This window comes from Microbulbifer sp. ABH2_005 (assembly GCF_056160005.1).
This window is the reverse complement of the sequence record NZ_JBSWWI010000001.1, coordinates 346,028-403,698: the sequence shown is the minus strand read 5'-3', so window position 1 is coordinate 403,698 and position 57,671 is coordinate 346,028. Positions and strand designations below refer to the sequence as shown.

Annotated in this window: 46 protein-coding genes (2 of these 46 running past the window's edge); 28 read left to right on the top strand and 18 right to left on the bottom strand. The window is 49.4% G+C overall.

Features of this window, described 5'->3' with window-relative positions; genetic code table 11:
• On the bottom strand, nucleotides 1-593 hold the start of the coding sequence (radA, locus tag ACXAFI_RS01765) for a DNA repair protein RadA (RefSeq protein ID WP_475107445.1). The gene continues 811 nt to the left of window position 1, outside the view; the window shows 593 of its 1,404 coding nt (coding positions 1-593); it begins with the start codon at nucleotides 591-593; its stop codon lies off the left edge, out of view.
• Nucleotides 594-899: 306 nt separating this feature from the next.
• Between radA and ACXAFI_RS01760 the strand changes: the two genes are divergently transcribed.
• The 7 genes from ACXAFI_RS01760 to ACXAFI_RS01730 all read left to right on the top strand — a co-directional run bounded on the left by ACXAFI_RS01760 (nucleotide 900) and on the right by ACXAFI_RS01730 (nucleotide 7,000).
• Nucleotides 900-1,301 (top strand): pseudoazurin, encoded by a 402-nt coding sequence (locus ACXAFI_RS01760; protein WP_253868716.1) that lies wholly within the window; start codon nucleotides 900-902, stop codon nucleotides 1,299-1,301.
• A 13-nt stretch (nucleotides 1,302-1,314) separates the two neighbouring features.
• Nucleotides 1,315-2,112 (top strand): oxygen-binding di-iron domain-containing protein, encoded by a 798-nt coding sequence (locus ACXAFI_RS01755; RefSeq protein ID WP_444920104.1) that lies wholly within the window; start codon nucleotides 1,315-1,317, stop codon nucleotides 2,110-2,112.
• A gap of 189 nt (nucleotides 2,113-2,301) precedes the next feature.
• Nucleotides 2,302-2,640, top strand: a complete 339-nt coding sequence (locus ACXAFI_RS01750; protein ID WP_475107444.1) for a hypothetical protein — start codon at nucleotides 2,302-2,304, stop codon at nucleotides 2,638-2,640.
• A 115-nt stretch (nucleotides 2,641-2,755) separates the two neighbouring features.
• Complete coding sequence (locus ACXAFI_RS01745; RefSeq protein WP_475107443.1) at nucleotides 2,756-3,247, top strand: DUF411 domain-containing protein; 492 nt, start codon at nucleotides 2,756-2,758, stop codon at nucleotides 3,245-3,247.
• Nucleotides 3,248-3,256: 9 nt separating this feature from the next.
• Nucleotides 3,257-5,005, top strand: a complete 1,749-nt coding sequence (locus tag ACXAFI_RS01740; protein WP_475107442.1) for a copper resistance system multicopper oxidase — start codon at nucleotides 3,257-3,259, stop codon at nucleotides 5,003-5,005.
• Nucleotides 5,002-5,796: a copper resistance protein B gene (locus ACXAFI_RS01735; protein WP_475107441.1), complete on the top strand. Its 795-nt coding sequence runs from the start codon at nucleotides 5,002-5,004 to the stop codon at nucleotides 5,794-5,796. Before ACXAFI_RS01740 ends, ACXAFI_RS01735 begins: the two co-directional genes overlap by 4 nt.
• Nucleotides 5,797-6,154: 358 nt before the next feature.
• Entirely contained in the window at nucleotides 6,155-7,000 is an 846-nt protein-coding gene (locus tag ACXAFI_RS01730; RefSeq protein WP_475107440.1) for a copper resistance protein B, read from the top strand.
• 169 nt (nucleotides 7,001-7,169) lie between these two features.
• On the opposite strand, the gene ACXAFI_RS01725 is transcribed toward ACXAFI_RS01730, so the two are convergent.
• The 3 genes from ACXAFI_RS01725 to ACXAFI_RS01715 form a co-directional block, all read right to left on the bottom strand.
• Nucleotides 7,170-8,009 carry an alpha/beta hydrolase gene (locus ACXAFI_RS01725; protein ID WP_475107439.1) on the bottom strand — a complete coding sequence of 280 codons (840 nt, stop codon included), beginning with the start codon at nucleotides 8,007-8,009 and terminating at the stop codon, nucleotides 7,170-7,172.
• Nucleotides 8,010-8,563: 554 nt separating this feature from the next.
• Nucleotides 8,564-9,358, bottom strand: a complete 795-nt coding sequence (locus tag ACXAFI_RS01720; RefSeq protein WP_475107438.1) for an SDR family NAD(P)-dependent oxidoreductase — start codon at nucleotides 9,356-9,358, stop codon at nucleotides 8,564-8,566.
• A 211-nt stretch (nucleotides 9,359-9,569) separates the two neighbouring features.
• Nucleotides 9,570-10,607: an MBL fold metallo-hydrolase gene (locus tag ACXAFI_RS01715; protein ID WP_475107437.1), complete on the bottom strand. Its 1,038-nt coding sequence runs from the start codon at nucleotides 10,605-10,607 to the stop codon at nucleotides 9,570-9,572.
• Between the two features lie 177 nt (nucleotides 10,608-10,784).
• Here ACXAFI_RS01715 and ACXAFI_RS01710 point away from each other — a divergent pair, with 177 nt between their 5' ends.
• The 3 genes from ACXAFI_RS01710 (at nucleotide 10,785) to ACXAFI_RS01700 (ending at nucleotide 12,607) form a co-directional block, all read left to right on the top strand.
• Nucleotides 10,785-11,396, top strand: a complete 612-nt coding sequence (locus ACXAFI_RS01710) for a TetR/AcrR family transcriptional regulator (protein ID WP_475107436.1) — start codon at nucleotides 10,785-10,787, stop codon at nucleotides 11,394-11,396.
• Between the two features lie 141 nt (nucleotides 11,397-11,537).
• Nucleotides 11,538-11,984: an N-acetyltransferase gene (locus tag ACXAFI_RS01705; RefSeq protein WP_475107435.1), complete on the top strand. Its 447-nt coding sequence runs from the start codon at nucleotides 11,538-11,540 to the stop codon at nucleotides 11,982-11,984.
• Between the two features lie 23 nt (nucleotides 11,985-12,007).
• Nucleotides 12,008-12,607 (top strand): macro domain-containing protein, encoded by a 600-nt coding sequence (locus ACXAFI_RS01700; RefSeq protein ID WP_475107434.1) that lies wholly within the window; start codon nucleotides 12,008-12,010, stop codon nucleotides 12,605-12,607.
• A 96-nt stretch (nucleotides 12,608-12,703) separates the two neighbouring features.
• On the opposite strand, the gene gbpA is transcribed toward ACXAFI_RS01700, so the two are convergent.
• The 4 genes from gbpA to ACXAFI_RS01680 all read right to left on the bottom strand — a co-directional run bounded on the left by gbpA (nucleotide 12,704) and on the right by ACXAFI_RS01680 (nucleotide 18,555).
• Complete coding sequence (gbpA, locus tag ACXAFI_RS01695; protein ID WP_475107433.1) at nucleotides 12,704-14,257, bottom strand: N-acetylglucosamine-binding protein GbpA; 1,554 nt, start codon at nucleotides 14,255-14,257, stop codon at nucleotides 12,704-12,706.
• 617 nt (nucleotides 14,258-14,874) lie between these two features.
• Nucleotides 14,875-15,717 (bottom strand): DUF417 family protein, encoded by an 843-nt coding sequence (locus tag ACXAFI_RS01690; protein WP_475107432.1) that lies wholly within the window; start codon nucleotides 15,715-15,717, stop codon nucleotides 14,875-14,877.
• A gap of 226 nt (nucleotides 15,718-15,943) precedes the next feature.
• Nucleotides 15,944-16,312: a cupredoxin domain-containing protein gene (locus ACXAFI_RS01685; RefSeq protein WP_475107431.1), complete on the bottom strand. Its 369-nt coding sequence runs from the start codon at nucleotides 16,310-16,312 to the stop codon at nucleotides 15,944-15,946.
• Entirely contained in the window at nucleotides 16,312-18,555 is a 2,244-nt protein-coding gene (locus tag ACXAFI_RS01680; RefSeq protein WP_475107430.1) for a heavy metal translocating P-type ATPase, read from the bottom strand. Before ACXAFI_RS01680 ends, ACXAFI_RS01685 begins: the two co-directional genes overlap by 1 nt.
• A gap of 216 nt (nucleotides 18,556-18,771) precedes the next feature.
• On the opposite strand from ACXAFI_RS01680, the gene ACXAFI_RS01675 reads away from it, so the two are divergent.
• The 9 genes from ACXAFI_RS01675 to ACXAFI_RS01635 all read left to right on the top strand — a co-directional run bounded on the left by ACXAFI_RS01675 (nucleotide 18,772) and on the right by ACXAFI_RS01635 (nucleotide 27,715).
• Nucleotides 18,772-20,103: a DnaT-like ssDNA-binding domain-containing protein gene (locus ACXAFI_RS01675; protein ID WP_475107429.1), complete on the top strand. Its 1,332-nt coding sequence runs from the start codon at nucleotides 18,772-18,774 to the stop codon at nucleotides 20,101-20,103.
• Nucleotides 20,015-20,680: a replication protein P gene (locus ACXAFI_RS01670; protein ID WP_475107428.1), complete on the top strand. Its 666-nt coding sequence runs from the start codon at nucleotides 20,015-20,017 to the stop codon at nucleotides 20,678-20,680. Before ACXAFI_RS01675 ends, ACXAFI_RS01670 begins: the two co-directional genes overlap by 89 nt.
• 538 nt (nucleotides 20,681-21,218) lie before the next feature.
• Nucleotides 21,219-21,716 carry a DinB family protein gene (locus ACXAFI_RS01665; protein ID WP_475107427.1) on the top strand — a complete coding sequence of 166 codons (498 nt, stop codon included), beginning with the start codon at nucleotides 21,219-21,221 and terminating at the stop codon, nucleotides 21,714-21,716.
• Nucleotides 21,717-21,857: 141 nt separating this feature from the next.
• Entirely contained in the window at nucleotides 21,858-22,670 is an 813-nt protein-coding gene (locus ACXAFI_RS01660) for a hypothetical protein (protein WP_475107426.1), read from the top strand.
• A gap of 116 nt (nucleotides 22,671-22,786) precedes the next feature.
• Nucleotides 22,787-23,191, top strand: a complete 405-nt coding sequence (locus ACXAFI_RS01655; RefSeq protein WP_475107425.1) for a GFA family protein — start codon at nucleotides 22,787-22,789, stop codon at nucleotides 23,189-23,191.
• A 108-nt stretch (nucleotides 23,192-23,299) separates the two neighbouring features.
• Nucleotides 23,300-24,133, top strand: coding sequence for a signal peptidase I (lepB, locus tag ACXAFI_RS01650; RefSeq protein WP_475107424.1), 834 nt, complete (start codon nucleotides 23,300-23,302; stop codon nucleotides 24,131-24,133).
• A gap of 573 nt (nucleotides 24,134-24,706) precedes the next feature.
• The gene (locus ACXAFI_RS01645) at nucleotides 24,707-24,946 is read left to right on the top strand and encodes a hypothetical protein (RefSeq protein ID WP_475107423.1); all 240 of its coding nucleotides are present in this window, start codon (nucleotides 24,707-24,709) and stop codon (nucleotides 24,944-24,946) included.
• Nucleotides 24,947-25,278: 332 nt separating this feature from the next.
• Nucleotides 25,279-26,295 carry an agmatine deiminase family protein gene (locus tag ACXAFI_RS01640; RefSeq protein ID WP_475107422.1) on the top strand — a complete coding sequence of 339 codons (1,017 nt, stop codon included), beginning with the start codon at nucleotides 25,279-25,281 and terminating at the stop codon, nucleotides 26,293-26,295.
• A 409-nt stretch (nucleotides 26,296-26,704) separates the two neighbouring features.
• Nucleotides 26,705-27,715: a serine hydrolase domain-containing protein gene (locus tag ACXAFI_RS01635; protein ID WP_475107421.1), complete on the top strand. Its 1,011-nt coding sequence runs from the start codon at nucleotides 26,705-26,707 to the stop codon at nucleotides 27,713-27,715.
• A gap of 607 nt (nucleotides 27,716-28,322) precedes the next feature.
• On the opposite strand, the gene ACXAFI_RS01630 is transcribed toward ACXAFI_RS01635, so the two are convergent.
• Both ACXAFI_RS01630 and ACXAFI_RS01625 read right to left on the bottom strand, forming a co-directional pair.
• Entirely contained in the window at nucleotides 28,323-30,275 is a 1,953-nt protein-coding gene (locus ACXAFI_RS01630) for a phytase (protein ID WP_475107420.1), read from the bottom strand.
• A 105-nt stretch (nucleotides 30,276-30,380) separates the two neighbouring features.
• Nucleotides 30,381-33,011: a TonB-dependent receptor gene (locus ACXAFI_RS01625; protein WP_475107419.1), complete on the bottom strand. Its 2,631-nt coding sequence runs from the start codon at nucleotides 33,009-33,011 to the stop codon at nucleotides 30,381-30,383.
• Nucleotides 33,012-33,363: 352 nt separating this feature from the next.
• Between ACXAFI_RS01625 and ACXAFI_RS01620 the strand changes: the two genes are divergently transcribed.
• Both ACXAFI_RS01620 and pstS read left to right on the top strand, forming a co-directional pair.
• Nucleotides 33,364-35,286, top strand: a complete 1,923-nt coding sequence (locus ACXAFI_RS01620; RefSeq protein WP_475107418.1) for a PhoX family protein — start codon at nucleotides 33,364-33,366, stop codon at nucleotides 35,284-35,286.
• A 128-nt stretch (nucleotides 35,287-35,414) separates the two neighbouring features.
• Nucleotides 35,415-36,500: a phosphate ABC transporter substrate-binding protein PstS gene (gene pstS, locus ACXAFI_RS01615; protein WP_475107417.1), complete on the top strand. Its 1,086-nt coding sequence runs from the start codon at nucleotides 35,415-35,417 to the stop codon at nucleotides 36,498-36,500.
• A 1-nt stretch (nucleotide 36,501) separates the two neighbouring features.
• Here the strand turns inward: pstS and ACXAFI_RS01610 are convergent, their stop codons facing one another.
• Together ACXAFI_RS01610 and ACXAFI_RS01605 are read right to left on the bottom strand one after the other, a co-directional pair.
• Complete coding sequence (locus tag ACXAFI_RS01610; RefSeq protein WP_475107416.1) at nucleotides 36,502-38,385, bottom strand: diguanylate cyclase; 1,884 nt, start codon at nucleotides 38,383-38,385, stop codon at nucleotides 36,502-36,504.
• 461 nt (nucleotides 38,386-38,846) lie between these two features.
• Nucleotides 38,847-39,455, bottom strand: a complete 609-nt coding sequence (locus ACXAFI_RS01605; RefSeq protein WP_152454979.1) for a MarC family protein — start codon at nucleotides 39,453-39,455, stop codon at nucleotides 38,847-38,849.
• Nucleotides 39,456-39,623: 168 nt separating this feature from the next.
• Between ACXAFI_RS01605 and aceK the strand changes: the two genes are divergently transcribed.
• Complete coding sequence (aceK, locus tag ACXAFI_RS01600) at nucleotides 39,624-41,378, top strand: bifunctional isocitrate dehydrogenase kinase/phosphatase (protein WP_475107415.1); 1,755 nt, start codon at nucleotides 39,624-39,626, stop codon at nucleotides 41,376-41,378.
• Nucleotides 41,379-41,434: 56 nt separating this feature from the next.
• Complete coding sequence (locus ACXAFI_RS01595; protein WP_475107414.1) at nucleotides 41,435-41,938, top strand: hypothetical protein; 504 nt, start codon at nucleotides 41,435-41,437, stop codon at nucleotides 41,936-41,938.
• A gap of 89 nt (nucleotides 41,939-42,027) precedes the next feature.
• Here the strand turns inward: ACXAFI_RS01595 and ppk1 are convergent, their stop codons facing one another.
• Entirely contained in the window at nucleotides 42,028-44,079 is a 2,052-nt protein-coding gene (gene ppk1 / locus ACXAFI_RS01590) for a polyphosphate kinase 1 (protein WP_475107413.1), read from the bottom strand.
• A 236-nt stretch (nucleotides 44,080-44,315) separates the two neighbouring features.
• Here ppk1 and ACXAFI_RS01585 point away from each other — a divergent pair, with 236 nt between their 5' ends.
• The 3 genes from ACXAFI_RS01585 (at nucleotide 44,316) to ACXAFI_RS01575 (ending at nucleotide 47,915) form a co-directional block, all read left to right on the top strand.
• Nucleotides 44,316-45,794: a Ppx/GppA phosphatase family protein gene (locus ACXAFI_RS01585; RefSeq protein ID WP_475107412.1), complete on the top strand. Its 1,479-nt coding sequence runs from the start codon at nucleotides 44,316-44,318 to the stop codon at nucleotides 45,792-45,794.
• Between the two features lie 70 nt (nucleotides 45,795-45,864).
• Nucleotides 45,865-47,331, top strand: a complete 1,467-nt coding sequence (locus tag ACXAFI_RS01580) for a protein adenylyltransferase SelO (RefSeq protein WP_475107411.1) — start codon at nucleotides 45,865-45,867, stop codon at nucleotides 47,329-47,331.
• Nucleotides 47,332-47,492: 161 nt separating this feature from the next.
• The gene (locus ACXAFI_RS01575; RefSeq protein WP_475107410.1) at nucleotides 47,493-47,915 is read left to right on the top strand and encodes a DUF2147 domain-containing protein; all 423 of its coding nucleotides are present in this window, start codon (nucleotides 47,493-47,495) and stop codon (nucleotides 47,913-47,915) included.
• A 150-nt stretch (nucleotides 47,916-48,065) separates the two neighbouring features.
• On the opposite strand, the gene ACXAFI_RS01570 is transcribed toward ACXAFI_RS01575, so the two are convergent.
• The 4 genes from ACXAFI_RS01570 to ACXAFI_RS01555 all read right to left on the bottom strand — a co-directional run bounded on the left by ACXAFI_RS01570 (nucleotide 48,066) and on the right by ACXAFI_RS01555 (nucleotide 54,283).
• Complete coding sequence (locus tag ACXAFI_RS01570; RefSeq protein ID WP_475107409.1) at nucleotides 48,066-49,145, bottom strand: HlyD family secretion protein; 1,080 nt, start codon at nucleotides 49,143-49,145, stop codon at nucleotides 48,066-48,068.
• Nucleotides 49,138-49,602, bottom strand: coding sequence for a MarR family winged helix-turn-helix transcriptional regulator (locus ACXAFI_RS01565; RefSeq protein ID WP_475107408.1), 465 nt, complete (start codon nucleotides 49,600-49,602; stop codon nucleotides 49,138-49,140). Before ACXAFI_RS01565 ends, ACXAFI_RS01570 begins: the two co-directional genes overlap by 8 nt.
• A 134-nt stretch (nucleotides 49,603-49,736) precedes the next feature.
• Nucleotides 49,737-51,986, bottom strand: coding sequence for a DNA topoisomerase IV subunit A (parC, locus tag ACXAFI_RS01560; RefSeq protein WP_475107407.1), 2,250 nt, complete (start codon nucleotides 51,984-51,986; stop codon nucleotides 49,737-49,739).
• A 152-nt stretch (nucleotides 51,987-52,138) separates the two neighbouring features.
• Nucleotides 52,139-54,283, bottom strand: a complete 2,145-nt coding sequence (locus ACXAFI_RS01555) for a hypothetical protein (RefSeq protein ID WP_475107406.1) — start codon at nucleotides 54,281-54,283, stop codon at nucleotides 52,139-52,141.
• 329 nt (nucleotides 54,284-54,612) lie between these two features.
• Here ACXAFI_RS01555 and ACXAFI_RS01550 point away from each other — a divergent pair, with 329 nt between their 5' ends.
• Together ACXAFI_RS01550 and ACXAFI_RS01545 are read left to right on the top strand one after the other, a co-directional pair.
• A complete protein-coding gene (locus ACXAFI_RS01550; protein ID WP_475107405.1) occupies nucleotides 54,613-55,218 on the top strand; it encodes an ABC transporter ATP-binding protein in 606 nt (201 codons plus the stop codon).
• The gene (locus tag ACXAFI_RS01545; protein ID WP_475107404.1) at nucleotides 55,215-56,018 is read left to right on the top strand and encodes an ABC transporter permease; all 804 of its coding nucleotides are present in this window, start codon (nucleotides 55,215-55,217) and stop codon (nucleotides 56,016-56,018) included. Before ACXAFI_RS01550 ends, ACXAFI_RS01545 begins: the two co-directional genes overlap by 4 nt.
• Before the next feature lie 167 nt (nucleotides 56,019-56,185).
• Here ACXAFI_RS01545 and ACXAFI_RS01540 read toward each other — a convergent pair whose 3' ends face one another.
• A protein-coding gene (locus ACXAFI_RS01540) for a hypothetical protein (RefSeq protein WP_475107403.1) crosses the window boundary here: on the bottom strand, nucleotides 56,186-57,671 show its final stretch. The gene runs 1,577 nt beyond the window's last position; the window shows 1,486 of its 3,063 coding nt (coding positions 1,578-3,063); its start codon lies beyond the right edge, outside the window; it ends in the stop codon at nucleotides 56,186-56,188.

Sequence of the window (57,671 nt, the reverse complement as noted above, 5' to 3'; positions counted from 1 at the left end):
GGAGCGGACTGCACATCGCTCATATGCATCACCTGGATAGAGTCCACCACCATCACGCGTGGATTCACCTCTTTGGCCGCCAGGCAGATGCGCTCCACATCGGTTTCACTGAGGAGCTGCAGGGAATCGGTGGGCAGGCCCAGGCGTTTGGCGCGCATAGCCACCTGCTGCAGGGATTCCTCACCGGTGATATACAGCGCTGGCATGGTAGTAGCCAGGTGGCACAGAGTCTGTAGCAATACCGTGGATTTACCGGCCCCAGGATGACCGCCGATCAACACCACTGAGCCCGGCACCAGGCCGCCCCCCAGCACCCGGTCGAGTTCCGAGGCGGAAGTGGGAATGCGTGGCAGCTCGCTCAGGTCGATTTCCGAGAGCTTCTGCACCTTGCCAGCACCGGCGGCACCGGCGGCACCGGCATAGCCACTCTGGGCATCGGTGAAATTGGCCGCTCGGCTGTCTTTGTGCTCCGGCCCCAAACGCACTTCAGAGAGACTGTTCCAGGCACCGCAAGCACTGCACTGCCCCGCCCACTTGGTGTAGTCAGCGCCACATTCATTGCATACATAGGCAGTTTTGCGTTTAGCAGCCAAGGTTATTCCCCCAAAGCGTCACCCAGTCAAATTGGCGCACAGTTTACCCCTTATCTCCCTTCAACGGGCAGCGCTTAACAGACAGATATGACTCTCCTTTACCCAAGTGGTGTATTGGCACTTTTTCCCACTTTCTTCGGGGTCTGCGCGATTGATCTAGATCAATTCTCCGTATTTTCACCGGGCTACTATCCGGCGCGTCTCGCCTCCTTCTAGGGGCAGAGTCACTACAACATCACTGACTACTCAAAACAGGAAGTAAATATGTCGTCTATTTCTCTTCGCGGTGCGCTTCTCGCACTCGTCATGGCCTCGACGTCCGCCCTGGCTGCAGATCACGAAGTTAAGATGCTGAACCAGGGCAAGGACGGCATGATGACTTTCGAACCCGCGTTCCTGAACGTTGCAGTGGGCGATACTGTCACCTTCCTGCCCACCGATATGGCTCACAACAGCCGCTCAGTACTCTCCCCGGCCGATGGCGACAGCTGGAATGGCAGCATGGGCGAGAAAGTCAGCGTGACCTTGAATAAGGAAGGCGTTTACCTGTACCAGTGCGATCCGCACCTGCCCTTGGGCATGGTCGGTGTCATTCAGGTAGGCCAGGCTGGCAATCTGGAAGATGCCAAGAAACACGCTCAAGGAATGAGTGAACGTATCGCCGTCAACAAGGAGCGCCTCAGCCAGTACCTTGACCTAATTAAATAAGAGGGGCCGCGGCGTGGACATTTTATTTGAGCAAGGCCCTCACCTGGTTGCGCGTTTCTGCGATCTGGTTAAAGAACAGAATGGCAGCGATGGAGTGCAGGCCAACCAGTTTGTGATTCGCCGCGGCACCCAGGGTGCGCTGATTGATCCCGGTGGTGATCTCACCTACACCCCCCTAACCATCGAACTCAGCCGCCACCTGAACCTGAACGATCTGGAGTATATCCTGGCCTCGCACCAGGACCCGGACATCATTGCCTCACTGCCGCGCTGGATGCTGCACTCGCGCTGCAAGGTGGCGGTATCCAAACTGTGGTCGCGCTTCCTACCCCACCTGGTCTCCGGCTTTGTCGCCTCGCGCGCCGGTAGTGAACGTTGGCAGGACCGTATTATACCCATCAGTGACAAGGGCGCGGTGCTGCCTTTTGCCGACAGCGAAATCTGGGCCCTGCCCGCACACTTTATGCACTCCTGCGGCAATTTCAGTTTCTACGACCCGGTAAGCCGTATTCTGTTTTCCGGTGACGTGGGCGCTTCTCTCGGTGGTGAAGAGGGCGAAGTCAACGACTTCGGTTCCCATATTCCATCCATGGAAGGTTTCCATCAGCGCTATATGGGGGGCAACTGGGCCTGTCGCCTGTGGGTGAAAATGGTGCGAGAACTGAACCCGGCCATGATTGTGCCCCAGCACGGCGGTTATTTTGCCTCTGAGGAAGTTAAGGAAGGCTTCCTGAGCTGGTTGGAGCGGTTGGAGTGTGGACCCGATCTGCTGCGACATCAGGACTATCACTTGCCGCTGAGGAAACCCTAGAGAAAACCCTAAAGGCCTGTCTAAAGGGCAGTTTTTAGAAACGATAACCCTGTAGGCTCCGAATCAACACCGGCGTAAAACCAACGGAGAGCGGGACGCTCTCCATCGCCCTCCTCCAACCTCTCGCGGTGCTTGCGCCCCCTGCTGCCCACACATACACTGACCGACACACTGCTCCAGGCCTACTTTATGTACACCGCCTACCTTCGCACCTTATTGCTGATACTGCTGCTGGCCTTTGCCGGCCTGGCATCGGCCGTGCCCTGTGCGGAACCTGCAAATATGCTGAGCTTGCAGAGCAGCGAACAGGGCCACTGCGAAGCGGATCAAGCCGATGATTGCCACAGTGAACACCGCGGCGACTGTGGTATCGAATGCGGTTGCTGCCCGGGATTGAGCAATAGCCTCGCCCTAATCTCCGCCAATATCCCGAATTTTTCGCGGCCAATTTCCCTGGCAACTACTTACTCAATATTTAAACCTTCCCCCGACACAGAAAGCGCCCTGCGGCCTCCTATTGCCATCTGAGCCTCGGCTCCAGCAGTAAATTTCGCCAATAAATCTTTTTTGCCCACCACTAGCTGCACCTATGCTGCGCTGGCGATGTGGTGGACCAGTTGATATGAATGACAGGAGTAATTCCATGTACCGATCTTTTTTAATCGCGATTGCCGCACTTGTTACCACATTAGCCCTCAGTGCCTGCGCCGAACCCACCGAGCCCAAAGAATCTCAGGCGCAGCACCTGACTACCTATAAATCCGCTACCTGTGGTTGCTGCAAAGTTTGGGTGGACCACGCTCGCAGCAGCGGCTTCGAAGTAGTGGCAAAGGATGTCGATGACCTCAACGGCGTCAAAAAACAGCACGGAATCGAACCCCGCTACCAGTCTTGCCACACCAGTGTGTCCAAGGAAGGCTATGTTTTCGAAGGGCATGTGCCAGCCAAGCTGATTCAGCAATTTTTGCAGAATCCACCCAAAGGCGCTTTGGGGCTAGCCGTACCCGGTATGCCTCTCGGAAGCCCTGGCATGGAGATGGGCGATCGCTTTACCCCCTACCAGGTAATGCAGTTAAACAAGGACGGCAGCAGTGTGGTTTATGCAGAAATCAACGCGGCCGGAGAACAGTTCTGAGGACTGTCGATGACAAAACCTCCGCGGTGCGGCTCGGTTTCGCGCCGCACCTTTGTAACCGGAATCGGCGCCGGCATGGCCCTGCTGGGCCTGCCCGGCTTCCCTAACCCCGCCAGGGCGCGAGTCCCCCCTCCCACGACTTTAACTGGCGAGAATTTCTCCCTGCAGGTAGACCAAAGGGCAGTTAACCTGACCGGGCAACCTCGCAACGCAATTTCAGTTAACGGCTCTATTCCCGGCCCAATCCTGCACTGGCGCGAGGGGCAAACAGTCACTCTCAACGTCCTCAATCAGTTAGATAAAAACACTTCGATCCACTGGTATGGCATCAGGGTACCCAACCCGATGAATGGTGTACCAGGGCTCAATTTCTCCGGTATTAGGCCAGGAGAAAATTTTCGATACCGTTTTAAAGTCAAACAAAGCGGAACTTACTGGTATCACAGTCACTCCGGCTTCCAGAGGCAGCAGGGACTCTACGGAGCTATCGTCATCGATCCAGCTGGGGGGGACCCGGTGACCTATGACCGGGACTATTTAGTGTTGCTCTCCGATTGGAGCGATGAATCTCCCCAGCGGATTTATTCAAACCTGAAGAAAGATGGCCACTATTACAATCGGCACCGCCACCGCACCACCACAGATCTCTGGCATGATGTGCGCGCGAAAGGCATAGAGAAAACCTGGCGTGAACGACACCCATGGAACTTCACAGGCATGTCTGATCGAGATGTGTCTGATGTCACAGGCTACACCTACAGCTACCTGATCAATGGACAAACTCCGGAAGACAATTGGACTGCCCTTTTTGCCCCCGGTGAGATAGTTCGGCTGCGTTTTATCAACGCCTCTGCCATGACAATCTTCGACCTACGCATTCCCGATCTGGATATGACCGTGGTGAGTGCTGACGGCCAGCATATTCAGCCGGTGAGAGTGGATGAATTCCGCCTAGGTACTGGGGAAACCTACGATGTGGTAGTTAGGCCCAGTGGGAGCAGAGCCTACACCCTTTTTGCCCAGGCGATCGATCGCGGCGGTTACGCTCGCGGTACCTTAACGCCCGCTCAGAATCTCTCTGCCGAAGTTCCCCCCATGGACCCAATCCCAATACTCGATAAACGCGATATGGGATTCATTCGTGCCGGTGGTGCTAGGGCTGCTGATAGACAGCTTACTGCAGAAGAGCAAAATGCCAAACTGGCCCCCGCCGGCCTGGGGAGCAATAGCCCCATCGTCCACCAGCCAACAGAAAAAGGCCATGGCGTAGCCCTACGCGCGCGCGCGCCCCAAAATGGAGTGGATGACCCCGGTGTTGGACTGCGTGAACATCAGCAACGCCACAACCGCCGCATCCTAACCTACAGGGACCTTCGCAGTCTCACACCATCATTAGATCGGCGCCAACCGCAGCGAGAACTACAACTACATCTCACCGGTAATCCAGCTCGTTACCTATGGTCCATTGACGGTGTTAAATATAAAAACGCCACACCAATATTATTGGCTTATGGCGAGCGTCTGCGCATCACTCTGGTGAACGACACCCTACTCACCCAGCCCATGCACCTGCACGGTTTATGGAGTGAGCTGGAAACTGGTGACGGGGAGTATCTGCCCCGCAAGCACACGGTAATGGTGCAGCCCGGTGCCAAGATCAGTTATCTGGTAAATGCCGATAACCGGGGGCGCTGGGCATTACACTGCCAAATGCTTTATCGCACGTACGGTATTTTCCGGGAGGTGCGCGTGGTATGAAGCGCACTCCCCATACCAAAGCGACAGTGATAATCGTTGTTACCCTGTGCATGCAACTGGGTGTTCAAGCAGCTAAAGCGCAAAATCAGCAAGACCAGCATCACAGCTTCCAATCCCGCTCAGAAGGCTCAGTCGCTGGAGAGGACCATGGTATGGTCGAGGAAGGGGACAAGCCGGTAGCCAAACTCAGCCTTGACCAATTCGAACGACGCGGCATGAACGGCGCGGCAATCGAAGGTGATATCAGTTATGGAGATGACGTCAATAAAGTAGTGCTGGAAGTGGACTTTGAGCGGGGAGGAGGAGAAACAGAGAAAAATGAGCGATGGCTGGTCTACAGCCGATCCATTTCGAAAGATTGGAATTTCCTCGCCGGCTACCGACACGACCTGCAGCGGGAAACGACCAGCCGCAATTGGCTGGCGATTGGGCTGGCTGGAGAAACCCCTTATTCATTAGAAATGGATGCAGTGCTATTTCTGGCAAGGAACGGCAGTACAGCTTTTCGCTTGGAAGGGGAATATGATGCAAAGCTCGCAGAAAAAGTGAGCCTTGTTCCGCGGCTGGAGCTGAATTTCTTTGGCCAAAATGATGAAATCGCTGGCAGTGGCAGTGGTTTGTCTCAAATAGAAACAGGCTTGCGGCTACTCTATAAAATTCACCCAAAATTCTCCCCCTATATTGGCGTTCACCATGAACGAGTCGTAGGCAATGCCGCAGATTTTGCCCGCGAAGAAGGGGAAAAGGTCTATAGCACCGTGTGGGTGATTGGTTTTCGCGTCTGGTTTTAGCCCCCTACGCTATAAAACGTTCTGTTTATAACTGACTAACCGCCAAGTAGATGCAGCAGGAAACCAGGATTTACTTGGCTTACAGTTGTAATTCATACTTTTTCATAGAATTTATGAACAGAGGGACTTTATCGAAATTGAAAGGTCAGAAAGACAAAGTATTTATACTGGAATATATTACTTACAAAAACAAACTCTAAGCTTGATAAAATGGCGTAATACAGAGACAGCCTCTCATAAACGTATGAAATTATTACATCAGAGAAAAAGGGTCTAAAAAAGGCAAAAGGTGTCTTATATAAACCCTATAGTTCTACTCAACATACACTCACTATCTCTACAGAAAGATTTCTATTCATTGAACATCATAGGTTTTACCAAGCCAATATGGGATAAGCGGGAATCCAGACGAGAGGCCAGTAAAATTCTTCTGCGTAAAGTATCGATAGCTCCAGCGATGACGTTTTCCCTACTTATCGGGATGCTGGCTATAGAAGGACAATCCCAGGAGGATTTACATCATGGCCTTCAGTATCACTCCACATCTGGAGTTAATAATAATGATGCAACCCTCATAGAAGACAAACCTATCGCCAAGCTCAGCCTTGATCAATTTGAGCTACAAGGTAATAACGGAGCCACCATTGAGGGGGACATCAGCTATGGTACAGACAAAAGCAAGCTATCCGCAGAAGTAGACTACGAACGCTCCAACGGAGAGACAGAGGAGAATGAACTATGGGGCATTTACAGCCACTCAGTTTCTGCTAATTGGAATATTCTCGCAGGAATTCGTCATGATTTTTACCTGGAGAATACCAGCCGCAATTGGTTTGCAATTGGTATTATTGGCGAGACCCCCTACTCATTTGAGATGGACGCGGTATTTTTCCTTGGTAGAAGCGGCAGCACTGCCCTTCGTATAGAAGGGGTTTATACATTTAAACTCTCAGAAAAATTCAGTTTAGCGCCCCGTGCAGAATTTGATTTTTTTGGGCAAAATGACAGAAGCGCAGACGGAGGATCTGGTCTATCTGAAATAGAAATTGGTATACGTTTACGCTATGAACTTCATCCGAAATTCTCTCCTTATATTGGCATACATCAATATCGCAATATCGGAAAAACTGCAGACTTTGAACGCGAAGAGGGAGAAAAAGTATACGACACCGTGTGGGTTCTGGGATTTCGAGCTTGGTTATAATCCAAAGATCATTGCCCCTTAGCTAACATTGGTACTATTAAAATAGCGGCACCTCTGAAGTTTACCATTTTCATCCTATGAACCTTAAATCTTTATGTGCCCAACATCAAACAGGATGGCAAGAATAATTCGCAGAGGTACAAAAGAGGTCAACCAAGCAGCTAAAGCGTTAATCTTCTTTAAATATTTCCCTAATCCCGATATTGTAACCCACCGCTGGAACCGTTAGGTGATTCTCCCCCTTAAATACCTTTTTCGACAATTTAAGGCTAGGATAATTGCGCGACTCCAACCTGCGCACAAGTTGTTTCATGTCCTTCACCATAAACCCCTCTTCCTTACCGACAAACATGAATATATGCTTATTCATATCTGCATTATATTCCGCATAATGTCGTTCCTTGGCAAGAATCACTTTATCATCCCACCAGACACTAGGGCTTGCTATGATGTAACGATGAAAGCTATCTGGCTGAGTAAACAAAGTATGAAGAGCAAACAATCCCCCTAAAGAATGCCCCATAAAGGTCTGATCCTGTTGGTCAGCAGGGAAAGTATTGTTAATAAAGGGCTTTAACTCTTCGTTGATAAACTCAAGAAACTGATTCGCACCACCCCCCTGAATTTCCCCATCCATCTCCACAGCAGTTGGCGTCAAATCGAGACGCCGCAACTTCCCCAAACTATCATTAACATAATCGATACCGACAAAAATAAAAGCCGGAATCTTTCCTGTTGCACTCTGCTTGAAGAAATTTGGAGCCATCATTGGAAAATCGAGATAACCATCCACCATATAAACAACTGGATATTGAACGGTATCGTTCTCGGGATCGTACTCTTTAGGCAACAGCACATCAACTTGGTACTGACGCGCCAAGAGGTCTGACTGGTAATAAAAAGACAATATTTCGCCACGAGTAAAAGAGACTGGCTCGGCAGTTCCTGCAGACACAGATCCCACAGAAACGACAAGCACAAAAAAAATCGTTGACAACAATATTCGCATAAACTTTCCCTAGCTAAATAAAATTACTATCACCAATGCAATTAGCGACACCCCAATTTTTAATTCGGCGCAATCCATAATGTCAACTAAGACACGAAAATTAATAGCCAAGCAAAAAAATAAGCAAAGAACCGTATTTATTTAAAAATGAAAATCTCCACGAGAGTAGCCTTTCATAGCTTTAAGCAAAGCCAAACCAACACAAAATCCTGTAATCTTGCAAAAAAAGACAGAGCCCTACCTTTTAAGACAACTTACCCAGAATCCATTCTAATCTTTACCCTATTCGTTGAATATAACGACAGGCTCGACCCCTAAATAGCCTAAATCCAACTTCCAAAGTGACTGTTATCAACCGCAACAAAATACTGATAGATCATTTTAACCCTGGATATTTAGACAACCTTTACCAACTTAAGCGTAAAAATACCACTCAACGGCATACCAGTATTCTGCTCCTCCAGAGTCAGCAGGGATATATTCCTCCCAGATTATCAATATGGCCCACAGCAGGGTCCAAGTGGACAGTCCAGCTTTAGTAAAATAGTGAAAATTTATGTCTTTTCATTACTTATAATACGCTTAAATACTTTCCCCGATAGACGCAGTAGTTGCGCTCGACTCAATAGCCGAGAAAGTAAAACCAGTGCCCACTTTTGCTTACCTGACAATACATAACTTTTTTGAGACAAGAATCCTTCTAACCCTACTTGAGCGACAGACTCGGCAGTTTCGTAGATACTTTCATCCACCATGACTTGATTATTCGCCACCTCGGCAAAATTTGTCTTGGTTCCACCGGGGCAAAGGCAGGTTACTGTTACACCGGTTCCTTGTAGTTCATTGTGCAGAGCTTCCGAAAAATTCAGTACGTAACTTTTGGATGCAGAGTAGACGCCAGCATAAGGTACCGGCATCAGGGCTGCTCCAGAGGCAACATTAATGATACCTCCTGTTTTTTTGAGCCTCATCTCTGGTAGATATAAGTAACACAGCTCTGTAAGGGTATTAATATTGAGCTGCAACATATCCCTATAGGTTTCAAGGGTGAAGCTTTCAAAGCTTCCCCACTTGCCAAAACCTGCGTTATTAATGAGAATGTCAACTTCAAAACCCATCTCTTTAGTTTTATCAAAGAGCTTTTGCGCAGATCCTTCCACACTTAAATCCATAGGAATAAAGCTTGTATCTACCGGGTATAATTCATTAATTTTTGTTGCGATATTCGATAAGGAGTCTTCAGATCGAGCAACCAAAATTAGGTTTGCACCTCTTTTAGCACATTCATACGCAAATGCTTCGCCGATTCCCGAAGAAGCTCCCGTAACTAATACAGTCTTTGATTTCATTTACTACTATCCCAATATAACTCAAATCCTATTTATTTAGGTCGGCCACTCGATCCCGACATCGGGCAGGTGTGCAGACAAAATCCTTTAAAGCCAGTCCTCAGGCAGAGCCCTTGCCCATATCCTACGAAGCTCCGGTTATCAATATAAATTGTTTATCCATCTGCATTTCCCTCTCGAAAGAAACTCAACTGAGTTGGCAAGACCGGTTTTATGGTTGAGTAGCCAGCTCAACCTGCCCTTCTACAGTAAACTTCCTCCACCAGGCCTGTGTTGGGGCGGGCGTACGCACATTCACCGGAGCACCGATAACAGGTGAAAGAACTGTTGCCCCATGAGCTTCTGCGGCCATTAACGCGCGCTCTAGAGGTTCAAACCAGTCGTGCAGGGCAAGATCAAAAGTACTGTTGTGGATAGGAACCATGGCACGGCCACGCAGATCTAAATGAGCCTGCACACTCTCCTCCGGTAACATATGGACTTCACTCCACAGATCGTTGTAAGCACCGGTTTCTATCAGGGTCAGATCAAAGGGGCCGAAGCGCTCACCGATTTCCCGAAAGCCACCGAAATAGCCACTATCACCGCTAAAGAAGATTCGTGCCTCGCGTCCTGTAATTACCCAGCTGGCCCACAAGGTTCTATCCCTATCAATAAGGCCGCGCCCGGAAAAGTGTTGCGCCGGAGTGGCCGTCAATTGCAGACTGCCTAGTGAAAAGGACTGCCACCAGGCCAGCTCGATAATCTTGCTTGAAGCGACTCCCCACTCCCGTAAGTAATCGCCTACCCCTGTAGGGACAACAAAGCGTTCAACTTTCTTATCCAGTGTGCGCACGCTGGTTTTATCCAGGTGATCGTGGTGATCATGACTGATTACTACGGCTTTTAACGCCGGCAGATCCTGCAGAGACGAAGGTAGCGGGTGGAAACGTTTCGGCCCCATCCACTGTACTGGTGAAGCCCTTTCGCTGAACACCGGGTCAGTAAGTACATACTCTCCATCAAGATTGATCAAAACGGATGAGTGCCCCAGGCGATAGATCGTGGGCTGACCCTCATTGCTTGTGAGTACTTCCTTTGTGATCGACTGTAGGGGAAGAGGTGCTCTTGGTACCGGTGCCGCCCTCTCAGCACGAGCATAGGCAGCAATGATGTCGACCATCTTACCCAGCCCCGCTTTATAGTCGATCTCCGTGTTTTGAAACTTTTGCGGCTGTGTAGCACAGCTATTAAACAAACCAACGGACATAACTATCACTCCTAGTAATAACCACCAGCGCTTCTTCATAGATGCTACCAAGTAAACTATACAGTGCAGTTTAATTGCGGAAGAGGCAGAAGTAAACCAACTAGTGTAAAATTAATCGAAAAGTGTAATTCCCCGCCAGGCAGATCTCCTGGTGCAAACAGAGATACCGAGAGTCACATGAGTGGAAAGAAGTCGACTAGAAGCGAACTAAAGCGCCAGGCTATTATTGATGCCGCTAAACAGGCCTTTCAGGAACTCGGCGTTCAGGGGACCAGCATGGATGAACTGGCAGCCCGAGCCCAAGTGTCCAAGCGCACGGTATATAACCACTTTGCCAGTAAAGAAGCGCTGGTGATGTTTTTGATTGGCGAGCTCTGGCAGCAGGCAACCCAGTCTCCCGGCTGTGATTACAACCCCGGCAGGGACCTGCATGCACAGCTTCTCACACTATTGGAGCTGGAAATTAAAACCATCTGCAACCCGCAGTATATTGAACTAAATCGCATGGCCTTCGACTACTTCTTCCACCAACCGGAAGCCCTGCGTCAGGAAATGGAAAAATACAAAGCCCATGAAACCGGTGTACAGCGCTGGATTAAAGCTGCCGTAGCCGATGGCCGGCTGAAGCCACTGGACCCAGAAATCGCCAGCGGGCAGATACACAACTTAATTAAGGGAAGCTGTTTTTGGCCACAGATGTTACAACTTTCCGGCCCGCCTAGCTCAACCGAACAAGTCGCACTGGCGGAGCGTACTGCGGGGATGTTTTTAAGTCATTATCAGGTTTAATACCTTGATTGGCAGCTCTAAATAGCAATCAGGATTCCTTAGGAAACTCAACTGCAAAAGTGAATCAGGCATGTCAATATCGTATCAATGTTCCTTTAGGCTATTAAGCCTTGGCTTAATGGCTCAGGATATATACTGACAATGATTAGAAGCTACACCCCAAACGACATAGAGACCATACTAAATATTTGGCTAAACGCCTCCGTTAAGGCGCATAATTTTATCGCAGCTGACTTCTGGGATTCTCAAATAGATAATATGCGCAATATCTATATACCAAACTCAGAAACCTATATCTATGAAATACAGTCAAAAATAACTGGCTTTTATTCTCTAGTTGACAATACTTTAGCCGCGCTCTTTGTAGATCCAGAATTTCAAGGCCAAGGTATTGGGAAACAGCTTTTAGAACACGCAAAATCACAGAGAAGCCCGTTAAATCTAACGGTTTACAAAGAGAATGTTAGCAGTTATCAGTTTTACCTATCTCAAGGCTTTCACCTACTGAAAGAGCAATTAGATAACCATACAGGACATATTGAGTGCTTGATGAGCACAAATATAAAAAACACTCGTCCATCTCCCTAAAATATAACTATAAGTAGGAAACAATGCTCCCCGCTAAGATCTATTTGATCGACAAATCAAAAGAGTTGGTTGAAGCCTGGCGCCAGGTTTTTGGTGATATCGAGATTTTTAAAATTATTGAGGGTGACTATTTCTCAAAACCTGCCGATGCAATGGTCAGCCCAGCAAACAGTTTTGGCATTATGGATGGGGGCCTCGACCTGCCGATTAGGAATGAACTAGGATTTGAGGTGGAAGATCAGTTACAAGAACGAATTAAATCTGATTTTCATGGTGAGCTACCCATTGGGTCAGCAATAGTGATTCCGACCTCAAATTCCAGGTGGCCCTACCTGATTTCCGCCCCCACAATGCGTATTCCTGAAGATATAGCAAATACTATGAATGCCTATCATGCTTTTAGGGCCATTTTAAACTCAGTGCGACTATTTAATGAATCAACTCCCACACAGAAGATAAACTCAATAGTTTGCCCAGGCTTGGGCACTGGCATTGGAAACTTACCGGCAAGGCGTTGTGCTGGCCATATGCGAGCGGCCTATAATTACTTATCCAAGCCTCCTAGAATCCCTAGCTTTAAAGAAATTCATGAAACCCACAGAAAACTGCAAATCACATACTAAATAGGGCCTATGCCCAATTGGAATATTTCAACAGAAAAAAAGCGCAGCGTAAAATACAAAAAGGCCCCTAGTGGGGCCTTATTTGGTTAGTTGAATTTATAATTTTTCCCAAGCCATCTGCCAGTGGCTACCTCTGCCAGGTTCATACTGGTTTGCACTTCTGCTCCACTGTACACAGTAGCCAGAGTTAGGGAAGGGCTTACATTGATAAATATTTCCATCCCGAGCCAAAACTTTAGTGCCTGAGGTATAGCCTCTTAGGCCACGAGGGAAAACATAATCATAGTCATCTTCATCTATAGTCTGGCCGTCATCTCCGTTGTTTTGACCATCATCACCTGAGTTGTGATCGTCGTCTCCACTGTCATCACCACCGACCAGATAGAAGTTTAAAGTGTTTTGTTCAATCAGATTACTATCAAGGTCTTTTACAACTACCACTAACATGTGATGTCCAGCTTCAGATTTGGACAGAGCAAGTGTGGTATTAACACTTTCACCATCTCGCATATTGCTGGCATAGTTGGCCAGTGTCTCCTGATCGTGATTAACAACTTTTAATTCAGCTCTGATGTCACCAACTGCTGTTAGCGAAAGATCCAGAGCTGTTTGATCGCCAGTAATCGTATATTCATTCTCCAGGCCGGATATATTTAGCTCATAGTCAGGGATTTGGGTATTGATTTCATAACTGATTTCAACACGTTCCAGGCCGCTATCATTTTGCAAGTAGATCGGATTGGAACCGTAGGTGGGGTTGAAGCTATCTTGCCCATCGTACTCACCGGCACGGATCAAGGTTTGTTCCTGATTAATTTTCTCAGCCAGATCGTGTGTCCAGTTGGTGGCCATACCCTGATCAGCAGAGGTGATATCCAATACGGTGGAATAGGCTTCATTCTCACCGCCATTGCCAAACACACGAGTGTAAACTTTGTCACCCACACTCAAGTCTTGAGTGGGGATAATAGTTCCGCCCTGGCTCCAGTTAGAGTTGTTGTCATCATTACCGTTATTTCCACTGAACTCCACATCAATCACATTGTAGAAAGCGTTAACAGTGTCACCAACATCCCATACCGCCAAAATAACTTGGTAACCTTCTCGCTCAGGAACAACACACTCGTGATAAACATCGTAGGGAGGTTGCTGGAAGTTTCCATCAACTTCACAGAACGGGTTGAGATCGAAAGAATCGCGAGTTAGTGGTTGGTTTGGATTCCAATCCGCCTTTGTAATATAGTATTTCCAGTCGCGGGTAACATGATTCGCAGTAAAGTGCCATTTAAATGTTTGCGTACCGGCACTGATAGGATTTTTTATCCAACGATCGGAAGTTTGTTCATTGAGTGTGGACCAGGAGCTATTGCCACCACTAGCAATTTGTCCATCAGCGGGACCACTCTCCGGAAACCCTTCGGGTCCTTCAATACTCTGTGGTTCCCACTGAACAGAGCCACAGTTAACATTCTTTTCTCCAGTAGTGGATTGGGCATATTTACATAGGGTTCCCCGCGCAGAGGCAACACCACCGTCTAATTCTTCGACATAGCCATGGCTCATTACATTTGAACTGACGCCAGCCAAAATCATCGCCAATAGCGTTTTATTTAATGCAGGTTTATTCAGTGAAGAAACTGCTTTTTTCATTCGTAAAGTCATATGAACTGCCATTATTTATGCATGTGCGATTTCCTTCCTGGGTTGATTCACTTCCTTATTTTGCCCGACCAAGTAAACATCGCTTTATTTAAAAAATACTTGTAAGGCGTTATTGTCAGGTTAATGGACTACGCTCTATAAATACGGTTCCGAGAATTTTCGCTATTGCGCTAACAAATTAAGATATTGTCACCAAAATACAATTTGCTCTTAGCAAGAGAAAATATCAGAAAATTTTTGGGAATTTCTATTTAGACTTCTTGTCTGGAGGAGAGAAAGTATAAATCGACTACAAACACATAGAGAGTTCTAGGCAGATAAACAACGGGAAGCAACCACCTAAAAATCCAAAAAGTTTTTTACTGAATATATGACCAAAAATTAGAACCTGCACTAAAAAAACAATTAAGGATAGAAGGCCAGTAAACACCTTATCTCCACTAAGCAGTCATATGGCAACACATCCCTGTGTTGCCTAGACCCATTAAGGGGATACCAAAAGGAAATAACACTCCAAAGCCCAATTGCATAGGAACTGTTTTCCTCCCCAAAACCCAAACAGGCTAATGATTACGCCATAGCAGCACAGACTTGGCACAAACCTGTCACACACCTGTAGCTGGGCGGTTTTGTCGCTTTCGGATATCAATCATTATTAGTAGGTTGGCGATAAACCAAAGGTCTTTAATGATAAATATGCCACTTGAGGCCAAAATTCCGGGGCTCTGCCAGCTTCCGGGATAGCTGAATAGAAAGGTCTGAGTTGTCACAAAGACCGCTCCACAGAGCAGCACTCCCGGCCAAAACAGAGTCTGCATGACAATGCCTATAGCCAGAATGATCAGGGCGGCCAAGTCATAGATGCCAATCAGATTGGAGGCCTGTTGTATATTGAAGAAATGATAGAGCCATGCCATCAAGGGTGAACTACGCACCAGGCTCTCAATGCCCTGAGCTTCTATTGCAGTGAATTTCATCCCGCCAATCCACAGCAAGACCAACCCCACCGGTAAATAGTTCAGCCAGATATAGTGCTGTGACTGGTAGGCATTGCGGCTCAACAGTGTCAAGCCAATCGCTGTGAGGGCAAAGTACTTGATCACGCCCTGCCCGGAGCCAATAGCGGGAAATCCACCGAGGCTATCGATCCAATGTGCACTTCCGAGGAGGCTCAGTAATGGGACCAAAGATATAAATATAATCAGTAGTGCCAGAGGGCGAATATATTGTTGTTTTAACAGCGACAACAGGGCTAGCACAGCAGCTGCCGCAAAAACTAGCGCTACAACAATTCTTACGGTGTTCAAGCCTGCCTCACTATCCACACCATAAAATCCGAAAATGGAGGCCAAGCCCCCACTCTGACCAAGAAACAAAGCGGCAGCAATCAATGCAAATGAAAGGCCCAGTAGGGCACTAGAAGTTTTTTGTAAAAAGGTATTCATCATTTAAGGACCAAATCGTAAATAGCACTTGCGGAAAATCTAGTGGCTTCCCCTCTCACCCTTCTTACAGCACTTCCCTACGCCCAAATGACCCAACAAGTATTCTAGGTCGGGTTAGCTGTGAAAGTGCCTGAAGGCCTATTAACGTTGTCGGTCCTGGCTGTAAAAAATTACACCTTAATTAACTTATTAACTGAAAATAGACTGGCCTCTGCTGGTCGCGTTCACTTTATTCCACAGTAAGCGTCCCACGGTACATTTGCATCTGGCAACTAAAGGGGTATGTCCCCGGTTTGGCCGCGGGGATTTCTACCGTGGTTTCTTTATTGAGCGCTAGTTCAGCACTGATTTCGAGATCCGGGAAAATCACCCATTCGGAACAGGGGCTGGGATCTTCCCGCAAAAAATGCAGGGTGGCGGCATGACCCGAAGGCAGGCGAATATGATCCGGCTCATAGACGCCATCTTTGACCAGAATTTTTAATTGTTCACTGGCCGCCACTGTCTTTGCCACTCCGCGCCTTGGGCCCAGCCAGAACCACCAGATGATGGCAATAATCAGCAGCACTCCGATGGTATTTACCAGGATCGCATTCATTAGTGCACCTCCGAAGGCTTAAAAAAGCGCAGGCGGTTGGCATTGCTCACCACGGTCAGTGAGGAAAGTGCCATAGCGGCGCCGGCCACAATCGGGCTCAGCAACATGCCGGTGAGCGGATATAGCACCCCTGCGGCGATGGGTATACCTAAAGTGTTGTAAATAAAGGCTCCAAAAAGGTTCTGTTTAATATTGCCGAGAGTGGCCCGCGATAATTCCACCGCGTTGGCTACTCCATGTAGGGAGGAACGCATCAAGGTGACATCCGCACTTTCGATGGCGACATCGGTACCGGCGCCGATAGCAAAGCCCACATCGGCACGGGCCAGTGCCGGGGCATCGTTGATACCATCCCCCACCATGCCCACGCGCGCACCGCCTTTTTGCAATTCCGCCACTATGCGCTCTTTATCTTCCGGCAATAGTTCCGCATGCACTTTATCGATTTTCAGCTGGTGGGCGACAGCCTCGGCACTGGCTTGGTTATCACCGGTTAGCATCTCCAAACGCAGGCCCAATTTACGTAAACGAGCGATGGCCGCTGCGGCATCGTCACGAATGGGATCGGCCACGGCGATAATTCCCTGCAGCACGCCATCCACCGCGCCGTACATCACTGTACGGCCCTGTTCTGCCAGATTGTTGGCGCGGGCCTGCCAGTCACCCAGGGGAATATTTTCCCGCTGCATTAACTTACTGTTGCCCAACAGTACCTTTTTACCGGAAATAACTCCCATCACCCCATGTGCGGTAATGGCTTCGAAATCAGTGGGCTTTTGTAGATCGAGCTTCTTCTCATGGGCTGCAGTCACAACCGCTTCAGCCAACGGATGCTCCGAGCCCTGCTCCAGGCTCGCCAATAAACGCAGTAATTCATCGCTATCGCCTTCGCTTTCGATATCGGTGAGACGCGGTGAGCCCTCCGTAAGCGTGCCGGTCTTATCCACAACCAGCACATCCAGATTGCAGGACTGTTGCAACGCCTTGCCGTTGCGCACCAGTACACCGTATTCCGCCCCCTTGCCCACGCCCACCATCACCGACATAGGCGTGGCCAGCCCCAGGGCGCAGGGACAGGCGATAATCAGCACCGAGGTGAGCACCACCAGCATATGGGCGGCGCGAGGGTCCGGACCCAGGTTGAACCAGACCAGTGCCGCCACCACAGCGATAATCATTACCACCGGCACAAAAATGGCCGAGATTTTGTCCGCCAAGCGTGCAATGGGCACACGCGAGCCCTGGGCGTTTTTGACCATCTCGATAATCTGCGCCAGGCGGGTATCCGCCCCCACTTTTTCCGCACGGAATAACAGGCTGCCGTTCTTATTCAGGGTGCCGGCAGCCAGATTGTCTCCCTCACCCTTCTTCACCGGCACCGGCTCGCCGGTGAGCATGGATTCATCCACCAGGCTGCCGCCCTCCAGCACTATCCCATCCACCGGGATCTTTTCACCGGGGCGCACGCGCAACTTGTCGCCGGCCTGAACTTGCTCGATCGGTAGGTCCACTTCTTTGCCATCGCGCAAAACCCGCGCCGAGGTATCCTGCAGTTCCAGCAGTTTCTCCACCGCTGCACTGGTGCGCCCACGGGCGCGCACTTCCAACGCCTGCCCCAGGCTGATCAGGCCAATAATCATGGCGCTGGCCTCGAAGTACACATGGCGCGCGGATTCCGGCAGCAAATGGGGCACCAGCACCACCAACATGGAGAAAAGCCAGGCCGTGCCGGTACCCAGGGCCACCAGGGTATCCATAGTAGCGCTGTGGTGGCGCAACGCCTTCCAGGCCCCACTGAAGAATTGACCACCACAGAACACCAAAATCGCGAGGGTAATAAGCCCCATGGCGCCCCATGCCAGCTGGTCGGCGAAACTGTTGACGGACATCTTGTCAGTGGTCAGGCCCCAGGCCATCAGCGGCAGGCCCACACCCAGGGCGATAGCCGAGCGCAACAGCAGCTGGTGATAGTGGCGCTCTTCCTGGGCGCGCTGCTCTTCACGTCGCTGGCGCTCGCTACTCTTGGCCACCTCGGCGTCATAACCCGCCTGACGCACAGCCTCGATACAGGCCTGCGCCGCCGCCGCGCCCTGCACCTTAAGGGTTTTATCGGCCAGGTTTACGCGGGCATCCTCCACCCCCGCAACCCCCTGTACAGCGCTCTCAATCTTATTCACACAGCCGGCACAGCTCACGCCACTGAGGCGGAATAGTGTCTGCGCTGATTGCTGCTCTTTCGACATAATGCTCTCCCGCAATACCGTTTCTGGCGACAAAATTACAACCTTACCCCTGGGGTAAGGCAACGGGTTACAGCCACAATTTTCCCTGCCCTATTCCCGGGCCGCCAATATCTAGCTTAGCGGCTGGACTGGTGCACCCTGCTCTGGCAAAAGCACGTAATAAAGAGCCACTGTAAAGGCCGCGCAAGCCCTACGCCGGAATGTTATTATCGCGCCATGAAACACCCCCTGCTCCCCGAAAGACCCCTGAGTATCTCCCCGACTCTGGCCTCGACTGTTGGCCTGGAGGAAGCGGTATTGCTCACCGCCCTGGGCGACCTGACACCTTTCCTGCCCGCGGAACCCTACGCCGGGCGGGACTGGTTTACCGCCACCGGCGAGCAGCTCTATCTACTGTTGCCCTTCTGGCAGGCGGCAGATATCCAGCGGGTAGCCACCAGCCTGCGCAATCAGGGTGCCCTGATGCTCGGAGCGGCTCCTTTCGGTAGCAGTGAGGTCCTCAAGTTCACCCTGCCCAGTGAACATCGCCGCCCAACGGCCCAGGCTCAACCACCGGAATCGAGCCGCGCTCCGGCGCCAACCAGCCGCAGCGCTAACACCATTGCCCCCAGCTGGCAGCCGGATGCCGAAACCATGGCGCGCATCAGCCAGCTGGGCATCCCGGAACACTTTGTGCGGGAGCAACTACCGGAGTTTGTCACCTACTGGCGCGAACGGGCCGAGCCGCGTCACTCCTTCGGTTCCCTGTTCCTGCGCCAGGTAAAGAGTAAGTGGGAGGCCTTTCGCGCTACCGCCCAGCGCAAGCAGGCCCTGCCGGATAACTGGCAGCCGAACAACGACACCCTGCGCAAACTGGCCGACGAGGGGGTACCCAGTACCTTTGTCAGCCGAGGCCTGCAGCGCTTTCTGGACTACCACCGCTCCAGCGGCAAGCAATCCATTTCCTGGGACCTGGAATTCAATGACTGGATCATGGAAGACTGGGAAAAGCAGGAAACCCCATTTATTGAAAAGCGCAAACCCACCGCCATGACCCGCGACTGGCAACCCAGCGAACACACCTGGGAGCAGCTGCAGCGCCTGGCTATCAACCCGCGCTTTGCCGCCGAACTGCTGCCGGAATTTATTTATAAATGGACAGAGCGCGGTGGCCACAGCGCGCGTTGGGGCGAACTGTTTATTGAATACGCCCGCGAGGAATGGGCCTACTACTGCCAGGGTATTGAGAAAAACCCGGTAGCCAAACCCATAGCGCGCAACTGGCAGCCCGGCGGCGACTGCCTGAGCCACCTGGTGAACCAGTGCGAGATAGACCGCGACTTCGCCCTGTCACTGGTACCGGAATTTATTATTTACTGGCGCGGCCAAAACGCCGCGCGCAAAAGCTGGGACGCCGTATTTGTGCGTCACGCTCGCCACCAATGGGCAGAGCGCAACAAATTGGCAATAGGAAACTCTTATGGCAATCCACAAGACGCCCACAACAACGCAAACCAACGCACCCGCGACCGCTCAATCGGCGACATACTCACAGACACAAACTGGTAATGCGCAAAATCAGGAACAGCTGAACGAAAAAAAACGCGCGATTAACGAAGTATTCGCGTTGTTTAAACTGAATTACCACAACCAGTTCAGTGCCGCCTTTCCGGATACCGAAACCCTACACCACGCAAAACGCCTGTGGCTTGAAGCGCTGGCCGCTTTTGAAGCGCAGGATATTATGCAGGGCGCAAAGCGCGCGATACTGCAGAGCGAATACCTGCCCACAGTACACAAGATGCTGCAGCTCTGCGCCGCCGGCGAAAACGGCCTTCCAGAGGCCCGCGCCGCCTACCGCGAAGCCTGTAATGCCCCCAGCCCCAAAACCAACCACAAATGGAGCCACCCAGCGGTTTACCACGCCGGGCGTGAATCCAACTGGTATTTTCTCGCCAACAACCCAGAATCCATCGCCTACCCAGTATTTGCAGAGCACTACCGCAAACTTTGTGCGCGCGTACTGGAAGGAGAAAAACTCAGCGCCCCGGAACAATTAAAGCTAGAAGAAAACCCCGGCACCCCGCTTTCCAAAGAAGAGAATGCGCAAAAAATGGCAGCCTTGAGGGCTGAGTTAGGTATTTAAATCTTCTTCGTCCGGCGCTAGGGAATGCCCTTAGCGTCCCCCCCCTCCAACACTCCTATTTCCCCACATACTCCCAAAAAATATGACCGGATCTACAGAAAGATTTAGGTCACTTTGATCACTCTTTTTATCGAGCCACCGCAAAAAGATAGAGCCCCTCTTAAGCTCGAAGAATTGTAGGTATTTTGTTCTAACAGTTAGCAATCTGTAACTCCCACTACTCAGATATGCACTATAGAACCATTTAGGAATGGCAGATTGATTTGCTGTTTTTTTAGATAAATTAGTGCAAAATCCCTCCTGCAATGATGACCGGGAGGCTATCAGTCTGGTTGATCACTGTATAAAGATAATCGGAGTGGATGCCTTATAATTTACCCGAATTGCAAAAAATACTTAGTTACATCGTACAAGCTATTTCAAGGATCCGATTAGTAGATTCATTCGCTAAAGAAGTCTTCGCTAAATGTATATTTTCTAAGCGATATTAGTTCATTCATTTTTAGCTCCAAAACAAACATTAATAAAGAGGGGAAAAATGCAGTTTTTTAATGCATTTCAATATAAGAAATGGGCAAATGAAGAATTACTTCAGTTTGGGGAACGGCAGCTTTCAAAAATTCCTGAAAAGGATGCCATATTCTTCATCAGGATTTTAAACCATACAACAGTTGTTGACAGTCTCTTTATCAGTCGAATTTTGGGAGAACCAGAAAAGTATAGTGCAGATAACACCCTAGAAACCCCAACGATATCAGAATTGCGCAGTACAATGAGCAAAAATGACTCTTGGTTAGTTCATTATGCAGAATCAATATCAGAGAAAGAACTAAAAAAGATAATTTCATTTAGATTTGTTGATGGCGATACAGGGCAATTTTCCGTAGAAGAGACCCTGATCCACTTATTAACTCATGGTAGCAATCACAGAGGTATGGCATCTAGAGTGCTGGCAGAAAACAAACTTGAGCGCCCAAGAGATACTTTTACTCGATATTTACATCTAATTGAGCCTTCGAGAAGAACTTTTGATTAGCACTTAAAAAACTTTTTAAGAGTAATTCGAAAACTATAGAATTTTTCAAATACTCTTTATTTCGCATTTAATGTTGGATACAGAAAACTAAATATTGCACTGTTCGCAACAACCAGGAATATTTCACCAGGAAGGATATAGATGAGATTAACTCTAGCTGTTATTTGGATTTTTATTATGTCGTATCTGCTTGACGTTAAAGCTGACATCTGGGGGCGTGATTATTACACCAAACCCTTTCAACCTGCGTTCATATTTATTGCCATCTTTGGTGCCGAGAACTCAGAATTAAAACTGTCGGAAGCTGATCATAATATCGACCAAATACCAGAAGGGGTCGATATCGCATTCTACAACAAGTCTATCCCAGAACAAAAAGACTATATCGAAGGCTTTCTGACAGGAACAATGGGGCAATTACTAAAAACGCAATCACCGGATTTATATCAAAAAACAAAAAAAACTAACAGCATGGCCATAGTGTCAGGTGAATTTAAGGACGTAAAATCACTTACATATCTCAAAAATACCATTGGTATTATTAAAGCCATTACAGAAAAGGGGGCAGTTTCTTTAATAGACTTTCAAATCGCTAGGCTCTACACGCCTGATCAGTGGTCAGATACTTTTTTTGAACCACGGAGACCTTCCCCACAAAAACATGTTTTTCTAATGTACTCTCCGGAGAAAGATGGAATTTGGTTACATTCAAGTGGAATGCGAACATTTGGAATGCCCGACATTAGCCTGGTGGGTTGGCCGGAAAAGCATCTCCATGATGGGCATAAGTTGGCAAGCAGATTTATAGAAATCTATGCAAAGGGTAAATTCCCGGAGTCCGGTATTGAGATCAAGGCTGAGGGGTTGCCAAGAGGCATGTATACACAGCTCAAAGGTGGGTACGACAATCTTGACTTTAATAACTTTTACATTGAAATCCAATGGCCTAAATAATTTAGAGAAAGAAAAATTAATTTAGTTTGTTCCACCTTAGTAGAGTTTCTCTAGAGTTACGGAGCCTAGAACTTTAGCCGACAAGCTCAGGATTATGTGATCTAAGGAAAGAAATAATGAGTATAAATCGAAAGGAAATTGATGGGGTAAGAATCCAACCTAAACATAGGGCTTTATGCCACTGCTGCTCCGTAGAAATAGAGCTGCATTTACCAGAAGGGCTTGTCGATCTTCGGCGCTGTGATTGCTCCATGTGCCGCAGGAGGGGAGCAATCGTCGCGTCGGTACCCCTAGAGAATATTAATATCCTAAAAGGGAGAGAGTATTTAAAACTCTATCAGTTTAACACCAAAACGGCGAAACACTATTTTTGTGGAATCTGCGATATATATACGCATCACCAAAGGCGATCCAATCCTAGTCAATTTGCTTTCAATGTGGCGTGCTTGGAAGGTATAAATCCTCTAAAAATAGAGAATATACCAACCTATGATGGCGTAAATCATCCGACTGACCAGTAGTAATTCCTATAACAGAACCATACATCATGTGATAAAAACCCAGCGACTGGTTTATTTCCAGGGTGCACTTAGCCTTATATCAAATGACTATTAAATGGAGAGGTAAAATTGAATATCAATTGGAAGCCAAAAGCATGGATAGCCATACTCTTAGGAGTATTTCTACAAGCATTCACATTTCTCTACTTAAATAGACCAAAATTATTTTGGCTCTACTTCCTACTTTCAGTCACTGCTTCAATAGTTGACTGGAAATATCAAACACTATTTTCATCCGTATTTTCAATAATATGTCCCGTACATGCGATTTTTATAGTAAAGAATTATGAGTATTCTATTGAACGGGCTTGGTATTCCAAGTGGTGGGGTATTCCTGCCATTGGTATCTCTTTTTTTACAACGATATTTCTGATTCGATCTTTTTTATACGAACCATTCTTATTTCCTTCAGCATCAATGCAACCAACAATAAACCCAGGAAATCATATCATTATTCAGAAACTTGGTTACGGAACCTATGGAACACTCGGATATTCCCTAGCCAGTAAGGAGATTACCTCGCCTGAAATCATGCAGAGAGGGAAGTTGTATGCATTTTACCCGCCCCATAAGGATATTCCTTTTGTTAAGAGATTAATTGCGCTCCCAGGAGATACTATAGCTATTAGAGGCAACAGCATCACCATTAATGGTTCTCTGCTTACTACAGATAAGTTGTATGAAACAGATCAACTAACAGTCTACGAGCAGCAGTTAAGCGGCATTACTTATCGAATTCAACGAATGAATCTTCTACCATCTAGGGATATGAAAGAGATAGTCGTACCTAAAAAAAGCTATTTCTTTATGGGTGACAATAGAGATAATTCATTAGATAGTAGATATTGGGGCTATGTTTCCAGTGATCGTATTATTGGCGAGGTCATCTATGTCTTCGAATAAAGATCTAGTAAAACATTCCAGTGAGTCAAAATACTGTGAATTTTGCTCACTGGTTAAGTGTTGAGTATCACCCTATGATTCGGGCTGTTTTCTCATTGACTCTTGTTCTACTAATACTCTTTGCAATGAAGCAATGGATAGATATCTCAAAGAAAGCGGCTATTATCAATAGGCTCTCAGAGATTAAAACCGCAGAATCATGTGATTCTGCCGGGGGTGAGCTTCGCCAGGTTTGTATGAACGGCACCCAAATATGTATTGTGCAATACAATGATGTTGGAAAACCGTGTATTAGTGGGGTGCAATGCGAGGGGGAATGCCGAGTACCATACAATCATCAGGGTAGTATGTTTACAGTTGGTAGCTGCTCCACTTCGAATAATCCCTGTGGATGCTGGGCAAATGTAGAATTTGGTTTGGTTCAGAAGAGAATTTGTAGGGATTAGCCCCTTCAAAAAACCTTGATAATATTTACTTCATATCATGCACAATCCACCGGCTATAGTTTTTTGCCTCAAGTCTCAAGGCAAACTGCTGTTGAGCATATTTAAGTAATTTCGGAAAAACGATAGAATGTTTGGCTTCTGGGTAGGAACTCCAACAACAATTTACAATAATAGTTTTGGTATCAGTTGTAAAAAAGCATTAGAGAAGAAATTAAATCTATCATTTAACGATACTCAGCAAGAACCTTACTGCTCACATGATTACTCATGGAACAGCTTAGGGAAACCATATAATCTATTAAACCCGATATTGGATAAAAAAATAACTAAAATAGATGAGTATTTTGAGAAGTTTATTCCACTTTAAATTGATTTTCTTGGTAAAAAACGTCACTGGCCAACACTTTCAAACACAGATGATTCTGAATTGCGTATTTTAAGAATTAATGAATCACTTTTTTATGATGATTGCGAACTTTATACTTATTGTGAATTATTGGCAGCTATAAAAGTGGCAAGCATGCATGAATTACCACTGTGGGTTAGTTAAGCGGATATCATTTCAATTATCTCAGAAAGCACCGTTTTTGTATTTAGAAGGGATATCACACAATGACTAACCGTCGTTATTTTGTTAAGGCACTAGGTGCCTTAACTGCTGCCTCTCTACTGAGTGGCACAAAGGAGTCATTTGCAGTAATGAATAGTAAAAGTATCTGGTACATGCCCGATGAGGGCGAGCCTCACCTGCGTACTTGGATGGCCTTTGGTGCAAGCCGCAAAATTTGGGGGCGGAAACTCCTACCGGAAGTCCAGCGCAACCTGGCGACAATTGCCCTGACGATTGCGGAGTACGAACCCGTCTCAATGCTGGTCCGCAAAGCCGACCTGCCGATAGCCCGTCGGTTAATGGGGGATAAAGTTGAGCTAATTGCCCGTCCACTAGATGACTTGTGGATGCGTGATATAGGCCCTGTTTTTATTATTAATGATAACGGTGATAAAGCGGCAATTGACTTCAACTTCAATGGTTGGGGTGAGAAGCAGGAGTCTGAGAATGACGCAAAGGTCGCTGCTTTCACGGCTCAGTACGCTGGAGTACCTAGTACCCAGACTAACCTGATTCTCGAAGGTGGTGGAATTGAGGTGGATGGGCATGGCACCGCCATCATAACCGAGAGCTGTGTACTCAACGATAACCGCAATCCTGGTGTTAGTAAGCAACAATGCGAGCATGAGCTAAAACGGCTTCTTGGCCTAGAGAAAATTATCTGGTTACCCGGCATTAAAGGCATGGATATCACCGATGGACATACAGATTTTTATGCCCGTTTCGTGCGCCCGGGTGTGGTTGTTGCGGGCTATGATCCCGATCCAAACTCTTTCGATCATGCCGTAACAAAACAGCATTTGAGGATTCTGCGCTCGGCGACGGATGCCAGTGGTAGGGAACTAGAGATTGTTGTACTTGAGGCACCATCAATCGTTCGAGAGCGGTTTGACAATGCCGATTTCGCCGCTGGCTACATTAATTTTTATGTCTGTAATGGGGCAGTTATTGTTCCTGAGTTCGGAGACCCTAATGCAGATACAGCAGCCCAGCGAAAATTACAAAAGATATTTCCGGATCGCGATATTGTACAGGTCAATATTGACGGTATTGCAGCTGGTGGCGGAGGTATCCATTGTACAACTCAGCAGGAACCGGAAATTTAACCGATCTTGATTATAATTAATAAAGAATTTACTCCTTTAAATCCTTGCCAGCTTAGATATTCGCCTTAAAGGAGTATGTATTTATCTTGAATATGTTTGCACCGCACATAATTTAATCGGCAAATATGTTGACTGTATAGTGACCTAAAGAAAATAAAAATTACAGCTAATTACACATCCAAAATAAAACACCTTCCCTTCAGAAATCTATGGCAAGATAACAGTCTTGCCATAACGTTGATCATATGTTTTTTAAAAAGAGATTATTCATCTATAAAGATCCCCATAGATTGAAAATAATAAGGATATACTGTTTATGACTTACACGCCTCGATTACTAATTAGAATACGCTCAACAATTCTAGCTGTTATTTTGTTATCCCTCAGCTTTCCATCATATGCAGACTCTGTGGATAAACTTATCAGAGGCATTATGGATAAGCGCCAGATCCCTGGCCTCCAATTAGCCATTGTTAAAAACGGTGAAATCATCAAGCTGGGAAATTATGGATTATCTAATTTGCAAGATAATGTGCTGGTAAGATCCAACACCGTATTTCCAATTAACTCAATGACTAAGGCGTTCACAGGCGTTGCTTTGATACAGCTCGCAGAGGAAGGACGCCTTTCCTTAGATGATGAAATTGGCAAACACCTTACTGACTTACCTGCTAAATGGAAGTCAATAAAGATAAAACATCTAATGGCACACACTTCTGGACTGCCCAATATTTTCAGTGGTTACCTTACTGATTTGATTATTCGTGGTAATCCAAAGGCTGCATGGACCAAAGTACAAGAATTACCTTTAAAATCAGAGGCAAACACACAATTTAGTTATAATCAGACGGGTTATGTTATTATCGGTAAAATAATCGATAAATACGTAGAAGGTGGCTTCCCTAAATTCATTACCGACAATCAGCTTAAAATCGCTAATATGCAATTAACAGTTGATGCCGGCTTTGAACACATGATGCGCCCTATAGCCAATCATGCAAGGCAATATCTCTACGATTCCGATAAGGGCCAGCACAAAAATAACTATGTTGAATTCCCTTACATTTTACAAACCGCAGTTGGCATGAATTCAACAGCAACAGAAATTGCGCAATATCTTATTGCCTTGCAGTCAAAAAAGCTGGTCAAAAACCTAAATTCACTTTGGACACCAATCACTTTAAAAAATGGCCAAACTGCTGGGTTTAATCCTGTAGAGAATGGTTATGCTATAGGGTGGCAAGTTATCGATCGAGAACATCACAGTGCAGTGAGTGCGAGCGGTGGAAATGCGGCAACTATGATTCACTACCCCGATGATAATCTATCCATTGTTGTTCTTACAAACTTAATTGGCGGATTGCCAATCCAGTTTGTAGACAAAATCGCAGCTGAGTATATTCCTGAATTTAAGCTATAAAGTAACAGGGGACAGTTTAGGCAAGTCTTTTTAATAGTTGGTCAATGAGCAAACAGAATCATCTATACAAGACCCGCCTCAACAATTAATCCATTAATGGGCAGAACTAATTATTGGAGATACAGGGGAGCCTCTGAATAATTCCGGAATACCTCTGCGGACTTTAAGTGTTGCAGAGGTTAGGCACAGCTCACCACGAATGGCCCCAGCCCTTTACAAGAGCTGCAGTGTAGCAGACATAACCTGCAGAGCCTGCGCTTTTCTGGACTTTCATAGCGATTCACACTCAGTATTTCGACCTTTAGAAAGGGCTAGATATCCCTGCGAAGCAGCGCCTTGATTGTGAACCACCCTAAAGAGCAGAAGAATCACGGAGCCCTTCAGAGATTTTCTAGGTTTTGCAAACCACCAAAATTTGTTTTTTGACTAAGATGAAAATTCAATCAAAATTTCTGTAACAAACAACGCTAGCTCATATCCTGAAGTAATAAATATCAAAGATATATTTAAATTATGAAATCTAGTTTAAAGCAAAGAAGAACCTCAATATTTTACCAAGAAACCCAAAAAATCCCATTCAAGTCTGTGCCATAAGAAATTTAAATCACTAATTTTTGACAAAAACAGACAAATCCAGCGATTCACTCACAGAATCCCAACCAACTAATTTAAAATTCTGCTTGGCATTGGGCAGACGATTTCTGCCATCTTGGACAACCAGTAGACCCATTGGATATTCCGGCCCAAGATTCAAGCTGGTAACAGCCAACCCATCGGTTTCAGAACTTCCATCAATACCTAATCTCATATTCACTGTTACCCTAAAATGACCAACAAAGTTATTACCATCACGTGTGAATAACGTATAACTGTCATTACCCTGGCTGGAGGCAATCAGGTAACCGCTATCTTCTGTCAGGTAGAGGGCGAGCCCTTCCACATCATCTACAAGGGTTTTCCCATCTACTTCGGCAACCAACCTTGGCTGGGATTCACCATTCCGCTGCTTAACAAGATCCAATGACCAGATTCCCCGATCTTCCTCAGCGAAGAAGAGAGTCTGGCGCTCATCATCCACTACACAGCCCTCAACTTGGCTATTCACAGCCACTTCTGCCTGTGCTTTTAAGCTAAATTCGCTGGGAATCTCTCCAAGTTCAATAGCAAACTGATGCAAGGCCGCGTCTTTATCCGATACCCAGGCGAAAATCCGGTTATCGGTTTTTTGTAGGCACAAGCCATAGGGATCTTGTAAATCAATTGTACGCAGACCCAGGTGTTCAATTCGTCCCTCAAATGTGATGGCAAATAGATTCACACCTGGGATAGAACGGTTAGAGGCTGCCGCCACTGCACTATAAAGGGGGTGATCAATACTGCGAATATCTACATTGTTCACACGTCCCACAGGGAAGTGCTCAAGCAACTTTCCTGATAAGTCGTAGACATTCAGACCACTTTTCTTGTCAGTTGCCAAAATTAAACTATTTTGCGGCTGGGATTTGTTCACCCAAATTGCTGGATCATCGGCAGCATCTCCCAATGATTGCACAGGCTCTGTCTGATTGCGGGCGAAGATACTAACGATTGAGCTATCACTCTCTGTCGCAGTTACCGAAGGATCATGGGGCAAGGAATCGGACTCCACCTGATCAAAGATCAGCAGCTGGTCTCTGCCATCATCCAGGGCGAAGAGTTGGCCGTTTAATAACACTGGGGAGATTACCGTGTGGATTTCATCAATATGGAGGTGCCAATCTGGCTCCTCTTTCAGAGAGCTCAAGCTGTAGCGACGTACCTGATCATCAACGGTCAACCACAAACTTTCATTTTGTGTATCGAGCCACAGATTGCCGAAGTCTTCAGCAAGCCATTGGCCACTTAGGGCCAATTCACGTTGCTCATCTTTTTCCGCATTGGCATTTAAACTCAGGATGCCGATAGGCGGTTGGGAGACTAACAGATGTTCTGTCTTCGAATTCACTGCACAAGCATTGACCTGTTCACCAAAATAGAGCGGGCGTATTTCCTGCAGCTGCCACTGCTGTTGGGCCGGTAAAAGTAAATATTCGTAGCCAATGCCATCCTCGCCGATAGTAAATAAGTGCATTCGATCCTCTTGATGAGAAAAGCACAGGGCACTTTGCGGAGCACGCATTTTTTGGCTACTCAGTAGCCTAAAATCCAGTTTTCGTTCACCTTCGGTGGGTCTAATTTCATGTAAATTTAATTGCGCTTGGCCCTCGTCATAAGAGGCTACCAATAAATTGCTATTAGGCAGAGCCTGCACTGCCAAGCGCTCTACCCACCCCTCCTGAGCGGTGATTATTTCTCCAAAGGGATTAATTAAAATCAAACCGCGGCGCTTACTGGCAAGCAGTAAATAATCCTCACCACCCACCTGTACCGGCAGTATCTGCTCGGTTTCTATTGCCCCAAGTGAGAGGACCTGTTGGGGCAGTGCTTTTTTTATGCGTAAAACAGAATCCATTTCATGACCACAGCCATAAAGCAGAGTGATGCAGAGAGTGAGTACAAAAATCAAACGCAGCTTGTTCATGGGTGGCAGTTACATTTCAGAGAGTAGACCCCGCACAGGCAGGGTTCGATAAATTGCGCATGCAACTGCGCTATTATTTTCAAAGAGACTTTAGAAACAGCCTAATTAGAAAGTGCTGTAACTCAGCCCTAAGGCGTAGATCGGGCCATATTCTTCATATTGGCCGTTAAAGCCGGAGTTATGCACATAGTAGGGTTCATCGGTGAGGTTCACCCCGGTGAATGTCAGCTGCAGGCCGTTGCTAAAACGGTAACGAGCGGAGAGGTCCAATTGTAGGTGATCCTCTTCGTAGCGATCGCGAGAGGCATCCTCCATGTCTACCTCCAATAGTTGCTCACTGCGGAAAGCGGCGGACAAACGCAAGCTGAAGGCATCGCGCTCATAGCCGACAATAAAGTTCCCCACCAAATCGGCCTGGGAAGGTAGAGAGATTTTGTCACTACGCTGACGATCCGACCCCAGGCCAAGCCGGGCCTCAGAATCGGTGAGTGTCGCATTGGCGCGCAAGAGAAAGCCGTTATCAAAACCCCGTGTCCAGGCCAACTCAGCGCCATTAATTCGCGCACTGTCACCATTGATGGGTTGCATTACCTCAGCTTCTTCCACTGCCAGGTTGCCGATGTACTGAGTCAAGTCCGCGCTAAGGGAAACATCGGACATCACAATAAAGTTGTCGATATCTTTATGGAACAGCCCAAGGGAGAACATACCCAGGTGGTCCGCGTAATATTCCGCAGAGATATCCAGGTTACGGGATTCGTAGGGTTGTAAATTCGGGTTGCCAGCTTCCACTTCCAGCTCACCGTCGTCGTACTCAATTTTAGTCGGTGACGGATTCAGGTGACCAAACGAGGGACGTGAAAGGGACTCGGTGTAAGCTGCGCGTAGAACAATATTATCGTTGTAGTCAAACTTGAAGTTGACACTGGGAAAGAAATGATCGTAATCGCGCTGGAAGTTGACTGCACTGACATAGACCTCTTCAGCGATAGGATCAGCATCGGGCACCGGCTCCTCAGATTCGATGACACGCATCCCTTCGGCACTGAAATCGGTGTGCTCATAGCGCACACCAAAAACCCACTGGATACGATCGAGTTCTATGGTATTCATCACATAGAGTGCGCTGATATCTTCCTGCATCTTATAATCCCGCGCAGAGGAGAGCGCGGTTTCGGTTTCATCCAATTCAAAACTGGCGATATTGCGATTGATAAAGCTGTTGAGACTGCCAGGGTTAACTCCCGACCCAAAAGTATCGAGGCCGTAGTCGATATCGTTGCGGACAAAATCTACCAGCGTAAAATCACCACCAAAGCCATCATAAACACTGGCATTCAGGTCACCGCTCTTTTCCCGCTGGCGTTCGTGCAAGCCAAACTGCACGGTTGAGGCATAATCTCCCCACTCTATTTCCCTGGAAAAATCCAAGCGTACACTCAGCTCCTCATCCTCGGTGAAATTATCCTCAATCACCAGCTCGTCCAACTGGTAATTAGCGGGGTCTAATATTCTTTCAGCATCGGAACGGCCCACCGCCATACGCGGGGTCTTATCGGCTTCCACATAACCCAGGCGCAGTGGTTCGAGGACAAAGTCGGTATCACGGCGGTGAGGCTCGGATTCCTCCGCATGGGAATAGCCCAGCGCGTAGAACAGGCCCCACTGTTCGAAATTGTGCTCACCACCCAGTACTGTCGAAATAATTTCCTGTTCTTCCAGGCGATCCTTCAGAGACTTTTCCAGTGCCGCCTCGTCCCAAATTGCGGAATTTCTGGAAATCGTTTCCGGCTCATCGCGCTCAGCATCCAGTTTCCAGGAATTGCGCTGGCGAATCTCCTGATCGGAGAAGTCGGAATAAAGACTGTGCAGATATATACGTGCGTCACTGCTCAGTTCCAGATCAAAATTGGCGGCCACGCCGGTGCGCTCGCGGGTAATGGTGTAGTCCCGCTGCTCTATTTCGGTTGCACCGATTCCCTCACTACCATCCTCGGCCACAAGTTGTCTCCAGCTGCCATCGGTCTCGATATTTTCAGAACCAAAATCCCGTTCCTGATGGCTAACCGCCAGGGCAACACCGAAACGCCTATCGCCCTCGAGATCGAAAACATTGGTCATGGTGGCTGCGTATTTGGGGCTGTGCTCTTCCTGCAGATCGCTGTAACTGTTTTCAACGCTGAATTTATAGCGGCTGCCATCGTAATCCAGTGCGTTGATACTCTTGATCTCTATCGCCCCGCCGATGGAGTCTGCACTCATATCTGGAGTTAGGGTCTTAAATACTTCCAAGCTGGCGAGCAGGTCTGAGGGAATCACATCCAGGGCCACAGCGCGACTATCTGTTTCCGGTGCGGGCAGACTCACGCCATTGATGGTGGCGGCATTCAGGTTCGGATCTATACCGCGCACCCCCACAAAACGCCCCTCCCCCTGGTCGCGGGCGATAAAGACCCCCGGCATCCGCTGCAGGGCCTCGGTCACATTGGCATCCGGCAACTCACCGATGGCATCAGAGGTTTGTACCGCCACCAGCTTGTTGGAGTCCCGCTGGCGATCCAGGTCACTGCGCGCGTTGCTGGCTTGGGCGGTAACAGTCACCGTTTCCATGGCACGGGCCTGGTTGTCCTGTGCATAGGTATTAGCACACAGAGTGGCATTGGCGCAAAAAATTGCGGCGGCAAGTGTGGTAATGGGTGCATTGGGCAATCGAAAACTGATGTTTGTATTTTTCATGGCGTCCCACTCCGATTAATGCCGATGGCGTATTTAGTGGCTTATGAGTTGGAGCGCAGACTAGTGGGCGACTATGAACTTTACATGACGGTTTTTTTAAGCTGTCATCAAGCTTTCAGAAATACCTGGGAATATTCCCGCAAAAATGAAATATCATTCATTATTTATTTGGTGTTAAGCAAAAAATTTATTACTTATAACTTTATTGGCTGCAAACTGAACTAAGCAGACTGAACTAAATAGATGAGTCACCAGTTGAGGTAGCCAGAAAATACAATAATTTCCACCTTATGATTTTTTAGTCGTCCAATAAAAGCCTTTTTCTCAGGTTTCCTGCAATGGAGCAGCTGTAATGAAAGATTTCCCGAAAAATCCCGGCCGCCGAATGCTACTCAAAGCCATAGGCGGTGCCACTGCTGCGGGCGCCGCCACCAGCTTTATTCCCGGTTGTGGCTCGGAGCATAAACAGAAGAATCTTTCTTTCCAGGAAATTCCCCATAGCCTGGATTTCAACCATCACCTGCCGCAGGGTTATAGCGCTGATATTCTGCTGAGCTGGGGCGACCCCATTGTCGATAACATCGAGCAGTTTGATCCGAAAAAACTGACCGTACAGAGTCAGTCGCAACGCTTTGGCTACAACAATGACTTTATCGCCTTTATGCCACTGGCAGAGGATACCCCTGCGGGGCGCGGTGATATTCACTGCCAGAGCGGCAATAGCGATCGCGGCCTGCTGTGTGTAAACCACGAATATACCCAGCCGCACCTGATGTTTTCCGACTATAACGATGAATATAGTGCCACCCGTGGTGTCAGCGCAGAGCACGTCGCAATAGAAATGGCCGCCTGCGGGCACTCGGTTGTGGAAATCAAGCGCGCAGGCAAGGGCTGGCAGCCTGTCTTAGACAGCCCCTATAACCGCCGCATCACCTCAACCACGCCGATGCAAATTAGCGGCCCCGCCGCCGGGGACAAGCGCCTGCAAACCACTGCAGATCCCTCTGGCGCCCAGGTGCTCGGCACCATTGGCAACTGCGCCGGTGGCAAGACCCCCTGGGGCACGGTGTTGGTGGCCGAAGAGGGGTTTGGCGGCGCTTTCCAGGGTGACCCCGACAAGATCGAGGACCCTCGCGAGGCACGCAATCATCGCGATTTCGGTATAACACCCCACAACCGCAACTTGGGCGAATACGACCGGCGCTTTGATATCCAACACGAACCCAACGAGCCCAACCGCTTTGGCTGGATGGTGGAGTACGACCCCTACGATCCCCAGTCCACTCCGCGCAAACTGACCAACCTGGGCCGGTTTGAACACGAGGGCTTTACCCTGGTATGCAAGCCTAACCAACCCGCAGTGGCCTATGGCGGCGATGATGACGAGGGTCAGTTTGTCTACCGCTATGTCTCGAAAGAGGCTTACCTTCCACAAGATCCGGTCCACAATCGCAAGTTGCTGACCGAGGGCACACTCTATGCCGCACGTTTTGATCAGGACGGCAGCGGACAGTGGCTGCCGCTGGTATTCGGGCAGGGGCCTCTAAGCAGTAAAAATGGTTTTCACAACCAGGCAGATGTCTTGATTGATGTTCGCCGAGCCGCCGCATTGCTGGGCGCTACCCCCATGGATCGCCCGGAGGATGTGGAGACCAATCCCCACAACGACTGCACCTATGTAATGCTGACCAAGAATAAACGCCGCGCCGAGGATGGAGTGGATGCTGCCAATCCCCGCGCACGCAACGCTGCCGGGCATATTTTGGAAATTGTTCCCCCTGGAAAAAGTGGCGCAAGAGATCACACTAACGACAAGTTTCGCTGGCGGCAGTTTCTTCTGGGTGGTAACCCCAATGCCGAAAACCCCTTGGAACGCGGCGCCTACGGCCAGCAATCCAGCGACAACATTTCCAGTCACGGTTGGTTTGCCAATCCGGATAATGTCGCCTTCGATCCCCAGGGCAATATGTGGGTGGCCACAGACGGCTGTGAGAGCTTCGGCTTTCACGATGGACTCTGGGCCATAGCCACCGAGGGCCCACTGCGCGCCGCGCCCAAGCACTTCTTTGGTTGCCCCCGGGGCGCCGAAGTATGCGGCCCAGAGTTTACTCCTGATGGCAAAACCCTGTTTGTCTCGGTGCAACACCCCGCCGATGCCCTCAATTCTACCTACGACCAACCCCTGCACCGCTGGCCGGATAACAACCCAGAGCTACCACCGCGCCCCTCGGTATTGGCCATCTACCGGGACGATGGCGGCGAAGTAGGTAGTTAATATCATTGGGGCGGCGCACTTTCACACGGCGCCGCCAGCCCTGCTAGAATTTTTCTATTGAAGCCCTTTTTTGCGGCTCGCCGCCGGCCTCGAATAAGAGGCTGGCGGCCATTTAGTTGAGGTACCCCATGTTATCGAGGTGCGCCGCTGTTCTACGCCGCCTTGCAGTCATCCTGGTGGTGGCCACTAGCATCCCACTCCTGGGCCTGCAGCTTCAAGCTCAGGTACCAGAAAACCCCGTTAACTTACGGGGCAGTGGCGCCAGTTTTCCCTACCCGGTTTATGTGGAGTGGTTTCGCCAGTTCACTCATCGCGAAAACAATATTTTTATTTTTTACGAAATGACCAGTAGTGGCGACGGTATTCGCGATTTTCTCGGCCATACCGTAAATTTTGCCGCCTCCGACGCGGCCATAGAAATCGATGAGCTAAAAAAGGTCAAAGAGGGCGGTGTTGTATTGCCCGTTACCGCTGGGCAGGTGGTATTGGTGTTTAACTTGCCTGGTATCGACACATTAAAGCTATCACGGAAAGCCTATGTAGGCATTTTTATGGGCAAGGTTCGCCACTGGGATGACCCGCTTATCGCTGCCACTAATCCCGATATTAAATTACCGCGTACGGAAATCTCTGTGGTCACCCGCTCGGAGAGCTCGGGTACATCCTATATTTTTTCCGGTCACCTCAGCGCTGTTAGTGAGGAGTTTCGCCAAAATATTGGGCTCAACCGCACTCCCGACTGGCCCAGGTTATCAACCTTCAAACGAGCACCCGGCAACCAGGGCGTGGCGGCCAAGGTGCGGGAAATTCCAGGGGCCATTGGCTATGTGGAGCACGGCTTTGCCAAAATCGTAAACTTACCGCTAGCGGTTTTAGAAAACCGTTCGGGTCGGTATATCGAGGCCAATGCTGAAACTGGGTCAGCCGCTTTGGAAGAAGTGGAATTTCCCGATAGCAAGCTACCGGTAAGCGGTGCCCCCAATCTGATCGCCTGGGTTTGGGACCCCGAGGGCAAGGATGCTTACCCAATTACCAGCTTTTCCTGGCTACTGCTCTACGCCAAGCAGGAGGACAATATCGCTCAGGCTTTGCGACAAATGCTGGTATTTATGTTGAGTCAGAAAGCCCAGGCGGAAGCCGGTAAAATTGGCTTAGTGCCCTTGCCGGAAAACGTTCGCCTCAGAGTGCTGAACGCCGTGACTTACGTACAGTAGTTCAGGATTCCACAGTTTCATACTCCAACACGCAGTTGCGCCCGCTCCTTTTGGCTCGGTAGAGGGCGTTGTCGGCATGCTGTAATAGCTCCAATACATCGCCCTGCCCTCGCAACTGCGCCACTCCAATACTAGCGGTAAATTGCACCGGGCCCTGGGCAGACTTAATCATAATTTTGGCGATATCCCTGTGGATTCGCTCGGCGATCACCAATGTACCCGGGCCATCAGCACTAACCAGCAGAGCAAATTCTTCACCGCCTATGCGGCCAAACACATCTACTTCGCGTACATGCTGAGAAATCACCCTTGCGGTGGCACAGAGGGCCTGATCGCCAATCAGATGGCCGTGGCGGTCATTAATGGATTTAAAGCGATCGATATCCAGCATCAAAATGCCCAGGGGAATTCCCTTGCGCTGAGCCAGCTTAAGCAGCCGGTTAGACTCTTCAAAGAAGCTGCGCCGATTGTGAATACCGGTAAGGGGGTCTGTGCGCGCCTCCAGTTCCGCCCTGGTCTTGGCTGCTTCCAATTCTCTGGTGCGTGACTGCACCAGTTCTTCCAGATCGGACTTGGAAATTTCCAGCTGCTGCAGATATTTTTTTTCCGCTCTGTCCTTCTGCAGGCGCAGGCGTTGCACCATTAAACCAATCGCGCCCATGATCGCCAGCATCTCCACAAAGGAGGCCACCGGCGGCCAGTAGTAGTTGACCGGGTTGTGTACCACAAAGCCGAGATCGCGCATTGCCTGCACCAGTAATCCCAGTACCAGGGTGGCCCACCCCAAAGCAAATACCCCTGCGGCATTTTCTCCCTGGCGCCAGCGGGTCATAGCGATGGGAACCACTATTGGGTAACACAACAAAGCGATGATCATAGAGATCTGGGAGAGGGCCTTTAGCCCCAATAGCACGCAACCGATCAGGAAAGCGGCATTGAGCATCATCAGCTGCAAAAGAAAATCCAGTTTTGGAGTGAACTGACGGGTTTCGAGAAATGTACGCGCAAAAACAAGCCCGGCCATAATCGCCACAGCTCCACTCAGTGAGGCGTAACCCCAGTGGGAGCTGGCTGTCATCAGGTATTGATGGGTATATCCCAACACCGTACCCCACACCAGAATTTTGCTGGCGCAGTAAAAAGAGTAGATATAGAGAATCTTCTCCTTAATCGCGATCGCTCCTACCAAAGCGAAGAGTGCCATTAGGAAGTAGCCCCCAAACAGAAACGCGATCAAGCTGGTTTCGCCTTTACTGTTCTGTTGCAGCGCCTGAGGGCTCCAGATACGCAGGCTGGGAAATGCCACGCCCAAATCACCAACATCGAACCTCACCATCAACTCCTGAGTGGCCCCCGGTGCAATGGTAATTGGAAAAACAAAGCGGTTATGGGCCACCTGCCGACTGGCAAAAGGTTCGTAAATAGAGAGGTGGCTGATCTCGCGGTAGAGATCACCGCTAGCAGCCTCCCTACTGAAAGCCTGTAAACCCACCAGCTGGTGGTCAACATACTCAATATGGAGGGTTGTAGGCTGGCTGTCACGATTGCGCAAGGTAAAGTGAGACCAGAAGACACCGGCACTTAGGCCTGTGGAGCCAGCCGTCTCCAGAGTGCGAAACTCCCCAAGTTCATAGGCTTGTCGCGCAGTATAAATATCGCTCTCACCACTCTCGTCATGCCAGATGGCATGGAGACCGGTGGACTTTTCGCCGTTCTCGCTAACAGTTACATCCAGGGGCGCATGAGCCCAAACCGGCGCATTAGATAAAAAAACCGTATAGACAAAGAGAAGTAGGAAAACACATAAAGCGGGACGAAAGTACCAAGATTTGAAAACAGCTTGCCACAAATTCAGTAACCGCTGTCTTATTATTCTGTCTTTCATAATCCTGGCGCGCGGGAATAAACCTAACCGTTATAAATGCTTCCCCTATAGCAGTAAATGACACCCCCTCACTCAACCTGGGACATTCTGGGTAAAAAGTACTTTTTAATAGGTAGATTGCCGTATCTACCTTACCAAGCAGTCCTACCTTAGCGTCTTAAAAGTACTTTAGGGATGCTTACCCTATAAAGCCTTTATATTCAGGATAGTCTGTAAAAAAGTGAATATGCTTTTCGGAATGAGCCGCATTACTTCCAGTAAAATGGTCGACTGCTAAAAACCCTCGATCCACAGTACTCAAGTTGAGTACATGACTTTTTGCAGTAGTGGGGTTATTTAGTAAGACCTCAGTAATGGGCGAAAAGTAGCCCTAGATAATGTTCAAATCGGATCGGTAAGTGGATCCCAGGCAAACACCCCGACTGACTTTCGGGGTGTTTATTATTCCAAACCTAGAGGGCTTAGATGGAAAAGAACTGCTGAATCCCCAGCAATACATTGGTGGTGGCTACTGAGGCGAGGATGAGCCCCATCACCCGGCTGACAATACTGGCGCCGGCATCACCAATAAAGCGGTATATCCAGTTCGCAGTGAGCAGCAACGCCAGCACAATGCCCAACACCGCAAACATGGCGGTGGCGGTATTGAATTGGTGCATCATGTCGAAACGATGATTATCTGTAAGCACCACGGCCGCCAACATGGCGCCCGGCGAGGCAATGGAGGGCACCGCCAGTGGAAATATGGCAGTCTCATGGCCCTCGCGAACGATCTCCATCTCCTGCTCGGGCTTGCTATCGCCAAATATCATGGTAAGGGCGAACAGGAACAGCACCACCCCACCGGCCACCTGAAAGGCGGAAAGCGGTACACCGATAGCTTCCAACAGAAACTGACCGGCCAACAAAAAGAACAACAAGATGCCGGCAGCCACCAATACCGCCAACCAGGCGATTTTACGTTTTTGCCATTCGGCATGACGGGAAGTGACCGCAATAAATACCGGCAGGGTACCCACCGGGTCGATCACCGCAAAGAAAAAGACAAAACTACTGATCCAATCGTTCAATTGGTACTCCGGCGTGCCGTGCTACTATCCGCTTATTCCCTGCCGCGGGGAGATCGGCAAGCGCCGTGGCGGTGGAATCTGGAAAGGCACGGGATACTCCCGTCAGCCGCCCAAAACAGCTCCCCCGGACAAATGCTTAACCTGTAACCCAGAAACCAAGTCTAGTGCATGACAAATCACTCACCGACCGCCCGCCGCATCGCTAAGACCATCCTGAATGGTTTTGATGCGTATTTCGCAGACTACCAGAACATCACTCTAGGCGCCAAGGCACGCTTTGAGACCGCCTCCTGGCAGGCCGTTCATGATGCCAACAAGGAGCGTATTGACCTATACAAAACCAAGGTCAACCAGGTGCTCAAACTGGTGCACTCGGTGACCAGTAAAGACACCAGCCAGCTGGAACTTTGGAGAGATGCCCGCGCCACCTACGCGCAGTTGATCGCCAATCACAGTAATTACGAGATCGCAGAAACCTTCTTTAACTCTGTGTTTTGCAGCCAGTTCCATCACGCGGATATTCACGACAGAAATATTTTCGTCAAGCCCTCACGCGCTCCAGACGACAAACCGCTGCGGGATTACAGCATTTATATCAGCTACAGTGGGCGTGATGGACTCGAATACATGATCGAGGACATCCTCAAAGACTTCAGTTTTTCCGCACCCTGGGAAAACATGCAGCGGGATATAGAAAATATTTGCACGGCCCTGCGCGAGGCACCGCTGGCCAACCTGGAGAATGAGAAACAACTGCGTGTGGACATGCTGGAGTCAGTTTTCTACCGCAATAAGGCCGCCTATCTGGTTGGGCGTATGATTTTCAATGGCGAAGTGGTGCCGATTATTCTGCCCTGCTTGAATAACGGTCGCGGCGGCATTTTTGTAGATACCTTGCTGCACAGCAACGACTCCGCCAGTATCATCTTCAGTTTCACCCGCTCCTATTTTATGGTGGATGCGCCTATCCCCTCGCGCTTTGTGCGCTTCCTCTCCACCATTATGCCGCTTAAGGAAAAGTCGGAACTGTACAATTCCATCGGCTTCCACAAGCACGGCAAGACGGAATTCTATCGCCATATCCTGGCGCATATGAAGGTAAGCAGCGACCAGTTTGTGATCGCCCCCGGTATCAAAGGCATGGTGATGAGTGTATTTACCCTGCCCTCCTACCCGGTGGTTTTCAAAGTCATCAAGGACCGCTTCGACCGCCCCAAAACCGTCACGGAAGAAATTGTGCGGGATAAATACAAATTTGTATCCCGCTCCGACCGGGTTGGGCGCATGGCCGATACCCAGGAGTACACCAACTTCATCTTCTATCGCAATCGCTTTAGCGAGGAGTTGCTGCGTGAACTGCAGGAAGTCGCGCCCTCCAAACTGGTTATTAATGAAAAATGGGTGATCATCAAGCACCTCTATGTTGAGCGGCGTATGGAACCTCTTAACCTCTATCTGCAAAGCGCCAGCGAGGAGGAAACCCGCGAGGCCATGGAGGAGTATGGCAACGCCATCAAACAACTGGCGGCAGCCAATATCTTCCCCGGCGATATGCTCCTCAAGAATTTTGGTGTGACCCGTCACGGCCGTGTGGTTTTCTACGATTACGACGAACTTTGTCCCTTGACCGAATGCAACTTCCGCAAGATTCCCGAGGCACAAACTCCCGAGCAGGAGCTGGCGGATAAACCCTGGTACACCGTGGATGAGGCGGATGTTTTCCCAGAGGAATTTCGCCTGTTCTTCTCTGGCAACCCCATCGCGCGTGCCGCTTTTGAGAGGCTACACAGCGATCTCTACGACTATCGTTATTGGAGACGTCTGCAAGATCGAATCCGCGCCGGACACGTGGAAAGTGCCTTCCCCTACCGACGCAAATGGCGCTTTCACCGCCGCGCTCCGGCCATCGCACGGAACAAATAAGCGCGCAAACTATGGCTATATTGGTAGGAGGCCCCCACAATTCGAACAGGTGAACAGTGCGCATATTTGCATGGGCCGCAACCCTCGCGGCCCTGGCTCTATTAACGGCCAGCGGCTGCGGTTATCTGCCCAGCGAAATGACCATCCCCGGCAAGGAAAAGGCGCCGCCTCCTCACGCCCGTATCACCGGAAAGCCTCAAGTCGTCAGCTGTGCAACCCCTGCGCAAGGATTTCGCCAGATTCCTTTCGACAGCCTGTATACCTTTACCGGCAGTGAGCGTCAGCCATTTCAAGAGAAAACCAGTGTGCCAATGCAATACGATGTACTGGCCTATGTGTGGGGCAGCGAACGCTGTGCGCCGAGCGCCTTTTGCAGAAGAGGGAATTACTACTACTTAATCGGACGCGGACCCGGTAATGACTTCCAAACCTGGGTCGTTACCCCGCAGTATCCGCGTATGATTATTCAAACTCCCTGCGCCGAGCAATTGCGCATAGGGCAGCGCTACCGCTTCTCATTCAGCCGCGGCAAATTGGTGGGCTTCAGCCCAGTGAGATAGCGACTCGGCCAGCCGCAAATGAGCTATCGTCAGATATCAATAAGGAATATCCTGCCTTAGCGTTCTAATTTATCGGTCTCCACACTGGATTAATCTTCCTGGCCGAGGCGTTTCAAGTAACCGTAAATAGCATCCTGGGCGCGACAACTTTTTCCCTCTCGATTGGCCAGGCGGGTATTACTCTGCATGGCATCCAAAATTCTCGCTTTCTGATTATCGCTCCACTGCAAATCCATAATATGCCTGATGGTCTTGCGATGCTCCGGGTTGGATACCGGAAAGGTGACCTCCACCCGCTGGTCCAAATTGCGCTTCATCAGATCAGCTGAGGACATCCACATAATCTCCTCGCCACCATTATGGAAAATGTACACGCGCGCGTGTTCCAGGTATTTATCGACCAGGCTGATGGCTTGGATATTGTCAGACAGTCCGGGAGTTTCACAGATGAGCGAACACATACCGCGAATCAGCAATTTTATTTTTACCCCTGCTGCACTGGCCCTATAGAGTTGCTCAATCACCTGGCTGTCGACCAGGTTATTGCATTTAAAAAACAGCCCAGCCTCACGCCCTTCCTTGGCCGCTTCTATCTCCCGCTCAATAGCTTCTTCTAAGGAATTGCGCAGATTAAATGGTGAGACAATGATATTTCTATAAACAGGCCGCTTATCCGGGGAGCGCATAAATTCAAATACATTGTATATTTCACGACCAACCGACTGGTCATTAGTCAGCAAGCTAAAATCACAATAAATACGAGCAGTGTTTTCATTGAAATTACCAGTGCCCAAATGAGTATAAAAACGGTTTTTGCCTTCCTCCCGCCGCACCACAGAAATTAATTTAGCATGTACTTTCAGACCCGGTATTCCGTAGACCACCTGAACACCAGCTTCTCTCAATTCATGAGACCAGTGGATATTGGCCATTTCATCGAAGCTCGCCCTCAGCTCCACTACGGCAATCACTTTTTTATTGTTTCTCACCGCATTAATTAGTGCGGCCACCACCCGTGAGTTTTTTGCCACCCGGTAAAGGCTGATACGAATCTCCCTTACTTTGGGGTCTATGGCTGCCGAGGCGAGGAAATTGGTGATCGCACGAAAATCGTGGTAGGGATAATAGAAAAGCTGATCACCTAGCCTCAATTGTGCAAAGATACTCTCGTTGACCGGCAGGGTAGGTAATGGCGCCATGCGCTTGTAGCGATGACTACGCGAGTCACTGGCAAAGCCCATCAGGTCTTTGGAATTGTGATACCGCCCACCTGGGGTGTAGCTGTCATAGCGGCCCATTTTTAACTTTTTCTTCACCAGCCCCAACAATGCCTTGGGCATTTCCGCATCATAGGCCAGACGCACTGGGTCCGCATATTTTCTCTGTTTAAGAGAGCGCTCAACGCGGTCCACAATATTCTGGGTAACCTCTTCACTAACTTCCAATTCCGCATCGCGGCTGATCTTAAACATATAAGCTTGGGCGGAAATAATCGGCAGCACATGACGAAACACATCCATCAGGCAAGCGCGAATGATATTATCCAGAACAATATAAACTTTTTCCCGCTTACCCTTGCGCGCTGGAATTTCCACAAAGCGCGAGAGGGTGTCCGTTGGAATTTCCATAGCGGCATAGCGCCGCAGGTTACCTTTTAATGCAAGGGTAATTGCAAAATAAATGTTCTTTTCGTTGAGCAGCGGCATGGTATTGCGCTCATCGATAAAGAAAGGCTCCAACTCTGGCAGCACCTCACGGTGAAAGTACTCTTCGACAAAAGCCCGCTGCTGCTCATTCAGGTGGGTTTCCCGGACAATGTGGATATTGTGCTTATCAAGGACCGAGAGCACTTCGGCATAGGCTTTGGAGTAGCGCCTTTGCAGCTGTAATACCCGGCTATTAATTTGCCCGAGCAGATCTGAAAAGTGCTGTTTCTGCTCCTCGCCGATAGTAAATGCCGTGAGTCTACGAACATCGGCCACTCGCACCCGAAAAAATTCATCCAGGTTATTGGAGAAAATACCCAGAAAGTGTACCCGCTCGATAATGGGTACACTCTCATCTTCCACCTCCTGCAACACCCGTTCGTTAAAGGACAACCAGCTCAATTCTTTGGGGAAGAGGGGGATATCACTCGGCATCGGAAAACCATTTCACATAATTACCAGTTCAAACATCATAACAAGATCGACCGGGATAAAATCCCACAAAAAGACGAAATCTCTATGACAGGGGTATACTTAGCGCAAGCCGAGCGCTCTCAAAACAAACTCGTGCAGCTCTCCTTACCCACAGGGCACTTCGCACTAACCAAAATTATTTGGTGATTTTGCAAGTGCAGGAGCGGTTTGCTCTTTAAATTTAAGCAGGTGCCAGGATGCCTACACAAACACCGATTGAACGCTATGTCGCGCTCGACCTCGGTTCCAACAGCTTCCACCTGTTACTGGCAGAATTCCGTGGGCAGCGTATGGTGCGCCTGCATACAGACCGCGCGATGGTGCGCCTGGCGGAGGGGTTAAATGCCCATCACCACCTGGACCCGGCAGTGTCTGAGCGCGCCCTGGCCGCCCTTACCCGCTTCCAGCCAGTACTACAAAAACTGCCGGCAGATCATATTCGCGTCGTCGGCACCAATACCCTCCGTGCCGCCGCGGCCAATGCCGATGGCTTTCTCGAAGAGGCCGAGTCAATTCTCGGCGTGCCCGTGGAAATTATTAGCGGCATTGAGGAGGCGCGGCTAATTTACAGTGGAGTAATGGCCGCTGCCGACGGTCCACCGCGGCTTCGCTGCATCATCGATATCGGCGGAGGCTCCACCGAACTGGTGCGCGGTAGCGAAGCCCCTCAACAATTGCAAAGCCTGGAAATGGGCTGTGTTTCCTACAGCCGACGCTTTTTTGCCGATGGCTTAATCAGCGAAAATACTGTCAACCATTTTAAGCGCGCACAGCGCGCCGCCCGTGCCGAGCTGCAGGAACTTCAGCACATCGCAGCCGAAGCGGAAGTAATCGGTTGCTCGGGCAGTGTGAAAGCGGTTTCCCGGGTGCTCAATGGAGGGGAAGTGGCGGATATCCTGCGGGAGGATATCAACCGGCTCGCCGAAGAAGTCTCCCAGGTGGAGCATATCGCCGAACTGGACCTGCCCAATCTCGATGAGGAGCGGCGCCCCGTATTCGCCGCTGGCCTGGCAATCCTGCATGCCATCTTCTGTGAGCTGGATATCCAACGTATGGAAGTTTCCCCTTATGCCATCCGCGAGGGCATAGTGCACGACCTGGCGGGGCGACTGCACGGTGGCGATCGCCGCGCCAGCACAGTGGACGCCGTGGTACAGCGCTGGCAGATCGATCAAAACCAGGTACGCCGCGTCAATGACACCGCACTTAAACTGCTGCAGCAACTCCGCCCCGAATATCCACTCGAGAGCAGGCAGCGGCTGCGCTGGGCCATCCAGTTACACGAAGTGGGACTGGCGCTCACCCACAGCAGCTTCCGAAAACTCGGTGCCTATATGATCAAGCACGCAGATATGGCCGGATTTTCCAATGGTGAGCAGGAACACCTGGCCTATCTGGTGCGCAACCAGCGCGGCACTATCAAGCCTCCTAAAGAACACTATGGTTTCCACCCGAGCCCGGATTTACTGCTGTGCCTGCGCCTGGCCTGCATTATTCACCGCGACCGCACGGAGCGCACTCTGCAGGGTGTTAACCTGGCAGACCAGGGAGACGCCTTCCGCCTGCAGATAACGCGGGACTGGCTCGACAAGAGCCCCGCCATCGAAGAGCTGCTCTACCAAGAGGAGCAGCACTGGCAATCACAGAATCGTCCGCTGCGCCTGCTGGCGGTGTGATCTCTTCAGCCAATTCAAGGGCCCGATTTAGAGCGGGCCCGCAGCCATTTGCAACCTACAATCAGTACCTATGAAGCTCAGCGAAGTTACCCTCAGCCACCACTACGCCGATATGGGCGATGTCTTTGGCCGCCGTATCGCCCCCACACCTTTCAAGCACCCACAGCTAATCGATATCAACCCCGCGGTGCTGCAGCTGCTCGGTATCGATGCTTCAGAGGCGACCAATCCCGACTGGGCCGAGCTGGGCTGTGGTGCCAAGCTGTTTCAGGGCAGCCGCCCCTTCGCAATGAAGTACACAGGCCATCAGTTTGGCGTCTACAACCCGGATCTGGGTGACGGTCGCGCCCTGCTGCTGGGGGAAATAGAACAACAGGGCAAAGAGTGGGAATTACACCTGAAAGGCGCCGGCCAAACCCCCTACTCCCGCTTTGGCGACGGCCGCGCGGTGTTGCGCTCCACTATTCGGGAATATCTCGCCGGCGAGGCTTTAAGTGGCCTGGGCATTCGCTCTACCCGCGCGTTGAGTATCGTCGGCAGCGACGAGTCAGTGACCCGCGAGCAAATTGAAAGAGGCGCAATGCTGATCCGCGTGGCCGAGAGCCATGTGCGCTTCGGCCACTTCGAATACCTGTTTTACACCAAGCAACTGCAGGCCCAGCAACAGCTTATCGGTGAGATTTGCCGGCGTTTTGTTCCCGATACCCAAGGGCTCAATGTCGGCGAGCAGGCCGAAGCCATGCTGCGCTTTACCACCAAACGCAGTGCCGAACTGGTGGCCGGCTGGCAGGCGGTGGGTTTCGCCCACGGCGTGCTGAATACCGACAATATGTCGATCATTGGCGACACCTTCGACTACGGCCCCTATGCCTTTCTCGATGACTACGACCCCACTTTTATCTGCAACCATTCGGACCATACCGGTCGCTACGCCTTCGAGCAGCAGCCCGGTGTGGTGCTCTGGAACCTGAATGCCCTGGCCCACGCTCTATCCGGTTTTGTCAGTGTGGAAGCACTGCGAGACTGCCTGGAGCAGTTCCAGCCTCTGGTGACCGATGCCTATGCTTCGAGGATGCGTGCCAAACTGGGGCTTACCACCGAGGAGGATGGCGATCAGGCGCTGTGCGCCGATCTACTGCAGCTGTTACAACAGGGGGAAGCGGACTACACACGCTTCTTCCGCGCCCTGTCCCACTACCGCGGCGAGCGCCCCGCCCAAGGACTTCAGGAATGTCTCGCCGAGGCTCAGCACAGTACTCTCGAGCAGTGGCTGGAGCACTACGACCGACGCCTGGCGCGCGAGCACAGTGATTCCTGCGCCCGCAACCGAGCCATGCTGGCGGCAAACCCTAAATACCTGTTGCGTAACTATTTGGCGCAGAAGGTTATCGAGGCTGCCGAAGGTGGGGATTACCAGCCCTTGCGCACCCTGCGCCAGCTACTGCAGAACCCATTTGACGAGCATCCTCAACACGAAGTCTGGGCCAGCGCCCCACCGGAATCCGGCAAGCGTATGCCGCTGAGCTGTAGCTCTTAGCAAGGCTAAAGTGGTACAACTTGCGAACAAATTGCCGGGATTTGCGGTCAAATGTCGTCTGTATGCGGTTATTTTTTTACCCGATGGTGACTTATGCGGTGTCGCTGCAAGTGACTTCCTGTAAGATCTGGGTCACCCACTGAATAGAGGAAAACCTACAAATGATAAGAAACCTGCTTCTGGCCACATTCGGCCTGTTGTTCGCCCTGCAGGCCAATGCCGCAGATGTTGTAGGCAAGTGGCGCACTATCGATGACGAATCCGGCAAGCCCAGATCCATCGTGGAAATTTATGAAAAGGACGGCAAGTACTTCGGCAAGATCGTCCAGCTGTTGCTGAAACCCAATGACACCATTTGCGAGAACTGTCCTGGCGACCTGAAAGGCAAGCCTATCGTAGGAATGGACGTGATCACCAATATGGTGCAGAAAGGCAAAAAATACGAAGGCGGGGAAATTATGGACCCGGTGAAAGGCAAGGTGTACGACTGCAAGTTCTGGCTGGAAAACGACAACACCCTGAAAGTGCGCGGTTACCTCGGTTTTCTCTACCGTACCCAGACCTGGTACAGAGTCGAAGAGTAAAATACAGGGCCCGCAGTGCGGGCCTTTCTTTTTTCTAGTTTTTTTCTAGCGAGTAGTCGCTGGCTAGTCCGATTTAAATAACTAGCCCCTCTTAGTTCCGCTAGTTCCGCGCTCTGCGCAAATCCCAACTCTTCCAGTTTTTCTATTTTTCTACAGAACCACTCTGCCACTCTCACCGGTAGAGGCGCGTGCGGATACCACTTTGGCATCCTCACTGGTATCGATACGCACCTTGGCACTCATCCCTGCGCGTAGCGGCGGCGCATCCTTGAGGGGATAAAGGCGCAACCGCACCGGCACCCGCTGCACTACCTTTTGCCATTCGCCGCTGGCATTCTGCGGCGGGGTTGGAGAGAACTCACTGCCGCTAGCCGGGCTCATGCTGTCCACCTGGGCCTGCCACTCAAAGTCCGGGTAAGCATCGAGGGTCACCTCCGCCTGCTGGCCTGTGCGCACCCTGGCCAGTTCGGTCTCCTTAAGGTTGGCTTCCACCCATAGGCCGCTGGTGCCCACCATATACAGGAGGCTCTCACCAACAGTCGCCATCTCTCCGACCTGTGGCAGGGTATTGGCGATCACACCATCCATAGGTGCAATAATACGGGTGCGCGACAGCTGATAATTGGCTTTGTCCAATTGCGCCTGAGCCACCTTGAGATCGGCCTGCTCTTCCAGGGCCACACTGGGGTCGCCACCCAGCTCGGCACGCAGACTGGAGAGTTTCTCCGCATTGATGGTGATTTGCGCGCGGGCCCGCTCCAGCTGCTGGCGGGCACTATCCAGTTCCGCCTCAGAGAAGGCTACCTTGCCCAGTTTTTCATTGCGCTCCAGCTGGCGCCGGTAGAAGTCTGCATCTTTGCGCGCCTGCTGCAGGGCGGCATCCGCCTCGGCATATTCGGCGCGTCGCGCCAGCAGGTCATTGCGCACCTGGGCCAGGCGCGCCTCGGCCTCGGTCACCGCCAGTTCATAGGCGGTGCGATCAATTTGAATCAGTAGCTGGCCTTTGAAAACCGGCTCATTGGCACTCACCAGTACTTTGGTCACCACACCATGAACTTCCGGCGCCAGGGATACCTTATCCGCCTTTACATAGGCGTTTTGCGTCTCGACGATATCGCCGCCGCCATACAGGCTCCAGCCGGCCGCCAGGGCGACAAGCGCCAACCCCAGGGCGCCCCCCAGCTTGCGCATCGCGCTCGACTTTAGCTTTAGGTGCAGCTTTTCAGTCACATTCAATCTCTTCGCCTATCAAATTCTTGCGCAGCCGCCCGAGCAGCGCCTGCAGTTGTCCTATTTCCGCCGCAGTAAAGCCATCCAGGGCGTGATTGCGGGTCTCCTCTGCCAAATCACCCAGCAGCGCCATCGCCGGCTGGGCCAAATCGGTGGGGTAAATCCTGAAACAGCGCCGATCCGCAGGATCGGGCCGCCGCTCCACCAGCCCTTCGCCCTGTAGCTTATCGAGCAGGCGCGCCAGACTGATCGGTGCCATCTCCAGGCGCCCCGCCAGTGCAGTTTGCTTCAGCCCCTGCTCTCGCGTCAGATGCCAGAGCACCTGCCAGCGGGCATCACTGAGGCCGTGATCCCGTGCGCGGCGGTCAAAGTTACGCCGCAGCAGGCGTGCCGCACTGTGCAGCGCAAAGCTCATCTCGGTTGCGCTGTCTTTTCCTGACTCGCCCATCCCTGACATAGCCTCTCCCTTTTTTGAGGGCGCTCATTATAAGCCTGCTTATTATTTCATCAATGCGCGGCTTATCAATAAAAAGCTGGCAATAAAAAAGCGGTCGCAATGACCGCTTTGGCTCTACCGCATCACTGATGGGCTTATTTTTCCAGCACCTCGATGCTATCGACCTTCTGGAAGCCCCGCGGCAGCTTGTTGCCCCGTCGGCCGCGCTCACCGCGATAGTGCTCCATCTCCGAGATCTTGATCTTGGTATGGCGCTTGCCGGCGTGCACGACCAGCTGGTTTTTACCCTCTAACACGGCGATTCCCACCACCACTTCCTCGCGGCTGGCAGCCCGCGCGGCAGTGATATTGATAATCTTGTTGCCCTTGCCTTTCGACAATTCCGGCAACTCTGTGACAGGGAATACCAACATGCGCCCCTCTGAGGTCACTGCTGCCAGCAGCGCTTCTTCTGGACTGTCTAGCAACTGTGGCGGCAGTACCTGCGCGCATTTGGGCAGGGTCAACATGGCTTTACCCGACTTGTTGCGCGACTGCAGATCGGCGAGCCTGGCGATAAAGCCATAACCCGCATCGGAAGCCAACAGAACCCGCTGGTCGTCGGACCCCATCAACAGGCCCTTAAAAGTCGCTCCAGAAGGAGGGTTGATACGGCCACTCAGTGGCTCACCCTGTCCCCGTGCCGAAGGTAAGGTATGGGCAGCAATGGAATAACTGCGCCCGGTGCTGTCGAGCAACAGCGCGGGTTGGTTACTCTTGCCGCGTGCGGCAAAGCCAAGGTTATCTCCAGCCTTATAGCTCAGCGCCGCCGCATCAATCTCATGGCCCTTGGCCGCACGAATCCAGCCTTTCTCGGAAACCACCACGGTGATGGGGTCGGAAGACAGCAGCTCAGATTCGCTAAACGCCCTGGCTTCTTCGCGGGCCACAATGGGGGAACGGCGCTCGTCGCCGAACTCATTGGCCGCAGCCAGCAATTCTTTCTTGATCAGGGTCTTGAGGCGGCGCTCACTATCCAGGGTCTTGGTCAGGGTATCGCGCTCTTTCTCCAGCTCCGCCTGCTCGCCGCGGATTTTCATTTCTTCCAATCGCGCTAACTGACGCAGCTTGGTATCGAGAATGTAATCCGCCTGGATATCCGTCAGCTCGAAGCGATCCATCAGCTCCTGCTTGGGCTCGTCGCTGGTACGGATAATCTCGATCACTTCATCGATATTGAGGAAGGCAACCAACAAGCCTGCCAACAGGTGCAGGCGCTTCTCTACTTTATCAAGGCGGAACTGCAAACGGCGGCGGGTGGTGGTGGCGCGGAAAGTCAGCCACTCGCGCAGAATCTTATCGAGGGACTTCACCTGTGGGCGGCCATCGATACCGATCATATTCATATTGACGCGGTAGTTGCGCTCCAGGTCAGTGGTTGCGAACAGGTGATTCATCACCGATTCCATTTCCACTCGGTTGGACTTGGGCACAATCACCAGGCGTGTGGGATTTTCGTGATCCGATTCATCGCGCAGGTCGCTCACCATCGGCAGCTTCTTCGCCTGCATCTGCTGCGCGATCTGCTCCAGTACCTTGGCGCCGCTCACCTGGTGGGGCAGCGCGGTAATCACAATATCGCCGTCTTCTTTACTCCACAGGGCGCGCATCTTGATAGAGCCACGACCGCTGGTGTAAATCTTACGAATGTCTTCGCGCGGGGTAATAATCTCCGCCTCCGTGGGCATATCCGGACCGAGAATATGCTCGCACAACTCTTCCACCGTGGCTTTCGGGTTTTCCAGCAGTGCCACCGTCGCGTTGACCACTTCGCGCAAATTGTGCGGCGGAATATCGGTGGCCATACCCACGGCAATACCGGTGGTACCATTTAACAGGATATTCGGCACCCGCGCCGGCAACACACAAGGCTCATCCATGGTGCCATCGAAATTCGGCTGCCAATCCACCGTGCCCTGGCCCAGTTCCGACAGCAAGACTTCCGAATATTTACCCATGCGCGACTCGGTGTAACGCATAGCCGCGAAAGACTTGGGATCATCCGGCGAGCCCCAGTTGCCCTGGCCGTCGATCAATGGGTAGCGGTAGCTGAACGGCTGTGCCATCAATACCATCGCCTCATACACGGCGCTATCGCCGTGGGGATGGTACTTACCGATCACATCGCCGACGGTGCGCGCGGACTTCTTATACTTGGCGGTATTCTTCAGGCCCAGCTCGCTCATAGCGTAGACAATACGCCGCTGCACCGGCTTCAGGCCGTCACCGATATTCGGCAGGGCACGATCCAGGATCACATACATGGAGTAATCCAGGTACGCCTTTTCGGTGTACTCCTTTAACGGCAGGCGCTCTGTGGCCTCATAGACAGAGGTGTCGGTCATACAGCACTCGTTATTCGATTCGGAAAGAGCGGATTATGGCGGACTGGGGCGGGAGGTTCAAAGGGGGCCTTCCCAAGCCCCCTTTGAATGGTTTTGAAAGCTCTAAGGTTTACGAGGCTCTCAACCATCAAGCCATCGGAATGGGCTTCCCATTAATATGTAGTAAGAGGATTCTCTACAGGCTCGCGCTCAACTCTCGATTGGTTCAAATTCATTAAATAGTGAACTCCAGCTCCATTAGAAGGGGAATAGCTTACAACGTGTTTACTCACAACCTGAAGAACACCATCCTCTTCGGCTTCTTCGGTAATATACTCAATTCCGTTACCAAAGTTGTCATATTTATTTGTCTTTTTGGATATACTCCTAATAGCCCCATCTGGATTATACGATACTAAAGTATTGCTCAATACTTTCCCCATATCATTGTAATGATATGTCTGAATTCTTTCGAAATCCCCATCTGCACCCAAATCAGTTTTTAAGATTAATTTCGATCTCTTACCGTTAGCATGATAGGTATATTCGTGGTAATAAATTTTATCAGGACTGCCATCAATATCCTGATCTTTGCTGGTTTGGGAATAAATTATTTGATCAATATCATTTATAGTATTATTTTCCGAGGTACTGTAAGACTCATCCCAACTGCCATCACCCCCCTCATCCTCAAAAGATTCAGAATAGCTCGATAATAAATCCCCTGCATTGTTATAAGATCTATTTGATGTATATTTCCAACAAACAACACTTCTATGTGTCCAGCAAGAAGCCTCTGGTCCACTCACACCAGATGCATACCCCTCAGCGACAGTAGTTACACCTCCAATCTCATCGTATTGATTTTTTGTAACATAATAAGAATAGAACCCCCCATCCTCAGCGTGTTCAAACTCCCCCTCAAATAGATATCGTCCTTCCCTATCATAATCATTTATCACACTACGGTAGAGAGCAAGAGTATAGGATTTATTATCTGGGTTATCTCCATCAAAATTAACTCGAAAGTTTTCATATTTTTTAGACTTCAGTAAGCCATCCTCATAATAGCTTGAAGTCGTATGATGAACCCGAGATACAACCCCATTAGAGAAACTCTTTCTTTCTAACTCCTCAATATGCCCCTTGGATCCATAATTATATAAACCCTCCTTATACATAAATAAATTTTCATCATCCCCCATCTTCCTCTTCACAGTAAAACTAAGCATCTCACCTGAAGAACCGTAGTTAAAATTCTTCCTCAATACATAGTTAGGAGGAGATTCGCGATCAGGACCCACTTCGTACAGATTCTGAGTGATATTCCCTTGAATATCGTAATCATAATTTAAACTTTTAAAATATGGAGTTATACTACTATCATATGCTTCCTTCCTTCCCTCCGTCTCAGCACTCAGCAACCAACCATTGGCATTATAGGAATAATTAACAACATAAGTGTCAGTGGTGTCACCTTCATCCACAGAAGTCGAATTTAGCTTCAATAACCTCCCCAAATCGTCATAAGTATATTCTCGCAAATCCTTGGACAGATCATCATCACTATATTCCTCCTTTACTTTGACCATTACCGGAAAAACGATACCCATTGCATTGTAGTAATAGGTAAGGGGTTCAATAATATCTACACTACGAAAACCAATACCATTGACATAACCAACCTCAAATAAACTATTAACTCCATCAGCGCTAGGGAACTTGAAGAGATCTTTATCGAGACTAAATGACAAATTAGGCAAACGATCCCCCCATCCGCTCAAACTCACACCAGTATAAGGGTTTCGGTCAGCATCCAGGGCCACCAATAAGTAAGCCATATTGGCGACTCGATCAAAATCAGTGACCTCTTCATTTTCCAATTCAGACCTAAAACTCTCCTCCGTAGCTGGCGGCTCCATAGAAAGCAAGTCAAATAAAGTAACTCTTGCACTCCCTTCGGTAGACCCCAGTTCCAACGAGCCAATAGAAAAAGTGACTATCTCACCAAGTTTATATTTGAACTCACCCTTATCATTGGTTAAACCAGAACCACTTTTTGTAGAGTAATGCAAACCATCTGCCACACCGACAAAAACACCCACAACTGGATCTACGTCACTCGAGACTTCCGTATCATTATCCTGCCCACCATCTGACACAGAATCTTGAGGGGAGCTCTGAGGAGAATCTTGAGGGGAGCTCTGAGGAGAATCTGACTTATTTGAACCTCCACCTCCACTGCATCCCTGCAAAAAAAATGCAGAAAAAATAATACTGGCAGCCAGCCCAAGATAATTTCTTTTTAAAGATGACATTTTCAACAATCCATATTTAGGCTTTAATTAGCCTGCAAGTAAAACCTTAGTACCATCGAGTCAATAGATACATTAATATTAAGAGCTAAACATCTCCGATATTACCACGGGGACGAAAAAGTTTTAAGATGCGACCTCTAAACCTTCGCATAAAAATATACAGAGAAAAAATATAGAGCCCCAACTAATGATCAAGAAAATGGATGAATTTTATATGCCAAGCGTAAGAGTAAGATTGCACTCTATTTTGTTTCAACATATAAAATTCTTTAATCAAAAAAAATTATAATATTAATAACCCCCGAAACATTATCTAAAGAGCAACCCCAATGCCTTTGATGAAAATAAATAACCTTTCAATTGGTACCATTTACTCTATTGATATTAGAATTCAGTCGGGGGAAGTATTATGCCTTTCAGGTTCTTCTGGCTCAGGTAAGAGCCGCCTACTTAGAGCTATTGCCGATATTGAACCCCATAGTGGTGATATCTTTCTTAACGACAAAGTTCAGAAGGAAATGCCAGGGCACCAGTGGCGCCGCCAAGTTATGTTGGTACCGGCACAAAGTGCTTGGTGGTACGAAACAGTGGGTGAACACTTTAATCAGCCGATGGGGAAAGCATTAAAGGCATTAGGCTTTCCCGAGGAGGCAGCAGAGTGGCAAGTAAGCCGGCTCTCCTCCGGGGAAAAACAGCGCTTAGCGCTTATTCGCGCGCTCTCCTACGCACCGCAGGCACTTTTACTGGATGAACCCACAGCCAATCTGGATCCGGATACTACGAGTAAAGTAGAAGCATGGCTTATGGATGAAATCAGCAAGCACCAGTACCCCGTCATCTGGGTGGCGCATAATAGAGAGCAGATCCAGCGCGTAGCCAGCAGGCATTTTGAAATTAAAGGGAGCAGACTAATAGAGAGGGAAATATCACAATGAGTGTGATCGATCTTTCCTGGTGGCAGTTATCACTGGCTGCAGCACTGGTAGTTGCCCTGGCAATTTGCACCCATATCGCCCGATTACAGCTCGGTAAATCGCTGATTATTGCGGCGGTGCGAACGGCGATTCAGCTAACGCTTGTCGGTTTGATACTGGAAGCGCTATTCGCCGTTGGGACCCTGTTATGGGTGAGTCTGCTAGGACTAGCGATGTTATTGTTTGCCGGACAACAAGTCGTCTCACGGCAAAAATATCGCCTGCGCGGTGGCAGGAGTTTTGCCATCGGCACCCTCTCCATGCTGGTATCCGCGTTTAGCGTCACCATATTAAGTTTGGTTGTGCTTATTGGCCCCCAGCCCTGGTACCAACCGCAATACTCCATTCCTCTATTAGGCATGCTACTGGGAAATACCATGACCGGTGTTGCCCTGGGCCTGGACCGACTAACAGAAAGTATGCGACGTTCAAGTGATATTATTGAAAATCGCTTAATGCTAGGCGAAACCTGGCGGCAAGCCAGTATTGAATTTCGCCGGGATGCCATGCGCGCAGGCTTAATGCCAACAATCAATTCTATGGCCGCAGCTGGGATTGTATTTCTGCCTGGTATGATGACCGGGCAGATACTAGCTGGTACATCCCCTACCATCGCAGTGAAATATCAGATTTTGATTATGTTTACGATTGCTGCGGGTACGGGATTTGGTACTTTTGTCGCAGTTGCTCTATGTGCGAGACGAATGTTTGATAAGCGCGAACGCTTATGTATCGATAGGCTACTAGCAGGGCATTTTTAGATTAACTACAGCTAAACCCTAGTTTGCCAACATAAGCTTTAGAATCACAAGAAGTCATTAACTTATCATTTAGGCTCGAATATAAGTAGATATAGAAAATGGTTGCGGTATTACCGCAACCATTTTCCATTAATCGTGAATTAGCAGCAACTAAGAACTACCACCCATTAAAGAGGTCCACCTTGATTGTCACCTCTGCAATCTGAGTAATTTCTGGGCCTGACGCTGTGTTCGAAAATTAGCTCTACATCGTTAATCGCATTAATATCCACAACCTGACCAATAAAATCCTCTATCAAGAAAGATAGCCTCCACCCTGTTGCAGCGACACTTTGACCATTAAATTTGTAGGCTACAGTGTTCACGGAACTTGAATTATTACCGAATAAATTCAATCCCGCGCTCATTGATGTGCTGTGAGCAGTACCAAATGGTGCCCAGTAAGAATTTCCAGTGATATCCCAAGACGACACACTATAAGAGTTAAGCTCGCCCGTAACGCCAAAACTCCCAGCATTATTGACAACATCGGCACCAGGAATAGCCTCTCTGTAAATTCCAGCTCCACCATAGGTTAAATAAGCAGGAGTTTCCAACTCCCCGCTAACATCGTAAGAAATAGGGATACTAAGTTCAACGCTCTTAATATTGTCACTGTAGCTTCCCCCAACCTCAATACAGGCAGAGTCAGTCCCCCAGCCAGAAATAATTGGGCCATTGAAGAAATTAGCGGATGACCTATCCTTGACCGTACTAAACTCAATAGTCACATACTTTTCATCACCAAAAGCTCGGGATAGAAGACGCAACTTCTCTCGAAAAGCCTCGACAGCGCTTAAACGAGGACCATTTTGTTTATTGGGGTCAGGGTGCAAATATGATTGCTGAACACCATTAATGAAATTCTTATAACCAAAAACATCCTCTCTAATCGAAAAAGTATCTTTATATATTTCTGGAATGATGATTCTCGAGTTTAATTTCAGCATTTTCTCATGGAAAGCCCACAAATCATCAATACTCCGCAAACGAAGAACCGCTTTCTTACTAACACCTCTAGCTTTTTCAAACGACTTATGTTGCCACTTGTTCTCCAATGCACTCACAGCATGAAAAAGCCACTGCTGCGCAATTTCAAAGTCATCCTCATACTCCAATAAAGCAGCGATAGACCTACGACTATTAACTAGGTTTGAGTAATGGCGAAGAGCCAAGTCAGGTTTTTCCTTCTTAAACTGAACAATAGCTACTTTAGCTTTACTCAAGATAACTGGTAAACGTTTAGACTCCTGGACCAGCGCCATCTCAGCTTGGGCAACATCAAAAGCAATAGAATTTATTTCCAACCACAAATTCTGCAAATGATACAGATCGCCATCAGTTAACATATTGCCAGTACTATCAAGCATATTCGCTCTAAGTTCAGCAGCGAAAGTGGCGTTCATTGTTGAGAGCTGTTCGAAATCACCAAGTGAGCTGATAGTCTTTTCAATCTCTCTAACCTGGGCCAACAAGCCATCCACATCACTCCAACTACCCTTATGGTAGTCGTCAATAGTACCAACCAAGGTCTCGAATAAAACTATACGAGAGTTAAACCCTTCTTGTGCAATTCGAATTTCTTTCACGCGCTGCGCTAGTGAAGTTTGTTGA

What these genes read in the sequence shown, in the direction of transcription:
- ACXAFI_RS01760 (WP_253868716.1), top strand. Translation starts at nt 900, where the DNA reads ATGGCCTCGACGTCCGCCCTGGCTGCAGATCACGAAGTTAAGATGCTG.
- ACXAFI_RS01750 (WP_475107444.1), top strand. Translation starts at nt 2,302, where the DNA reads ATGTACACCGCCTACCTTCGCACCTTATTGCTGATACTGCTGCTGGCC.
- ACXAFI_RS01745 (WP_475107443.1), top strand. Translation starts at nt 2,756, where the DNA reads ATGTACCGATCTTTTTTAATCGCGATTGCCGCACTTGTTACCACATTA.
- ACXAFI_RS01740 (WP_475107442.1), top strand. Translation starts at nt 3,257, where the DNA reads ATGACAAAACCTCCGCGGTGCGGCTCGGTTTCGCGCCGCACCTTTGTA.
- ACXAFI_RS01735 (WP_475107441.1), top strand. Translation starts at nt 5,002, where the DNA reads ATGAAGCGCACTCCCCATACCAAAGCGACAGTGATAATCGTTGTTACC.
- ACXAFI_RS01725 (WP_475107439.1), bottom strand. Translation starts at nt 8,009, where the DNA reads ATGCGAATATTGTTGTCAACGATTTTTTTTGTGCTTGTCGTTTCTGTG.
- ACXAFI_RS01720 (WP_475107438.1), bottom strand. Translation starts at nt 9,358, where the DNA reads ATGAAATCAAAGACTGTATTAGTTACGGGAGCTTCTTCGGGAATCGGC.
- ACXAFI_RS01715 (WP_475107437.1), bottom strand. Translation starts at nt 10,607, where the DNA reads ATGTCCGTTGGTTTGTTTAATAGCTGTGCTACACAGCCGCAAAAGTTT.
- ACXAFI_RS01710 (WP_475107436.1), top strand. Translation starts at nt 10,785, where the DNA reads ATGAGTGGAAAGAAGTCGACTAGAAGCGAACTAAAGCGCCAGGCTATT.
- ACXAFI_RS01705 (WP_475107435.1), top strand. Translation starts at nt 11,538, where the DNA reads ATGATTAGAAGCTACACCCCAAACGACATAGAGACCATACTAAATATT.
- ACXAFI_RS01700 (WP_475107434.1), top strand. Translation starts at nt 12,008, where the DNA reads ATGCTCCCCGCTAAGATCTATTTGATCGACAAATCAAAAGAGTTGGTT.
- gbpA (WP_475107433.1), bottom strand. Translation starts at nt 14,257, where the DNA reads ATGAAAAAAGCAGTTTCTTCACTGAATAAACCTGCATTAAATAAAACG.
- ACXAFI_RS01690 (WP_475107432.1), bottom strand. Translation starts at nt 15,717, where the DNA reads ATGATGAATACCTTTTTACAAAAAACTTCTAGTGCCCTACTGGGCCTT.
- ACXAFI_RS01685 (WP_475107431.1), bottom strand. Translation starts at nt 16,312, where the DNA reads ATGAATGCGATCCTGGTAAATACCATCGGAGTGCTGCTGATTATTGCC.
- ACXAFI_RS01680 (WP_475107430.1), bottom strand. Translation starts at nt 18,555, where the DNA reads ATGTCGAAAGAGCAGCAATCAGCGCAGACACTATTCCGCCTCAGTGGC.
- ACXAFI_RS01675 (WP_475107429.1), top strand. Translation starts at nt 18,772, where the DNA reads ATGAAACACCCCCTGCTCCCCGAAAGACCCCTGAGTATCTCCCCGACT.
- ACXAFI_RS01670 (WP_475107428.1), top strand. Translation starts at nt 20,015, where the DNA reads ATGGCAATCCACAAGACGCCCACAACAACGCAAACCAACGCACCCGCG.
- ACXAFI_RS01665 (WP_475107427.1), top strand. Translation starts at nt 21,219, where the DNA reads ATGCAGTTTTTTAATGCATTTCAATATAAGAAATGGGCAAATGAAGAA.
- ACXAFI_RS01660 (WP_475107426.1), top strand. Translation starts at nt 21,858, where the DNA reads ATGAGATTAACTCTAGCTGTTATTTGGATTTTTATTATGTCGTATCTG.
- ACXAFI_RS01655 (WP_475107425.1), top strand. Translation starts at nt 22,787, where the DNA reads ATGAGTATAAATCGAAAGGAAATTGATGGGGTAAGAATCCAACCTAAA.
- ACXAFI_RS01645 (WP_475107423.1), top strand. Translation starts at nt 24,707, where the DNA reads ATGTTTGGCTTCTGGGTAGGAACTCCAACAACAATTTACAATAATAGT.
- ACXAFI_RS01640 (WP_475107422.1), top strand. Translation starts at nt 25,279, where the DNA reads ATGAATAGTAAAAGTATCTGGTACATGCCCGATGAGGGCGAGCCTCAC.
- ACXAFI_RS01630 (WP_475107420.1), bottom strand. Translation starts at nt 30,275, where the DNA reads ATGAACAAGCTGCGTTTGATTTTTGTACTCACTCTCTGCATCACTCTG.
- ACXAFI_RS01625 (WP_475107419.1), bottom strand. Translation starts at nt 33,011, where the DNA reads ATGAAAAATACAAACATCAGTTTTCGATTGCCCAATGCACCCATTACC.
- ACXAFI_RS01620 (WP_475107418.1), top strand. Translation starts at nt 33,364, where the DNA reads ATGAAAGATTTCCCGAAAAATCCCGGCCGCCGAATGCTACTCAAAGCC.
- pstS (WP_475107417.1), top strand. Translation starts at nt 35,415, where the DNA reads ATGTTATCGAGGTGCGCCGCTGTTCTACGCCGCCTTGCAGTCATCCTG.
- ACXAFI_RS01610 (WP_475107416.1), bottom strand. Translation starts at nt 38,385, where the DNA reads ATGAAAGACAGAATAATAAGACAGCGGTTACTGAATTTGTGGCAAGCT.
- aceK (WP_475107415.1), top strand. Translation starts at nt 39,624, where the DNA reads ATGACAAATCACTCACCGACCGCCCGCCGCATCGCTAAGACCATCCTG.
- ppk1 (WP_475107413.1), bottom strand. Translation starts at nt 44,079, where the DNA reads ATGCCGAGTGATATCCCCCTCTTCCCCAAAGAATTGAGCTGGTTGTCC.
- ACXAFI_RS01585 (WP_475107412.1), top strand. Translation starts at nt 44,316, where the DNA reads ATGCCTACACAAACACCGATTGAACGCTATGTCGCGCTCGACCTCGGT.
- ACXAFI_RS01580 (WP_475107411.1), top strand. Translation starts at nt 45,865, where the DNA reads ATGAAGCTCAGCGAAGTTACCCTCAGCCACCACTACGCCGATATGGGC.
- ACXAFI_RS01575 (WP_475107410.1), top strand. Translation starts at nt 47,493, where the DNA reads ATGATAAGAAACCTGCTTCTGGCCACATTCGGCCTGTTGTTCGCCCTG.
- ACXAFI_RS01565 (WP_475107408.1), bottom strand. Translation starts at nt 49,602, where the DNA reads ATGTCAGGGATGGGCGAGTCAGGAAAAGACAGCGCAACCGAGATGAGC.
- parC (WP_475107407.1), bottom strand. Translation starts at nt 51,986, where the DNA reads ATGACCGACACCTCTGTCTATGAGGCCACAGAGCGCCTGCCGTTAAAG.
- ACXAFI_RS01555 (WP_475107406.1), bottom strand. Translation starts at nt 54,283, where the DNA reads ATGTCATCTTTAAAAAGAAATTATCTTGGGCTGGCTGCCAGTATTATT.
- ACXAFI_RS01550 (WP_475107405.1), top strand. Translation starts at nt 54,613, where the DNA reads ATGCCTTTGATGAAAATAAATAACCTTTCAATTGGTACCATTTACTCT.
- ACXAFI_RS01545 (WP_475107404.1), top strand. Translation starts at nt 55,215, where the DNA reads ATGAGTGTGATCGATCTTTCCTGGTGGCAGTTATCACTGGCTGCAGCA.